57 protein-coding genes (2 of these 57 running past the window's edge) are annotated in these 57671 nt (G+C 67.8%); 36 read left to right on the forward strand and 21 right to left on the reverse strand.

Annotation, left to right across the window (positions count from 1 at the left end):
* The 10 genes in view from E3N86_RS11085 to csrA are tightly spaced (at most 50 nt apart) and all read left to right on the forward strand, a layout consistent with a single transcriptional unit that may run on beyond the window.
* A protein-coding gene (locus E3N86_RS11085) for a flagellar motor switch protein FliM (RefSeq protein WP_134511945.1) crosses the window boundary here: on the forward strand, positions 1-586 show its 3' portion. The gene continues 302 nt to the left of window position 1, outside the view; 586 of the gene's 888 nt are visible here — the last part of the coding sequence; its start codon lies off the left edge, out of view; it ends in the stop codon at positions 584-586.
* A complete protein-coding gene (gene fliN / locus E3N86_RS11090) occupies positions 583-1287 on the forward strand; it encodes a flagellar motor switch protein FliN (RefSeq protein WP_104171302.1) in 705 nt (234 codons plus the stop codon). The genes E3N86_RS11085 and fliN overlap by 4 nt, the downstream gene beginning before the upstream one ends.
* Complete coding sequence (locus E3N86_RS11095) at positions 1288-1815, forward strand: flagellar biosynthetic protein FliO (protein ID WP_134511946.1); 528 nt, start codon at positions 1288-1290, stop codon at positions 1813-1815.
* Positions 1816-1865: 50 nt separating this feature from the next.
* Positions 1866-2660 (forward strand): flagellar type III secretion system pore protein FliP, encoded by a 795-nt coding sequence (gene fliP, locus E3N86_RS11100; RefSeq protein ID WP_174721877.1) that lies wholly within the window; start codon positions 1866-1868, stop codon positions 2658-2660.
* Positions 2660-2935: a flagellar biosynthesis protein FliQ gene (gene fliQ / locus E3N86_RS11105; protein ID WP_134511947.1), complete on the forward strand. Its 276-nt coding sequence runs from the start codon at positions 2660-2662 to the stop codon at positions 2933-2935. Before fliP ends, fliQ begins: the two co-directional genes overlap by 1 nt.
* On the forward strand, positions 2935-3693 hold the full coding sequence (locus E3N86_RS11110; RefSeq protein WP_104099308.1) for a flagellar biosynthetic protein FliR: 759 nt from the start codon (positions 2935-2937) through the stop codon (positions 3691-3693). The genes fliQ and E3N86_RS11110 overlap by 1 nt, the downstream gene beginning before the upstream one ends.
* A complete protein-coding gene (locus E3N86_RS11115; RefSeq protein WP_134511948.1) occupies positions 3694-4818 on the forward strand; it encodes a flagellar biosynthesis protein FlhB in 1125 nt (374 codons plus the stop codon).
* Positions 4815-6866, forward strand: a complete 2052-nt coding sequence (locus tag E3N86_RS11120; RefSeq protein WP_104099310.1) for a flagellar biosynthesis protein FlhA — start codon at positions 4815-4817, stop codon at positions 6864-6866. Before E3N86_RS11115 ends, E3N86_RS11120 begins: the two co-directional genes overlap by 4 nt.
* A complete protein-coding gene (locus tag E3N86_RS11125; RefSeq protein ID WP_134372862.1) occupies positions 6841-7878 on the forward strand; it encodes a hypothetical protein in 1038 nt (345 codons plus the stop codon). The genes E3N86_RS11120 and E3N86_RS11125 overlap by 26 nt, the downstream gene beginning before the upstream one ends.
* A 9-nt stretch (positions 7879-7887) precedes the next feature.
* The gene (csrA, locus tag E3N86_RS11130) at positions 7888-8148 is read left to right on the forward strand and encodes a carbon storage regulator CsrA (RefSeq protein WP_104099312.1); all 261 of its coding nucleotides are present in this window, start codon (positions 7888-7890) and stop codon (positions 8146-8148) included.
* Positions 8149-8229: 81 nt separating this feature from the next.
* On the opposite strand, the gene E3N86_RS11135 is transcribed toward csrA, so the two are convergent.
* The 7 genes from E3N86_RS11135 to E3N86_RS11165 all read right to left on the reverse strand — a co-directional run bounded on the left by E3N86_RS11135 (position 8230) and on the right by E3N86_RS11165 (position 15327).
* Entirely contained in the window at positions 8230-8604 is a 375-nt protein-coding gene (locus tag E3N86_RS11135; protein ID WP_134511949.1) for a hypothetical protein, read from the reverse strand.
* Entirely contained in the window at positions 8534-9571 is a 1038-nt protein-coding gene (locus E3N86_RS11140; protein ID WP_166785077.1) for a DUF222 domain-containing protein, read from the reverse strand. Before E3N86_RS11140 ends, E3N86_RS11135 begins: the two co-directional genes overlap by 71 nt.
* A gap of 425 nt (positions 9572-9996) precedes the next feature.
* Positions 9997-11067, reverse strand: a complete 1071-nt coding sequence (locus E3N86_RS11145) for a glycosidase (protein ID WP_134372868.1) — start codon at positions 11065-11067, stop codon at positions 9997-9999.
* Between the two features lie 2 nt (positions 11068-11069).
* Positions 11070-11903, reverse strand: a complete 834-nt coding sequence (locus E3N86_RS11150; RefSeq protein WP_104099316.1) for a carbohydrate ABC transporter permease — start codon at positions 11901-11903, stop codon at positions 11070-11072.
* Positions 11900-12856, reverse strand: a complete 957-nt coding sequence (locus tag E3N86_RS11155) for a carbohydrate ABC transporter permease (RefSeq protein WP_104099317.1) — start codon at positions 12854-12856, stop codon at positions 11900-11902. Before E3N86_RS11155 ends, E3N86_RS11150 begins: the two co-directional genes overlap by 4 nt.
* Before the next feature lie 3 nt (positions 12857-12859).
* The gene (locus E3N86_RS11160) at positions 12860-14146 is read right to left on the reverse strand and encodes an extracellular solute-binding protein (protein ID WP_104099318.1); all 1287 of its coding nucleotides are present in this window, start codon (positions 14144-14146) and stop codon (positions 12860-12862) included.
* A gap of 80 nt (positions 14147-14226) precedes the next feature.
* A complete protein-coding gene (locus E3N86_RS11165) occupies positions 14227-15327 on the reverse strand; it encodes a LacI family DNA-binding transcriptional regulator (RefSeq protein WP_241980652.1) in 1101 nt (366 codons plus the stop codon).
* A 146-nt stretch (positions 15328-15473) separates the two neighbouring features.
* Here E3N86_RS11165 and E3N86_RS11170 point away from each other — a divergent pair, with 146 nt between their 5' ends.
* Both E3N86_RS11170 and E3N86_RS16885 read left to right on the forward strand, forming a co-directional pair.
* Positions 15474-16913, forward strand: coding sequence for a lipase maturation factor family protein (locus E3N86_RS11170; protein ID WP_134372874.1), 1440 nt, complete (start codon positions 15474-15476; stop codon positions 16911-16913).
* 69 nt (positions 16914-16982) lie between these two features.
* Positions 16983-17141 carry a hypothetical protein gene (locus tag E3N86_RS16885; protein WP_166785078.1) on the forward strand — a complete coding sequence of 53 codons (159 nt, stop codon included), beginning with the start codon at positions 16983-16985 and terminating at the stop codon, positions 17139-17141.
* Between the two features lie 173 nt (positions 17142-17314).
* Here the strand turns inward: E3N86_RS16885 and E3N86_RS11175 are convergent, their stop codons facing one another.
* From E3N86_RS11175 to idi, 8 genes are read right to left on the reverse strand one after another with little or no spacing between them, the layout of a single operon-like run.
* A complete protein-coding gene (locus E3N86_RS11175) occupies positions 17315-17716 on the reverse strand; it encodes an RNA-binding S4 domain-containing protein (protein WP_104099321.1) in 402 nt (133 codons plus the stop codon).
* 40 nt (positions 17717-17756) lie between these two features.
* Positions 17757-18659, reverse strand: a complete 903-nt coding sequence (locus E3N86_RS11180; RefSeq protein ID WP_134511951.1) for a prenyltransferase — start codon at positions 18657-18659, stop codon at positions 17757-17759.
* Complete coding sequence (locus E3N86_RS11185) at positions 18652-18960, reverse strand: lycopene cyclase domain-containing protein (protein ID WP_104099323.1); 309 nt, start codon at positions 18958-18960, stop codon at positions 18652-18654. Before E3N86_RS11185 ends, E3N86_RS11180 begins: the two co-directional genes overlap by 8 nt.
* Complete coding sequence (locus E3N86_RS11190; RefSeq protein ID WP_134511952.1) at positions 18957-19307, reverse strand: lycopene cyclase domain-containing protein; 351 nt, start codon at positions 19305-19307, stop codon at positions 18957-18959. The genes E3N86_RS11185 and E3N86_RS11190 overlap by 4 nt, the downstream gene beginning before the upstream one ends.
* Positions 19308-19337: 30 nt before the next feature.
* Positions 19338-20942: a phytoene desaturase family protein gene (crtI, locus tag E3N86_RS11195; protein WP_134511953.1), complete on the reverse strand. Its 1605-nt coding sequence runs from the start codon at positions 20940-20942 to the stop codon at positions 19338-19340.
* Positions 20939-21832, reverse strand: coding sequence for a squalene/phytoene synthase family protein (locus E3N86_RS11200; RefSeq protein WP_134511954.1), 894 nt, complete (start codon positions 21830-21832; stop codon positions 20939-20941). The genes crtI and E3N86_RS11200 overlap by 4 nt, the downstream gene beginning before the upstream one ends.
* The gene (locus E3N86_RS11205; protein ID WP_104099327.1) at positions 21829-22872 is read right to left on the reverse strand and encodes a polyprenyl synthetase family protein; all 1044 of its coding nucleotides are present in this window, start codon (positions 22870-22872) and stop codon (positions 21829-21831) included. The genes E3N86_RS11200 and E3N86_RS11205 overlap by 4 nt, the downstream gene beginning before the upstream one ends.
* On the reverse strand, positions 22865-23404 hold the full coding sequence (gene idi, locus E3N86_RS11210) for an isopentenyl-diphosphate Delta-isomerase (RefSeq protein ID WP_104099328.1): 540 nt from the start codon (positions 23402-23404) through the stop codon (positions 22865-22867). Before idi ends, E3N86_RS11205 begins: the two co-directional genes overlap by 8 nt.
* 157 nt (positions 23405-23561) lie before the next feature.
* Between idi and E3N86_RS11215 the strand changes: the two genes are divergently transcribed.
* Both E3N86_RS11215 and E3N86_RS11220 read left to right on the forward strand, forming a co-directional pair.
* Positions 23562-24089 carry an adenine phosphoribosyltransferase gene (locus tag E3N86_RS11215; protein ID WP_104099329.1) on the forward strand — a complete coding sequence of 176 codons (528 nt, stop codon included), beginning with the start codon at positions 23562-23564 and terminating at the stop codon, positions 24087-24089.
* 158 nt (positions 24090-24247) lie between these two features.
* Entirely contained in the window at positions 24248-24694 is a 447-nt protein-coding gene (locus E3N86_RS11220; protein ID WP_104099545.1) for an NUDIX hydrolase, read from the forward strand.
* Between the two features lie 13 nt (positions 24695-24707).
* On the opposite strand, the gene E3N86_RS11225 is transcribed toward E3N86_RS11220, so the two are convergent.
* Positions 24708-27206, reverse strand: a complete 2499-nt coding sequence (locus E3N86_RS11225; RefSeq protein WP_134511955.1) for an ATP-dependent DNA ligase — start codon at positions 27204-27206, stop codon at positions 24708-24710.
* A 68-nt stretch (positions 27207-27274) separates the two neighbouring features.
* Between E3N86_RS11225 and E3N86_RS11230 the strand changes: the two genes are divergently transcribed.
* The 5 genes from E3N86_RS11230 to E3N86_RS11250 all read left to right on the forward strand — a co-directional run bounded on the left by E3N86_RS11230 (position 27275) and on the right by E3N86_RS11250 (position 30667).
* On the forward strand, positions 27275-28138 hold the full coding sequence (locus E3N86_RS11230) for a Ku protein (RefSeq protein WP_134511956.1): 864 nt from the start codon (positions 27275-27277) through the stop codon (positions 28136-28138).
* A 47-nt stretch (positions 28139-28185) separates the two neighbouring features.
* A complete protein-coding gene (locus E3N86_RS11235; protein WP_255409007.1) occupies positions 28186-28839 on the forward strand; it encodes a CDP-alcohol phosphatidyltransferase family protein in 654 nt (217 codons plus the stop codon).
* Positions 28840-28888: 49 nt separating this feature from the next.
* Positions 28889-29302, forward strand: coding sequence for an FHA domain-containing protein (locus tag E3N86_RS11240; protein ID WP_104099541.1), 414 nt, complete (start codon positions 28889-28891; stop codon positions 29300-29302).
* Complete coding sequence (locus E3N86_RS11245) at positions 29302-30000, forward strand: MerR family transcriptional regulator (RefSeq protein WP_134511957.1); 699 nt, start codon at positions 29302-29304, stop codon at positions 29998-30000. Before E3N86_RS11240 ends, E3N86_RS11245 begins: the two co-directional genes overlap by 1 nt.
* A 115-nt stretch (positions 30001-30115) precedes the next feature.
* Entirely contained in the window at positions 30116-30667 is a 552-nt protein-coding gene (locus tag E3N86_RS11250; protein WP_104099539.1) for a MerR family transcriptional regulator, read from the forward strand.
* A gap of 113 nt (positions 30668-30780) precedes the next feature.
* Here the strand turns inward: E3N86_RS11250 and E3N86_RS11255 are convergent, their stop codons facing one another.
* A complete protein-coding gene (locus E3N86_RS11255) occupies positions 30781-31587 on the reverse strand; it encodes a ParA family protein (protein ID WP_134372980.1) in 807 nt (268 codons plus the stop codon).
* Positions 31588-31664: 77 nt separating this feature from the next.
* Here E3N86_RS11255 and E3N86_RS11260 point away from each other — a divergent pair, with 77 nt between their 5' ends.
* From E3N86_RS11260 to def, 3 genes are read left to right on the forward strand one after another with little or no spacing between them, the layout of a single operon-like run.
* Positions 31665-35069, forward strand: coding sequence for a pyruvate carboxylase (locus E3N86_RS11260; RefSeq protein WP_134372904.1), 3405 nt, complete (start codon positions 31665-31667; stop codon positions 35067-35069).
* Between the two features lie 36 nt (positions 35070-35105).
* Positions 35106-36359 carry a MinD/ParA family protein gene (locus E3N86_RS11265; RefSeq protein ID WP_241976796.1) on the forward strand — a complete coding sequence of 418 codons (1254 nt, stop codon included), beginning with the start codon at positions 35106-35108 and terminating at the stop codon, positions 36357-36359.
* A 48-nt stretch (positions 36360-36407) separates the two neighbouring features.
* Entirely contained in the window at positions 36408-36899 is a 492-nt protein-coding gene (gene def, locus E3N86_RS11270; RefSeq protein WP_104099536.1) for a peptide deformylase, read from the forward strand.
* 252 nt (positions 36900-37151) lie between these two features.
* On the opposite strand, the gene E3N86_RS11275 is transcribed toward def, so the two are convergent.
* On the reverse strand, positions 37152-38984 hold the full coding sequence (locus E3N86_RS11275; RefSeq protein WP_104099535.1) for a long-chain fatty acid--CoA ligase: 1833 nt from the start codon (positions 38982-38984) through the stop codon (positions 37152-37154).
* 175 nt (positions 38985-39159) lie between these two features.
* Between E3N86_RS11275 and E3N86_RS11280 the strand changes: the two genes are divergently transcribed.
* The 3 genes from E3N86_RS11280 to E3N86_RS11290 all read left to right on the forward strand — a co-directional run bounded on the left by E3N86_RS11280 (position 39160) and on the right by E3N86_RS11290 (position 42289).
* A complete protein-coding gene (locus tag E3N86_RS11280) occupies positions 39160-40107 on the forward strand; it encodes an ROK family glucokinase (protein WP_134511958.1) in 948 nt (315 codons plus the stop codon).
* A gap of 27 nt (positions 40108-40134) precedes the next feature.
* Positions 40135-40824 carry a 1-acyl-sn-glycerol-3-phosphate acyltransferase gene (locus tag E3N86_RS11285; protein WP_104099533.1) on the forward strand — a complete coding sequence of 230 codons (690 nt, stop codon included), beginning with the start codon at positions 40135-40137 and terminating at the stop codon, positions 40822-40824.
* A gap of 94 nt (positions 40825-40918) precedes the next feature.
* Positions 40919-42289, forward strand: a complete 1371-nt coding sequence (locus E3N86_RS11290; RefSeq protein WP_370295429.1) for a class II 3-deoxy-7-phosphoheptulonate synthase — start codon at positions 40919-40921, stop codon at positions 42287-42289.
* Positions 42290-42358: 69 nt separating this feature from the next.
* Here the strand turns inward: E3N86_RS11290 and pknB are convergent, their stop codons facing one another.
* Positions 42359-44308 carry a Stk1 family PASTA domain-containing Ser/Thr kinase gene (gene pknB / locus E3N86_RS11295; RefSeq protein ID WP_134372910.1) on the reverse strand — a complete coding sequence of 650 codons (1950 nt, stop codon included), beginning with the start codon at positions 44306-44308 and terminating at the stop codon, positions 42359-42361.
* Between the two features lie 89 nt (positions 44309-44397).
* Positions 44398-45666: a LysM peptidoglycan-binding domain-containing protein gene (locus E3N86_RS11300; protein ID WP_241986048.1), complete on the reverse strand. Its 1269-nt coding sequence runs from the start codon at positions 45664-45666 to the stop codon at positions 44398-44400.
* A 190-nt stretch (positions 45667-45856) separates the two neighbouring features.
* Between E3N86_RS11300 and E3N86_RS11305 the strand changes: the two genes are divergently transcribed.
* Positions 45857-46201 carry an Rv2175c family DNA-binding protein gene (locus tag E3N86_RS11305; RefSeq protein WP_104099531.1) on the forward strand — a complete coding sequence of 115 codons (345 nt, stop codon included), beginning with the start codon at positions 45857-45859 and terminating at the stop codon, positions 46199-46201.
* 13 nt (positions 46202-46214) lie between these two features.
* Here E3N86_RS11305 and E3N86_RS11310 read toward each other — a convergent pair whose 3' ends face one another.
* Positions 46215-47336, reverse strand: a complete 1122-nt coding sequence (locus tag E3N86_RS11310; protein WP_134372916.1) for a polyprenyl synthetase family protein — start codon at positions 47334-47336, stop codon at positions 46215-46217.
* On the opposite strand from E3N86_RS11310, the gene E3N86_RS11315 reads away from it, so the two are divergent.
* From E3N86_RS11315 to ftsW, 10 genes are all read left to right on the forward strand, one after another.
* Positions 47301-47792 (forward strand): DUF3040 domain-containing protein, encoded by a 492-nt coding sequence (locus E3N86_RS11315; RefSeq protein WP_338145468.1) that lies wholly within the window; start codon positions 47301-47303, stop codon positions 47790-47792. The genes E3N86_RS11310 and E3N86_RS11315 overlap by 36 nt on opposite strands.
* A gap of 263 nt (positions 47793-48055) precedes the next feature.
* Positions 48056-48487 (forward strand): division/cell wall cluster transcriptional repressor MraZ, encoded by a 432-nt coding sequence (mraZ, locus tag E3N86_RS11320; RefSeq protein WP_134372919.1) that lies wholly within the window; start codon positions 48056-48058, stop codon positions 48485-48487.
* A gap of 96 nt (positions 48488-48583) precedes the next feature.
* Complete coding sequence (gene rsmH, locus E3N86_RS11325; RefSeq protein ID WP_134511960.1) at positions 48584-49537, forward strand: 16S rRNA (cytosine(1402)-N(4))-methyltransferase RsmH; 954 nt, start codon at positions 48584-48586, stop codon at positions 49535-49537.
* Entirely contained in the window at positions 49534-50136 is a 603-nt protein-coding gene (locus E3N86_RS11330; protein ID WP_134372925.1) for a hypothetical protein, read from the forward strand. Before rsmH ends, E3N86_RS11330 begins: the two co-directional genes overlap by 4 nt.
* 107 nt (positions 50137-50243) lie before the next feature.
* Positions 50244-52022, forward strand: a complete 1779-nt coding sequence (locus E3N86_RS11335) for a penicillin-binding protein 2 (RefSeq protein ID WP_241980659.1) — start codon at positions 50244-50246, stop codon at positions 52020-52022.
* Positions 52023-52035: 13 nt separating this feature from the next.
* Positions 52036-53580 carry a Mur ligase family protein gene (locus E3N86_RS11340; protein ID WP_134511961.1) on the forward strand — a complete coding sequence of 515 codons (1545 nt, stop codon included), beginning with the start codon at positions 52036-52038 and terminating at the stop codon, positions 53578-53580.
* Complete coding sequence (murF, locus tag E3N86_RS11345) at positions 53581-54993, forward strand: UDP-N-acetylmuramoyl-tripeptide--D-alanyl-D-alanine ligase (protein ID WP_134511962.1); 1413 nt, start codon at positions 53581-53583, stop codon at positions 54991-54993.
* Positions 54990-56081 carry a phospho-N-acetylmuramoyl-pentapeptide-transferase gene (gene mraY, locus E3N86_RS11350; protein ID WP_134343348.1) on the forward strand — a complete coding sequence of 364 codons (1092 nt, stop codon included), beginning with the start codon at positions 54990-54992 and terminating at the stop codon, positions 56079-56081. Before murF ends, mraY begins: the two co-directional genes overlap by 4 nt.
* Positions 56081-57637 (forward strand): UDP-N-acetylmuramoyl-L-alanine--D-glutamate ligase, encoded by a 1557-nt coding sequence (gene murD / locus E3N86_RS11355; RefSeq protein ID WP_241980661.1) that lies wholly within the window; start codon positions 56081-56083, stop codon positions 57635-57637. The genes mraY and murD overlap by 1 nt, the downstream gene beginning before the upstream one ends.
* A protein-coding gene (gene ftsW / locus E3N86_RS11360; RefSeq protein WP_134372936.1) for a putative lipid II flippase FtsW crosses the window boundary here: on the forward strand, positions 57606-57671 show its start. 1173 nt of this gene lie beyond the right edge of the window; the window shows 66 of its 1239 coding nt (coding positions 1-66); it begins with the start codon at positions 57606-57608; the stop codon falls past the right edge of the window. The genes murD and ftsW overlap by 32 nt, the downstream gene beginning before the upstream one ends.

The raw sequence follows: 57671 nt of genomic DNA on the forward strand, positions 1-57671 counted from the left end.
GTCCTGGGTGAGCCACATGCTGGGCGGAACCGCGGTCACCATGCCGCCGGAACGGGCGTTCACCCAGATCGAGCTGGCCCTGGTGCGCCGGCTCATGGACGACGCCCTCGAGGACCTGCGTTACTCGCTGGGTTCCCTGCTCGTGCACACGATCACCGTCGGCGGCATCCAGTACAACTCCCAGTTCGCCCAGGCCGCGGCCACCGCCGACCTGATGATCGTCGCCAGCTTCACGATACGCATCGGCGACGCATCCTGCGCCGCCACGGTCGCCCTTCCGGCGGAGGCACTGTTGCCTCAACTCGTCGAGTCGGCTCCGGAGACCGGAAGTGCCGACCCGGCCGACCTGCTGCGCGGCCAGCTGGCCCAGGTTCCGGTGGATGTCTCCTTGCAGCTGACGCCCGCGCTGGTTCTGCCCAGCGTCGTGCTGGGTCTCGCCGTGAATGATGTGCTGCCCCTTCCGCACCCCCAGCACCGCCCGCTCGACGTGGTCGTCGACGGCCACACGCTCGCCCGCGCCGCCGTCGGTTCCAACGGCTCCCGACTGGCCTGCATCGTCATCGACACCGAGGAGTCCACCCCATGACCGTCATCCCCATCGCCGTGCAGACGGCGGCCGTCGAGGCCCTGCTGGACGTGCTCCCCACCGTGACGCGGCTCCGGGCCGAGCCCTGCTCCGGTGCCGCTCTCGCCGGCCGGCTCGGCACCGCCGCGGTCGCCTCCTTCGTCGGCGTCACCTCCGCGGATCTCGCCGTCGTGCTTGCGGACCCGGCCGCCCTCGACTCCGCGTCCGGCCTCGATTCCTCGCTGATCTCCCGTCAGGACGTGCTGCGCCCGGCGTTGGAGAGCGCGTCCGGCGTCTTCGGGATCGGGGTCCTGGGGGACACCCGGTCCGACGACGCCACGGCCCTGTTCGCGGATCCCGCCACCAGCGTCTTCGAGCTGTCCGGCGACGGCCAGATCACCGGCTGGTTCGCCGTGCGGCTGCGTGACAACGGCGTCTCCAACGGTGCGGCCAGGTCCAGCCAGTCCGTGTCCGGCAAGCTCGGCCGGATCAACAGCGTGCAGATGTCGTTGACCGTGGAAATCGGGCGTACCCGCATGTCGGTGCGCGACGTGCTCTCGCTCGAACCGGGTGCCGTCATCGAACTCGACCGGTCCGCCGGGGCTCCCGCGGACATCCTGCTCAACGGCCGGCTGATCGCGCACGGCGAGATCGTGGTCGTCGACCAGGACTACGCGGTGCGGATCACCCAGATCCTCGATGTGGCCGAGAGCCTGACCTAGGTGGAAACCACCCTGGTCGCGCTCCGGGTGGCGCTGTCCCTGGCCGCCGTGCTGGGGCTGCTCTGGGTGCTCCAGCGCAAGCTGACGAAGGGCTCCCTCGGTGGCCGCACCCCGAACCTGGTCACCGTGGTGGGCCGGCAGGGCGTCGGCCAGAAGGCATCCGTCGTCGTCGTCGACATCGAGGGCCGCCGGTTCGTGCTCGGCGTGACCGAGCAGTCGGTCAGCGTGCTGCACGACGGTCAGGCGCCGACGGATGCCGCGGCGCCCCTCCCGGCGCCCCTCACCGCCGCCCTCGCCGCTACCCTTCCCGGACGCCGCGCGCACCACGCCGCGGCCGACTTCGCCCGCGAGCTCGACCAGGCAACGCACGCCGCGCACGCCGGCGCCACTCACGACGGAGAGGAACTCACGCCGCCGCTCATCCTCCGGCGGCGCCGGGACCGCGCCATTCCGGGCCGGATCGGCGGGTCGATCCTGTCTCCCGCCACCTGGCAGCAGACCGCTGCCGCCCTCCGGCAGGGCCGGTGACACTCGCGGCCGTGCGCCCGGATCGAAGCCGGGACATCGCCCGGTACCTGATGATGGCGGCCCTCGTGCTCGTGATCGTCGTGGCGTTCGTGCTGCTCGTGGCGCCGGCGGGCCATGCCGCCCCGATCGATCCGGTCACACCGACCGACCCGGTCACCCCCACGGAACCGGGCGGCGGCGGGCTCAACGTGCAGATCAACGGCCCGAACGGCGAACCGTCCTCGGCGATCGTGACCCTGATCGGGATCACCCTGCTGTCGGTCGCGCCGGCCCTGCTGCTGATGATGACCAGCTTCACGAAGATCTTCGTTGTGCTCGCGATGACCCGCAACGCGCTCGCGCTGCCGTCGATCCCGCCGAACCAGGTGCTGGCCGGCCTGGCCCTGTTCCTGTCGCTGTTCATCATGTCGCCCATCCTCACCGACATCAACGACAGCGCCCTGCAGCCGTACCTGAACGGCACCATGTCCTTCGACGACGCCGTCACACTCGGCTCGAAGCCGCTACGCACGTTCATGCTCGCGCACACCCGGGAAGAGGACCTCGCCCTGATGACCCGGGCCGCCGATCAGCCGAACCCGGAGACCCGCGAGGCCGTGTCGCTGCTCACGCTGATCCCGGCGTTCATGATCTCCGAGCTGCGTGCCGCGTTCATCATCGGGTTCGTCATCTTCGTGCCGTTCCTGGTGATCGACCTCGTCGTGTCCGCGGCGCTGATGTCGATGGGCATGATGATGCTGCCGCCGGTGATGATCTCGCTGCCGTTCAAGATCCTCCTGTTCGTACTCGTCGACGGCTGGGGTCTGATCATCACGACCCTCGTCTCCAGTTACCGGGGTGGCTGATGGACACCAACGCCGTCCTCGACATCGGACTGCAGGGCGTCCTGATCGCCGGCAAACTGTCCGCGCCGATCCTGATCACCGCCCTGGTCGTCGGTTTCGCCATTTCCCTGCTGCAGTCGATCACCCAGATCCAGGAGGTGACGCTGTCGTTCGTGCCCAAGGCCATCGCCGTGGCTGTGGCGCTGATCATCTCCGGACACTGGATGATCTCCGAGATGGTGTCCTTCACGGAGATGCTCTTCGCCAAGATCCCCGGCCTCATCGGTGGCGGCTGATGAACATCACCCTTGACTTCGCCTGGATCGAAGCCACCATGCTCGCGGGCGTGCGGATGGTGGCGTTCCTCATCGTGGCGCCGCCGTTCTCCTACAACGCGTTCCCCCTGCGGATCAAGGGCATGCTCGCCCTCGGCCTGGCCCTGGCGGTTTCGCCTCGGGTCACGCCGGGCTGGGTCTCGCCCGACACCGGCGGTTTCTTCGCCGCCCTGCTCCTCGAGATCGTGGTCGGCGGCCTGCTCGGCTTCCTCGTGCTCGTGGTCTTCTCCGCCATCCAGTCCGCCGGCAACCTGATCGACATGTTCGGCGGCTTCCAGCTCGCTCAGGGCTTCGACCCGCAGGCCATGGTCAACGGTGCCCAGTTCACGCGGCTGTACCAGATGACCGCGCTGGCGCTCCTATTCGCCTCGGGCGGCTACCAGCTGATCCTTGGCGGTATCACGCGTACGTTCGCGGCCCTGCCGATCGGGGGCGGCATCGACCTCGCGGTGCCGATGCAGACCATCACAGTCGCGGTCGGCCAAATGCTGCTCTCCGCCGTGCAGATCGCCGGACCGCTGATCGTCGTCCTGTTCCTCGCCGACGTCGGCCTCGGACTGCTCACCCGGGTGGCCCCGGCCCTCAACGCGTTCGCGCTCGGGTTCCCGCTCAAGATTTTGATCACGTTCACGCTGGGCGCCGCCGGGTTCGTGGCCCTGCCGCGCATCGTCGCGTCGCTGACCGACGACGCCGTCGCCACCATGCTGGGGGTGAGATAGCTGTCCGACTCCGGTGAGAAGACCGAACAAGCCACCGACAAACGGATGCGCGAGGTGCGGTCCAAGGGCCAGCTCTCCAAGTCCCAGGACCTGACCGCGTGGATCGGCATCGGCGCGGCCGCCGCCATGGCCCCCGTCACCATCGGTCTGGCCGCGGACGCCGGAACCGACCAGATGATCCGTATTCGCAGCCTGGTCGCCAACCCGCAGCCGGACCTCGCCGTGCAGATGCTGGTGGACTCGCTGGCCTCGATGGGAACCATCCTCACCCCGATGCTCGCGACGGTCTTCGTGGTCGTCCTCGTGGGCGCTGTGGCGCAGGGCGGCGTGCACTTCAAGAAGGTCGCCGGAAAATACGAGCAGTTCAACCTGGTGACCGGCCTCGGTCGCACCTTCGGCGGCCAGGCCGTCTGGCAGGGCGTCACGGCGCTGCTCAAGACCATCGCCGTGGGTCTCGTGCTGGTGCTCGTGGTGCAGGGGCTCGCTCCCATCCTGATGACGGCCGGGGGACTGCCCGTCTCCGTGCTGATCGGAGCGGCCAGTGACGGCGCGACCGCTCTTGTGCAGTCGGCTGTCATCGCCGGCCTGGTACTCGCCGCCGCGGATGTGTTCGTCGTGATGAAGCGCAACTGCAAGCGCACCCGCATGACGAAGAAGGAAGTCACTGATGAGAACAAGAGTTCCGAGGGTGACCCGATGGTGAAGTCGCAGCGCCGGGCCCGGCAGCTCGCCATGAGTCGCAACCGCATGATCGCCGCCGTCGCCACGTCCGACGTCGTGCTGGTCAACCCCACCCACTTCGCCGTCGCTCTCCGCTACGAGCCGGGCAAGTCCGCCCCCCGGGTCGTGGCCACGGGAGCGGGAGTGATCGCGGCGCGCATCCGGGAACAGGCGGAGACCGACCGGGTCCCCATCGTGCGGGACATCCCGCTCACCCGTGCCCTGCACAGCGCCTGCCAGCTGGGTGACGAGATCCCGGTGGAGCTCTACAACGCCGTCGCGCAGGTGCTCGCCTTCGTGCTCGCGCTGAAGTCTCGCGGCTCTGGAGCCGGCGAACGCACCGGCCGCGGTTCCCGCGTGCACACCCTCAACGATCGTGTCCTGACGGCCGGAGGCCACCGATGAACAGCAATCTCGCCAAACTCGCGGTGCCGGTCGGGGTTGTCGGTATCATCCTGCTGCTCGTCGTGCCGGTGCCCGCCGTGCTGCTCGACGTGCTGATCATCGTCAACATCCTCCTGGCGCTGGTCACACTGCTGACCACGATGTTTGTCAAAAAGCCCCTCGATTTCTCCGTTTTCCCGTCGCTGTTGCTCGTCGCCACCCTGTTCCGGCTGGGCTTGAACGTGGCCTCGACCCGGCTCGTGCTCAGCGACGGCTACGCCGGGCAGGTGATTGCCGCGTTCGGCGACGTCGCCGTGGGCGGGTCGCTCATCATCGGCGCTGTGATCTTCCTGATCCTCGTCGTGATCCAATTCGTGGTGGTCACCAAGGGTGCCGAACGCGTCGCCGAAGTCGGTGCGCGGTTCACCCTCGACGCCATGCCCGGCAAACAGATGGCCATCGACGCCGACCTGAATGCCGGCCTGATCACCGACGTGCAGGCCAGGGAACGCCGGGCCGAGGTCTCCGCCGAGGCGGACTTTTACGGTGCCATGGACGGCGCGTCGAAATTCGTCAAGGGTGACGCGATCGCCGGCATCGTCATCATCATCATCAACCTGGTCGGCGGCATCGCGATCGGCATGATTTCGCTCGGACTGTCCGTCACCGAGGCCATGAGCACCTACTCCCTGCTCACCATCGGCGACGGCCTCGTGACGCAGATCCCGGCCCTGCTGATGGCGGTCTCGACCGGCATGATCGTGACCCGCTCCAACGCGGAGTCCGACATCGGCGAGGCAGCCTCCGGCCAGCTCACCCAGTCCCGCAACGCACTGATGATCGCGGGCTGCGCGGCACTCCTGATGGCCCTGATCCCGGGCATGCCGATCATCCCGTTCGTGGTGATCGGGCTGGGTCTGATCCTCTTCGCCCGCCGGATCAAGGCAGGGGAGAGCCGCGACCAGGCGGGCCGGGATGCCGGTGTCGCCGCCGAGGCGATGGCGCCCCGCTCCGACACACCAGAAGACCTGATCGAAACCATGCGGGTGCACGCCCTGGAGATCCTGCTGGCCCCTGACCTCGTCGACCTTGTCTCCGGAGCCCAGGACGACCTCCTGGCTCGCGTGCGTGCCCTGCGCCGCAAGGTTGCCATCGACCTCGGCGTGGTGGTGCCGCCCGTGCGCACCCGCGACAGCATGGACCTGCCCTCCTCCACCTATTCGATCCGGATCGCCGGCGTGGAGGCCGGCCGCGGGGTCGCCCCGGCCGGCAAGGTGCTCGCCCTCGGCGACGCCCTCGACTCGTTGCCGGGCCAGGCCACGGTGGAGCCCGTGTTCGGCCTCACCGGCAAGTGGGTGCCCAGCGAGATGCGGCACAGCGCGGAGATGACCGGGGCCACGGTCATCGACCGGGTGTCGGTGCTCATCACCCACCTGTCCTCGATCATCACCGGCAACGCGGCGAGGCTCCTCACCCGCGAGGACGTGCGGGTGCTCACCGAGGGGGTGCGGCTGGTCAATCCGTCCGCCGTGGAGGATCTGATCCCCGGACTGCTCTCCCTCGCCGAGGTGCAGCGCGTGCTGCAGGGTCTGCTCGCGGAGCAGATCCCGATCAACGACCTGCCCCGCATCTACGAGTCCCTCTCCCTGCGCGCCAAGGTGTCGAATGACCCGGAGGGCCTGATCGAGACGGCCCGTCAGGCGCTGGGCCCGGCTCTCACAGCGCAGTATCTCGACGACGGGCTGCTCCGGGTGATCATGATCGAGCCTGCCTTGGAGCAGTCCATGCTCGAGGGGATGCGTCCCTCCGACCAGGGCACCCAGATCATGTTGGAGCCGAACCGGGTCGACGCCATTCTCGGGTCGCTGAAGGAGGCGCTGGGCAACGTGGAAGCGGCCGGACTCTCCGCGGTGCTGGTCTGCGCGCCGGCGCTGCGCCCGGCCATCCGTCGACTGGTGTCGGCGCAGTCCGGCGGTATCTCCGTGCTGTCCTATCAGGAGGTCACCTCGGCGAACGTGGCCATCGAAACGGTGGGAGTGGTACGTGGAACCGAGTCGATTTCAGCTTGAGGGTTCATCCCTCCAGGAGCTGAAGGCACGCATCCTCGCCGAGCACGGTGCGGATGCGCGCATCGTGGCCGCCGAACGGGTCACCGTCGGCGGAATCAAGGGCTTCTTCGCCCGCCGGCACATCGAGGTCACGGTCGAGGTGCCGGAGCGGCGGCGGCGCGCGGCCCACTCCCGACTCGACGTGCAGGCCCGGCTCGGCATCGCCGCGCTTCTCGACGATGCCGACGCGGCGGAAGCGGGTTTTCCCCGGGCCGCGGCACCCGTCTCCTCCCCGCCCCTGTCGACCGCGACGGACGGCTTCGCCCGACTGATGGACGAACTCACCTTCGCCACCCAGGAACCCATCCCGCCGGTGCTGCCCACTCCCGCGCCGCCCGCCCCCGCCCCGGCGGCCGCCCAGGGGGGCGGCAGGCGCAGGGACGCCCGGCTGAGAGAGAGTGAGCAGGCGGCCGCCGAAGCGGCGGTGCCGCGGCCGCTCCCGGGTGTCGGAAACCTCGTTCTCGTCGTCGGGTGGCAGGATGCCGCGGTGCGGATTGCGCGGGAGCTGGCCGTGGCGCATGGTTCGGCTGAGGTCCTCGTGGCCGGCGCGATCGACGACGGAGCGCCTGCCGCGGCCGGGCTCGCGCGCATCCTCGACCGGCGCACGGCGCTGGAGGCACGGGCCAGGGGAGTCAAGCTCGGACAGACCGGAATTCTGGCCTTCGGTCTGGGTGCCGACCCGGCCACGGCGGACATCTACGCCGCATTGGTGGCCGCGCTCGGTGCCGAGCAGGTCTGGCTGGTCGTCGATGCCGGCCGCAAGCCCGCAGACACCGCCCGGTGGGCGGCTGAGGTTGCCCAGAGCGTGCACGTCGACGCGATCGCGGTGACGGGCTATGGCGACACCGTCTCGCCTGAGACCGTCGATGAGCTGCAGATCCCCATCGGTTGGGTCGACGGCGCCCCCGCCGAGGCCAGCACCGTGGCCGGAATGCGGCGACGGCTCGCGGGCCGGCCCGACCGGTCAAGCTAGGCTGGACGAGTGCTGGTTCTAACACGCAAACAGGGGGAGAAGATCCTCATCGGTGACGACATCGTCATCACCGTTCTCGACGTGCGCGGTGACAGCATCCGGATCGGCGTCGACGCTCCCCGGGGCGTGCGCATCCAGCGGGACGAGGTGCTCCGCGCCGTGACCGAGGCGAACATCGCGGCGAGTCTCGCGGGTCAGGGTGACGACGACGCCGAGGCCCGCCTCAAGGCCACCCTCGCCCTCCTTCCCACCGCGCCGCCCGCCGAATAGCACGCCGCGCCGCGCCCCGCCGCGCCCCGCCGCCCCACGACGCTGGTCGAGCCTGTTAAGACCCGGGACGAGAGCCGCGCCCTACAGCCCCACCCGCTTGCTCGGCAGTGCGATCAGTGTCTGTTCCGGGTCGTTCTCCACCGGTGGCCGCAGCCAGTGTTGCGTTCCGGTGCGGGTGATCTTCCAGTGCTGGTTGTGTAGCAGTAGGTGGTGCGGGTGGCAGAGCAGTACTTCTTCGGCGAGGTTGGTGTCTCCGCTGTCGGTGAGCCAGTCGTTGATGTGGTGGGCTTCGGTCCAGGACGGTGATCGGTCGCAGTCGACCCACCGGCATCCGCCGTCGCGCACTCCCATCGCGGCGCGTTGTTTCTCGGTGAAGAGTCGTTCGTCACGGCCGACGTTGATGATTTGGCCGATGTCGTCGAATTTGATGCCGCGGGTGCCGGTGTCGCAGAGCACCCGGTCGATGGTCTCCTGCGAGATGGGGACCGGGTTGCCTTCGATCTGCCCGTGAGCGGCGGGTTCGGCGGGACCCGGCGCGGCGGGTTCGGCTGTGAGGGCTTTCTCGGTCACGATCACGCGCCGCCTGGCGGCGTCCGCCGAAGACCCGGCCGGGGTCGGCCTCGCCGGCGATTTTGAGCAGCTGCACGAGGGAGTCAGCGGCGATCTGCTCGGTGCTGCGCGGGTCCTGTTGCATCTTCTTTGCCCAGGCTGCCCGCTCCGCGTCGACGAACCGCACTCCGCCGCGGCGGGGGCTGGTGATGGAGTCGAAGGTGGAGAGCACGAATTCGCCGTCTTCGGGGGCGAAGAGCCCGTTCAGGCGCACGTTGCCGTTGCTCAGCCGGTAGACCTTCAGGGAGCGGTCGTCGTGGGCCTGCTTCTCGTGGGCGGTGATGCCGGCCTGATCGAGCCGGTCGCGCATCCGGCGGGCCCGTTTGAAGACCTCGTCGGCATTCAGTGACGGTGCCTCGGTGAGGAGCGCCGCGAGGGCCACCCGGAGCTTCTCCGCGGTAACTGCCGCGTCGATCTGGCCGAGCCCGGCCCGGATCGCCTCGGCCGCGTCAACCGAGAGCGTGCCGGCGGTGACGGCCCGGGCGATCGGCGCCTGCCAGGGCACCCTCGCGGTGAACGCCGCGACGTCGACAGCGTCGGCGTCGGCGTCGGGCGTCGGGCGTCGAGAGCGTCGAGAGCGCCTCTTCGACCAGCTGTCGGCCGCCTCGGTGTCGGCCATCATCGTGCCGACCGCGACGAGCTTGTAGGCGTCGCCCATGGATGAGCCGGTCCAGTTCTGGATCAGGGCCTCGGGCGAGAGGAACCCCTGCTGCGCGGCCAGCCCCGAGTGGCCGAGTTCCGGGCGGGACCGGCGGGCGATGGTTGCGGCCATCAACGCGGCATAGGTGTCGAGCAGACGCCGCGCGCCGGCCATCCGCNAACGCGGCATAGGTGTCGAGCAGACGCCGCGCGCCGGCCATCCGCTTCTGGCCGGCCAAAGCCTCGGCGTCGGGAAGAGCCGCGAGGTCGGCGCTCGAGGAGCCCAGCAAGGCGACGGCATCGGCCGCCTGCCTGAGGTCATCCGCGAGGTTCGTCATGTTATGAGGATACTTTAAGGAGCACAGGTAGGCGAGTGTCACTCACTTTTTGTGGATAGCAGTTTCGTATCTTTGTTCAGCCGCCCGGCTGTTTGGCCGCGCGGCGCCACCGATGATCGTTTGCAGCGTCAGCGGTGCGCCTGCTTCCACACCCTGCGCCACGAAAGCCGAAGGCGGCCTCCTGGGGATGAGCCCCGCCGAGACCGCCATCAACAGACAAGCGCTCAAGCGCTCACGCACGCCAACGCCAGAACCTGAGCCCCTACGAGCCCATGCGATCCAGGCGCGCCACGCCGATCTTCGAGTCGGCCATGCCGTAGAACACGAACAGCTGCCCCGCGATCTCCTCGATCGCGGTCGGAAACACCACGTTCGGCACGATGCCGCTGATCTCATCGGGCGTCTCCGCCTTGAGCAGCGGCTCCGACGTGCGCTTCAGCACGATGGTCGGGTCGTCCGCGTCGAGAATCATCGCTCCGGCCGAGTAGTTCACCTTCTGCTGCTGCGAGAACGCGCCGTCGATGGTTCCGGTGACGCCGTGGTGCATCAGCAGCCAGCCCTCCGGCACCCGCAACGGGGCAGGGCCGCCGCCGATCTTCAGCTCTTCGAACGCGAACTCCGGCCCGGCCAGGAAACGGTGGCCGCTCCAGAAGGTGAGCTTCGTGATGTCGGCGAGCACATCCGCGACCGGCAGATAGCTGATCCAGATGCTCTGCCGGGTGTCGGTGACGCCGGCGGGAACACGGATGCCCTCACCCGGCTTGACCTCGCCCAGATCCCACATCGGGCGGTGCAGCACGGCGAAGCACTCGACTCCATTCGGGCCGGCGACCGGCTCCGGGAAGAACACGGTGTCTTTGTTGTGGAACAGGTTCAGGTCCATGTCCAGCGTGTCGTCGAACGCGAACAGCGCCGGACCGAGCCGGCGCCACTCGCGCAGGTCCGAGGACACGGCCACGGCCGTGCGCGGGCCGAGGGGGCCGTAGGCGACGTAGGTCATCACGTGTAGGCCGAGCCGGGGAACGAAGGTGATCCTGGGATCTTCCACTCCGGCGTTGTTCGCGCCGCGCTCCCAGCCGCGGTCCGGTGCAAGAACGACACCCTCGCGTTCGACGCCCGTGGGTACGCCGTCGGTGATGATGACCTTTGCGAGTCCGACGCGGGAGACGTTTCCGGTGGCGACCAGTCGGGGGAGCAGATACAGAGTGCCGTCGGCAGAGTGCCCCGTGCCGGGGTTCAGCACCCCCTCGGCCTCGAGGTCGTTGCCCGCTTCGGGCGTCATGATGACGCCCATTCGGGTCAGGGTGTAGGGGAATTCAGTGGGGTTGGGCATTTCTAACCTTTCACGCCGGAGCCGATATTGTTCGACACGAAGTGCCGTTGGAAGAGGAGGAACAGGATCACAGCAGGGGCGGCCAGGACGCAGGCCCCGGCGAGAACCGCCCCGAACGGGTTCGCCGCTGTAGCGGCGATATTGCTGAGGTAGTTGGCGAGTGACACGGCGAGAGGCTGGAGGGACGCTTCCTTGGTGATCAGGAACGGCCAGAGGAATTCGTTCCACGGTCCGATGAAGGTCAGCAGCACGACGGTCAGCAGGGCCGGCCGCACCAGAGGCAGGGCGATCCGCCGCAGGATCCGCAGTTCGCCGGCGCCGTCGATGCGGGCGGCATCGAACAGATCCTTCGGAATCTGCAGGAAGTACTGCCGGAAGATGATCACGGCAGTCGAGTTGATGGCGAACGGCAGGATCATGCCCAGATAGTTGTCGGCCAGTCCGTAGTCCCGGGCGATCATCACGTAGAGCGGGATCATCAGCAGCTGGAACGGCACGACCTGCACGAGCAGTGCGAGAGCGAAGGTGACACCGCGTCCGCGCCACTGCAGCTGGGCGAGGGCGTAGCCCACTAGAACACCGAAAACCACGGTGAAGAGAATGACGCCACCCGTGAAGATCCCCGAGTTGAGCAGCCCCTGCAGCAGGTTGATCCGGCTGTTGATGTCACCGTAGTTGTCGAGCGTCAGGTTGGCGGGGTTCGGGAACGCGCCGGCGACAGTCGGGTCCGGTTCCTTCTGGAGCGAGCCGATGACCATGTAGTAGAAGGGGAACAGGAACACAAGCGCCCCGACCGTGAGCACCACACCCCGCAGGATGTTCTGCCCGCGGCTCATGATTCGTCACCGCCTGCAAGCTTGCGCTGGATGAACGCGAGGATGAGAACTCCGATCACGAGGATGACGCCGATCGCGGCCGCCGTGTCGGGCGACCCCTGTTCGATCCCGCGCTGGTACATCATCAGCACGGGTGACGAGGATGCCCCGTTCGGGCCGCCGCCGCCGGTGAGCAGGTACGGCTCCGTGAAGAGGTTGGCGCCGGTGACCGTCGAGAGCAGCAGCACGAGCACAGTCGCCGGGCGTACGCCCGGCACGGTGACCGAGAAGAAACTTCGGATCCTGCCCGCGCCATCCGTTGAAGCGGCCTCGTACAGTTCCTCCGACACGTTCTGCAGGGCGGCCAGGTAGAGCAGAATGAAGAATCCGAGGCCCTTCCAGGTCACGAAGATCGCGATGGTGGGCATGGCCCAGTCCTCGTTGATCAGCCACGCCGGATCGGGCGCGAGCGGCCCGAGAATCTGGTTCACGAGGCCGTTGCCGCTGAACAGGAAGATCCAGACGCCGACGACGGCGACGCTCGCGGTCACGTAGGGCACGTAGTAGGCGACGCGCAGGAAGGTGCGGAACCGCACGGCCTTGTTCAAGGCGGTGGCGAGCATGAGCGAGAGGATGACCGTCAACGGCACGTTGATCAGCAGGAAGACTCCCACGTTGCCGAAGGAACGGATGATGGCCGGGTCGGCCAGCACTTCCCGAAAATTGTCCAGGCCGACGAATGGCCGGTCCACAGCGGCGCCGGGTGCTGCGAAGAAGTAGTCGTGGAACGACATCCAGAAGGCGAAGACCAGCGGGTAGGCGAAGACGGCCAGAACGAAGATGAGGTAGGGGGCGCTGAGCAGGAGCCCGAACGGGTTCTTGCCCAGAAGGGGGTGTTTGCGGCGGCGGGGGCCCCCGCCGGGAGGAGTTGTGCTCCTCCCGGCGACGGTCCGACTCGCGGTTGACTGGGACATCCGTTACGGCTTGGAGATCAGGGTTTTGATCTTCTCGGCGGCGGAGTCGAGGGCGGCGGGGATTTCACCCTCGCCGGTGATGACCGACTTCGTGTACGCGTCGCGGAAGGCCTGCCAGGCGGCGACCGAGCTGGAGACGTTGGGAACCTCGACCATGCGGGATGCCTGGTCGCCGAACTGCTCGTAGGCCGGGTTGGCCGCGAAGTACTCCGGGTACACCGTTGGGAGGTCCTCGCGGAGCGGCATCTGGCCGGTCAGCTCGAGAAGCTGTCCGTCCTGGTCCTCGCTGGTGGCGAATTTCAGCACATCCCAGGCGGTGGCCTGGTTCTCGCAGGCCGTGAACATTCCGACGTTCTTCGCGTCACTGAACGTGTAGGTTTCCTCGGCCGGAGTGCCCTCGCTGGTGGGAACGGGAACCGCACCCCAGTTCACGGCGTCCTTGTACACCGACACGGCCCACGGGCCGACGATGGACATCGCGGCCTGGCCATCGGCGAACGAGTCGCCCTGGTACTGCTCTTTGCCGGCAAGACCCTCGGCGTACAGGGTCTTCCAGAACTCCGCGACCTTCGCGCCGTCCTCGTCGTTGAAGGTGGCCTCACCGTCTTCGATCAACTGCGTGCCACCGGTTTCGGCGGCGTAGAGCGGGTAGAAGTCGAACCAGCTCTGGAAGAACTGACTGGTCGGGGCCGGGTAGATGGCGTTCGGCGCGGCGCCGCTCTCGACGAGGGTGCGCGAGGTGGCGAGGAATTCGTCGTAGGTGGCCAACTGGGGGTTCTCGGCGTCGAGTCCGGCGGCGGTGAACATGTCCTTGTTGTAGAAGATCATGACGGGGTTGGACTTCCACGGCATCTGGAAGTACTTCGCGTCGGCGCCCTGGTACTGCTCGGCCGTGTCGCCGCTGCGTGCCTCGATGTAGGCGGCGCCGTCCTCAAAGCTGGAGAGGTCGACGAGACCACCCTGCTTCTCGAACTGCGGCACCGCGACCGGGGCCGTATTGAATACGAGGCAGGGGGCGTTGCCGGCCGTGATGGCGGCACCGATGACCTCCTCGCTGCTCTTACCGGCCGGGATTTCCTGCGCCTTCACCTTTTCATCCGGGTTCTCGGCGTTCCAGGCCTCCACCATCTGCTTGCCCCAGGCGATCTCGGTTTCGTTGTTCGAGTACCAGATCGTGATCGGCCCGCGGTTGGTGGCCGCGTCACCCGTCGTCCCCCCTGACGCGCAAGCGCTCAGTGCCAGGGCCACTGTGGCGGATGCCGCCGTAACGGTGAGAATCCGCTTGGCCATTCCATTGCTGTGCATGTGGTGCTCCATTTCTCGAAACCCGCAGCAGCCTTGCTGCGGTAAACATGTGTCAGCGCTGTGGGTCAGCCGTGGGGCGGGGCGGTCGACCCGCGCACCACGAGCCGGGCCGCCGGGAGGTCCACGTCGTCCGCCGAGCCGTTCTCCATCAGGGCCAAAAGCGTGCTCGCCGCCGCGCGCCCCCACGCCATCGGTGCTGCGCTGACGGTGGTCAGGGGCGGGTACACGTAACGGCAGAAGTCGATGTCGTCGTAGCCCGTGATCGAGAGGTCGTCGGGGACCCGCACGCCCAGCTTGTGCGCCATGCCGAGACCGGCGATGGCCATCGGGTCGTTGGCGTAGACGATCGCAGTCGGGGGCGTGTCCTGGGTCAGGAGGCGCCGAGTGGCATCTGACCCGGCGCCCACGGAGAAATCGGTCTCGACGGTCTGCCCCTCCGGCAGGCCCGCCTCGCGCAGGGCGGCGGCGAAGGCCGCGCGCCGGCGGCTGCCGTGCAGCAGCGTCGAGCTGCCCGCGACGTGCGCGATGCGGCGGTGGCCGAGGGTGGCGAGGTGAGCGACGGATGCCATCACACCAGGTGTGTCGTCCACGGTCACCGCGGGGAAGGGGCTGGGCCCGTCGGGGCGTCCGAGCGTGACCGCCGGCAGACCCAGCTCGGCGAGGAGCGGGATGCGCGGGTCGCCGTGGCGGAGGTCGCTGAGGAAGACCCCGTCGACGCGCCCGTCGGCCACGAGTGAGCGGTAGGTCTTCAACTCGGTCTCCTCGTCGGGAACGACGCTGAGCACGAGGGCGCGACCTTCCGGGGCAAGGATGCTCTCGACGCCCGCGATGAAGGAGGGAAAGAACGGGTCGGAGGCAAGCACGTCCGGGTTGCGGGCGATCACGAGGCCGAGCGCGTAGGACCGCTGCGTGGAGAGCGACCGGGCGCGGAGGGACGGCTTCCAGCCCAGCTCCTTGGCGACCTGAAGGATGCGCACCCGGGTCTCGGGGGCGACTCCGGGCCGGTTGTTGAGAGCGAAGGAGACGAGGCCCTTGCTGACGCCGGCCCGCTTGGCGACCACCTCGATGGTGACCTTTGGGGGGTTCGCGACCGACTTCGCGGCGGACTTCGTGGTGGACTGAGCGGTGGGGTTCACGGTGGTGGTGGCAGGAATGTTCGCAGGCACGTTTCTGGGCCTCCTCATTGACAGCCGACCCAACCTGAACCGGTTTAGAAAGGCTATACCGGTTTAGTTTCCCCCGTCAAGGGGGCGGCTCCGATTACAGCCGGTCCGATTGAACCCAGGCCGGGGAAGGCCTAGATTGTGCGCAAATGGACTGGTTCGGGGCCGGAGAATACGAGATCGCGCGGCAGGTGCTGCAGCGCGGGGTGGCTGCCTGCTACCTGATCGCCTTCGTTTCGGCCGTCAACCAATTCCCCGCGCTGCTCGGCGACCATGGCCTGCTCCCGGTGGCCCGTTTTGTGGCCCGCGTGAGGTTCAGCGCGTCGCCGAGTATTTTCCACTGGCATTACTCCGACCGGATGCTGCGTTCCCTCGCCTGGTCCGGCGCCGCCGTGGCGGCCACGCTCGTGGCCGGCCTGCCGCAGCTCGGGTCGCCCTGGCTGCCGATGGTCGCTTTCCTCCTGCTCTTCGTGGGCTACCTGTCGATCGTCAACGTCGGCCAATCCTTCTACTCGTTCGGCTGGGAGAGTCTGCTGCTGGAGGCCGGTTTCGTGGTGGCCTTCCTCGGCTCCGAGCAGGTGGCCCCTCCGCTCTTCGTGATCCTGTTCTGCCGCTGGCTGCTCTTCCGGCTGGAATTCGGCGCCGGCCTGATTAAGATCCGCGGCGGCCGGGAGTGGCGAGACCTGACCGCTCTCTATTACCACCATGAAACGCAGCCGATGCCGAACCCGCTCAGTTGGTTCGCACACCATCTGCCCCCGTGGTTCCACCGCGGGGAGGTGATCGGCAACCACTTCGCGCAGCTGGTCGTGCCGTTCTTCCTCTTTGCGCCCCAGCCCGTCGCATCCGTCGCGGCCCTGATCGTGATCCTCAGCCAGTTCTGGCTGGTGCTCACCGGCAACTTCGCCTGGCTGAACTGGATCACCATCGTGCTGGCCTTCTCTGCCGTCGACGACGCCACGCTGCGCGCGGTGCTGCCGTGGCTGCCGGCCGGGGAGGCCGCACCGGATGGCCCGCTCTGGTTCGTGATCGTGGTCAGCCTGGCCACCTCCCTGCTCCTGGTGCTCAGCTACTGGCCGCTTCGCAACCTGGTCGCCCGCCGGCAACTGATGAATGCGAGCTTCAACCGGTACCATCTGGTGAACGCCTACGGTGCGTTCGGCACGGTCACCCGGCAGCGCCACGAGGTGGTCGTCGAGGGCAGCGACGCCGCCGACCCGACTGACGAGACGGGCTGGCGCGCCTACGAATTCCGCGGCAAGCCCGGCGACCCCGAGCACCGGCCCCGCCAGTTCGCGCCGTACCACCTGCGCCTGGACTGGCTGATGTGGTTCCTGGCGCTCGGCGACCCGGGCACCCGCTGGTTCGAGATGTTCCTGGCCCGCCTCCTCGAGGGCGACCGACCCACGCTGCGGATGGTGCGGGTCAACCCGTTCCCGCAGGCCCCGCCCCGCTACGTGCGCGCCCGGGTCTACCGCTACCGCTACTCCACTCCGGACGAACGCCGAGAGACCCGAGAGTGGTGGGTGCGCTCGGAGGTCGGCCTGCTCGTGGCCCCCATCACCCTGGCCTGGAGGTCCCGTGCCTGACGTCGACGTGTTTGGAGCCGGGCCCACGGGCCGGGGGCGGCGCTCGTCCTGGCCCGGACCGGGCTGAGCGTGCTCGTCACCGAGCGGGAAAGCCGGCCCGCCGGCGCCCAGCGCACGGAGAAGCTGAGCATCGTCGACGGCATCTTGGAAGACGCCGGTTCCTTGGCTCTACCTCTGCTCGGCCTCCACCCCGCCGGGCCGGCCGTGCGCGGCATGAACGGCAGGTAGGCCGCCACCCTAGCCGCGCCCGTCTGGCTGCGATTCCACCGTCGTTTCGGCGGAGAGCCAGAACGAGGGGTGAATGTCCGAACCGCACCGCCCGGCTGCACGGGCGGTGATCTGGCACATCCGGCGACACGCGAGCTCGGCCGGGCCTGACCCACGACTGAGCCGGGACGCTGCTACTCGTCGTCGGGGCCAGGCGGAAGCACCTCGGGCGCCCGAAGCTTGTCGATCTCGCGGCGTTCGCGCTTGGTGGGACGGCCGGCGCCGCGGTCCCGCATCGGGAGGAGCGCCACCTCCTCGCGCGGGGGCGGCGGGGGAGTCTGGTCGACGAAGCACTCCGCCGCGACTGGCGCGCTGACCCGTTTGACCATGATCTTCGACACGACCAGGATGCGGTCGAAACCGCTGATGCGCACCCGCACCTCGTCGCCGATCCGCACGGTCTGCGCGGACTTGGCCCGCTCGCCGTTCACCTTGACGTGACCGGCTCGGCAGGCGGCCGTGGCCTGGGAACGGGTCTTGAACATCCGCACGGCCCAGGTCCAGCTGTCGACACGGGCGGTGGTCAGAGGCTCCATCCCTCGACTCTACGGCGCGCAGACCCGAACGGCCCGCACCCTAGAAAGGCCCGAGCTTCCCCCAGGCGATCAGCAGCATGGTCACCAGGAATCCGGTCAGGAAGTTGAGCCAGAGAAAACGCGTCCAGCCGGCGTTCGCGGTCTCGGACCGCTCGTCCGACACCGACCGGAACGGCCAGGCCGCCAGAATGTAGGGCACCGCGAGCACCGAGGCCAGCAGCCCGGGCCAGTCGGTCACAAGCATGAGCAGTCCGGCCAGGGCCCAGAATGCGATCGCGAGGCGCACGGTCCGCGCGGCGCCGAGCGCGGTCGCGATCGAGGCGATGCCGCCTTCCCGGTCGGGCACGACGTCCTGCACGGCGCCGAACGCGTGGCTGGCCATGCCCCAAAGGAAGAACGCGGCGAGCAGGGCAACCAGGCCGGGCCTCACGACGGCGCCGGCCACCACGAGACCGTAGACGGCGGGGCTGACGAAGTGGGTGCTCGAGGTGATCGAGTCCACCATCGGGCGCTCCTTGAACCGCAGTCCCGGAACGGAGTACGCGGCCACCGCGAACAGGCTCACGGCCAGAATGAACCATGACCACGGATGCTCCGTGCCGGCCAGGACGAGCATCGCCACCAGCATGGGCACAGCCGTCACGATTCCGGAGACGAGCACCGTGCGGTGAAGGACCGGGTCCAGCATGGCTCCCTCGACGCCGCCCTTGCGCGGGTTGCGCAGGTCGGACTCGTAGTCGAAGACGTCGTTGATTCCGTACATCAGCAGGTTGTACGGAATGAGGAAGAAGAGGGTGCCCACCAGCAGCAAGGCGTCCACCCGGCCGGTCGTCACCACATACGCGGCGGCAAACGGGAACGCCGTGTTGATCCAGCTCAGCGGCCGTGACGAGAGCAGCACCTGCCGGGTCTTCCAGAGCGGTGGGGTGCGAGTCTCAGTCATTCGGTTTTCTTTCCAGCAGAGCCCAGAGCGCGGGCAGCAGGAGCGCTGCCGCAACGGGATAGGCGAAGTCTTCGATCGGGGCCAGGCCGATCCGCAATCCAAAGATGCGGCTGGGATCGTAGTCGACCAGTCCGACCCCGATCATAATGCTGTCGAAAACGGCCGTGAGCACGAGCACGGCGGCCATGGCGATCCCAGCGGCACGGATGCTGTGCCGGGAGAGCCGGCCGCGGCGCACGGCCGTGAGGAACACAGCCGTGGCGAGCAGAAGGAAGACGGTGTTCAGGAGCAGGTAGGTCACTCGTCGCTCCCCTCGTCGACGCCGGCCCGTTCGGCCCGGGAGGCGAGCAGCAGGCGCGCCCCCTGCACGGCGTTCATGGTGAGGTAGCAGAGAAAGGTGAGGAAGAAGAACTCCTCCACGGGCAGCTCCGGGGCCAGCTGCAGACCGGTCATCAGGGTCGTCTCGCCCCGGTAGAAGATGCCCAGGCCGATTCCGAAGAGGTCCCAGACGAGGAAGTACACCAACCCGACGCCGAGCACGATGGCAGCTCGCACCGGGTTCCGCCAGAAGAACAGCCGGAAGCGACGGTCGAGCAGCACCATCGCCCCCAGGCTGAGAAGCAGGGTCAGCAGATACGCGAACGTCACAGCACTACCGGATTCACTGTGCTGCCGAAGTCACTGGGCTTCCGGCAGCGGCGCCCGCACGGAGTTCGGCAGCGGTTCCGGGAGCGGTCCCGTGCTCGTGTCCGAGTTGATCCGCTTGAGGAGAATTTCAGCGCTGATCAAGCACATCGGAAGTCCGATGCCCGGGATGGTGGTTCCGCCGGCGTAGAACAGACCGTCGACCTTCGCGGAGGCGTTGGAGCCGCGCAGGAATGCGCTCTGCCGCAGGGTGTGCGCCGGGCCGAGGGCCCCGCCGCGCCAGGAGTTGAGGTCGTCGGCGAAGTCGCCGGGTCCCACCGTGCGGCGCACCACGATCCGCTCCGCCAGGTCGGGAATGCCGGCCCAGTCGCTGAGCTGTTTGACGGTGTCATCCGCGATCTTCTCGATCGCGGCCGAGCCTTGGCCGTTGATCCCGCCGTGGCCGAGGCCCGGGTCGGCGGGGATCGGCACCAGCAGGAACATGTTCGTGTAGCCCTCAGGGGCGACTCCCGGGTCGGTGGCACTGGGCATACAGGCGTAGAAGGAGGCCGGCGAGGGCACGCTGGTCTTCTTGCCGAAGATACGGCCGAAGTTCTCGGCCCAGTCCCTGGTGAAGAACAGGCTGTGATGTTTCAGCTCGGGCAGGTCTCCCTTGATGCCGAGCATCACGAGCACGGCGCCCGGACCGGAGACGCGTTTCTGCCACCAGCGCTCGGGGTAGGTCTGCGCGGATGCCGGCAGCAGCTCGGTCTCCGTGTGGTGCAGGTCGGCGGCCGAGACGACCGTGTCGGCGTCGAGGGTGACACTGGTGCCGTCGCCCGTGCGATAGCTGACCCCGGCGACGGCGGTTGCGGCGCCCGGGGTGGTGTGGATCGCCGTCACAGTCGCCTCGGTGATCACGGTCACGCCCTGAGCTTTCGCGATGTCGGCGATGCTGTCGATCAGCCGAGTGAACCCACCCTGCGGGTAGAGCACGCCGTCGGCCATGTCGAGGTGGCTCATCAGGTGGTACATCGACGGGGTCTGGTCGGGCGAGGAGCCGAGAAACACGGCCGGGTAGCCGAGGATCTGGCGCAAACGGTGGTCCTTCACATAGCCGGCCACGAACTTGTCCAGCGGCTGCAGCAGCAGTCGGGCCAACCGACCGAGCCGCTTCAGGACATCCGGAACCAGCAGGGGTGTGAAGGAGGCGAAGCTTGTATACAGGAACCGTTTGACTGCCATGTCATATGTCTCTTTGGCCGAGACGAGGTAGCGGTCGAGGGCCGCGCCCGCACCGGGTTCGAGGCTTTCGAACAGACGGATGTTGTCGGCCCGCTCGGCCGCGATGTCCACCGGCTCCGTCGTGCCCTCGAAGAAGACCCGGTAGCCCGGATCGAGGCGGGTCAGGTCGAGCTGTTCCGCGGAGGATGTGCCGAACAGCCGGTAGAAGTGGTCGAACACCTGCGGCATCAGGTACCAGGACGGCCCGGTCTCGAACCGGAAGCCGTCGACGTCCCAGAAGCCGGCCCGGCCGCCGAGGGTGGCCTGCGCTTCGAGCAGGGTGACCTGGTGGCCGTCCCGGGCCAGCAGCGCGGCGCTGGCCAGTCCGGCGATGCCGCCGCCGATGACAACGGTGTGCCTGGTCGGTGCGCTCATCGCTTCCACGCTCCCGGTCCGAACGACGCGGTGAGTGCAATCATGATTTTCTCCGGATCCGGCACCCGTACCCGGGCGCTCATCAGTTCTCGCGCGGGGGTGACTCGCAGCTTCGCCGACAAGCGGGCGAAGAGGTGGTGTGCAGCGGTGACCGCGCGGCGGCTCCCCACTGGGAGCATGGGCAACACGCGGGCCGCCGCGTCGAGGTCGGCGTCCATGTCGTCGAGGAGTTCGTTCTTCTGTGTTTCGGTCATGGTCAGCAGGTTCACACCGGGAAAGTAGTTGCGGCCGAGGGCGTCCCGGTCGGCGGCGAGGTCGCGCAGGAAGTTGACCTTCTGGAAGGCCGCGCCGAGGCTCCGGGCACCGGCCTCGAGAACCTGGAGCTCATCGGTCGCGCACCGCGTGTCCTGCACGAAGCAGCGCAGACACATCAGCCCGATCACCTCGGCCGAACCGTAGATGTACTCGGCCACTCCGGCCGCGTCGAACGGCGACGGGTCGAGGTCCCGGCGCATCGAGGCGAAGAAGGGTGTGGTCAGGCTGGTGTCGATTCCGGCTTCCCGGGCGGTCGCCGCGAAGGCGTGCACGACCAGATTGGTGCTGAAGCCCGACCCCATCGCCTGGCTGGTCTCCCGTTCGAGCGCGTCCAGCAGGTCGCGCTGGCCGTCCACGTTCACGCCGGCCTGGCTTGCGGCGCCGTCCACGATCTCATCGGCGACCCGGACCAGGGCGTAGATGGTGCGCACCTGGCTGCGCACGCGCGGCTCGAGGAGACGGGCCGCGAGGCCGAACGAGGTGGAATAGTGGCCGATGACCGTGGCGGAGCTGGCCCGGGCCGCGGCGTTGTACTTCGCGATGCCGGTGTGGTCGTCGGGGCTGTCACGTTTCATCGGCTGCGATTCACGGCGGTGCCTGCCAGGGTGGTGAGCAGCGCGCGCAGGGGCGCCGGTACGGCGGCCGTGTCGAGCGCGGCCACGGCGCGAGTGCAGTGGTCGGTGGCCAGCTCATCCGTTGCCTGCAGGGCACCGCAGTCACGAAGCAGGCCGCGCACGGTGTCCGCTTCCGCCTCGGTGAGGTCGGCCTTGCCGATGAAGGGGGCGATCTCTGGCCAGCCGCGGGTGGTGCCCGCGTGGGCGATCAGGGTCGTCTGCTTGCCTTCCCGCAGGTCGGTGAGCACGCTTTTGCCGGTCTTCTCCGGGTTGCCGAAGACCCCGAGAACGTCGTCGGTCAGCTGGAAGGCCACGCCGATCAGGCGGCCGTAGGCGCCGAGCACGTCGATCGCCTCGGCCGAGCCGCCGGCCAGGATGGCGCCGGCCTGCAGGGGAGCCTCGAACGAGTAGACCGCCGTCTTCTGCTCCAGGGTGGAGATGACCTGGGCCACCGTGAGCGGATGCTTCGACGCGGCGTTGGTGACGTCCGCCAGTTCCCCGGCAGCGGAGACGAACACCGCTCGATCGAGCAGGTCGAGCAGGCGGCCGCGCAGTTCGAGCTCGACCGGCAGCATCGCGAGGGCGCGGTGGGCCTCGCTCAGCGCCAGGTCGCCGGCCAGGATCGCGGCCGTCGCGGCCCACGCCCCGGCCTGGTCGCCGGCTCCGTGGGCGAGGGCGCGCTCGGTGAACTGCCCGGCGATGTTGGCCACGCCGCGGCGGGCGAGGTCGTGGTCGATCACGTCGTCGTGGATCACGAAGGCCGTGTGCAACAGTTCGAAGCTGACCGCGACCGGAGTGGCCAGGGTGAGGTCGGTGCCGCCGAGGCCGGTGAACGCAGCCAGCACCAGTGCGGGGCGCACACGCTTGCCGCCGCTGCTGGCCTGCTCAAGAGAGTCCCAGAGCGCGACATAGTGTTCGCCGTAGTCGCTGGCACGCAGGCGGGCGGCGGCGAAAAAACGCTGCAACTCCGTCCCTACCCCGAGCGCCTGGATTTCATGCATCGAAACTGGTCAATTCCTGGAGCTGCAGCCCCAACCAGGGGCTGAACGCCCACGGGGCGTCCCGCACCGAGCGCTGCAGGGCGGCCGGCTCCACCCAGGCAAATTCCATGACCTCGTCCGGGTTGGGTACGGGTTCGCCGGTGGCGCGGGCCAGGTAGACGGGGCAGATCTCGTTCTCGACGATGCCGCTGCTGTCGACGGCGCGGTAGCGGAAGTCAGGCAGGGTGACCGTCAGGTTCGCAATCGAGAGTCCGAGCTCGAACAGCGCGCGCCGCTCGATGGCAGCGGGAAATTCCTCGCCCGGGAGCGGATGGCCGCAAAAGGAATTGGTCCAGACGCCCGGCCAGGTCCTCTTCGACAGGGCGCGTCGGGTGACGAGAACCTCGCCGGCCGGATTGAGCACGTGGCAGGAGAAAGCGAGGTGGAGCGCGGTGTCTGTGTCGTGCACACTGAGCTTCGGGGCCGTGCCGATTTCGCGGCCGGACTCGTCCAGCAGGACCACGAGTTCTTCGAGCACTTCGACCGGCCGCATTAGCCATCCCTTCGGGTGATTCAGTCAAGATACCGGAAAAAATTCCTAATCTGATTAGCCAAATGCGAGGCTAGCACGGGGCCCTGTCCGAACCGTCCATTGAGGGGCGTCGGGAGGCCCGCACGGCATCCGTCGGCCGCACGCTTAAACTCGTGGGGTGCCCACCCCCGCTGCAGACCATGTCAACGCCCTTCTCGCCTCGTACCAGGATTTTCCGCAAGTGGGCATCCTCTTCCGCGACCTCAACCCGGTGTTCGCCGACGCCGCCGCTTTTCGAGCGCTGATCGACGAGCTCGCCGGCCGGTTCCAGGGTGAATTCGACGCGGTGGCCGGCATTGAGGCCCGCGGCTTCCTGCTGGCCGCGGCGATCGGCTACGCGGCGGATGTCGCCGTGCTCGTCGTGCGCAAAGGTGGCAAGCTCCCCGGATCGGTGCTGAGCGAGGAGTACGACCTCGAGTACGGCTCGGCCTGCCTCGAGCTCGAGATCGGCCAGCTCGCGCCGGGTTCCCGCGTGCTGGTCGTCGACGACGTGCTGGCCACCGGCGGCACGATCGCCGCGACCGCCCGGCTCATCGAGCGCGCCGGCTACCGCCTGACCGGCGTCGGCGTCGTGCTGGAGCTGACCGAACTGGTCGGCCGAACGCGCCTCGGCGACGCTCCTGTGCACGCCATCGTCGCCCTCTAGCCCGCCCAGGTACCCACTCGGCGCGGCTCGCTCGTCGTGGCGCACCCTTCGAAAGCCGGCACACGTCCTACCGTGCGCCACCATCCAAAGCCTGCGCCGCGAGTCGAACGCAACTCAACACGGTGCGTATTCACGGGACCGTGGCGCATGCTTGAGCCATGAGCACAAACGGTGACGGGTGGGTGTACGGGCCCGACGGCCGCAAGTTTTGGGGTCTTTTCGGGGCGGCCGGCCTGCTCGTGCACCACGAGGAGCTGGGGGTGCTGCTGCAGCACCGCGCGCTTTGGAGCCACCAGGGTGACACCTGGGGGCTGCCCGGCGGGGCGCGCCACGAACACGAGAGTGCGCTCGAAGCGGCTCTGCGGGAGGCCCGCGAAGAGGCCGGCGTGCCCCCGGAGCTGGTCTCCGTGCAGTTCAGCTCCGTGCTCGACCTCGGTTTCTGGTCGTACACGACGGTCGTGGTGCGCGCCACGAAGCGCTTCGAACCCGTGATCAGCGACCAGGAGAGCATCGCGTTGCGCTGGGTACCGCGCCACGAGGTCGACGCGCTGCCGCTGCATCCGGGCTTCGCCACCAGCTGGCCGGCCCTACTCGCCCGCCTCTGAACCCGCACCGCCATTAAACCCGCACCACCTCGCCCGGTGACTTGTCCGGCCGCCAACCGCGCCAGACCGGGTGGCGCGCTCGCCCCGTGCCGGTCCATTCGGAGAATTCCACCTCGCCCACCAGCACCGGGCGCACCCACCGCGCATCGCGGGCGCCGGCGGGCGGGATGCCGGTGAAGGGGTTGTCCACCGCAGCGATGGCATCCAGTCGCGCCCGCAGGTCCTCGAGGTCTGCGTCCCGGAACCCGGTGCCGACCCGGCCGATATAGGTCAGCGTGTCTCCGTTCGGAATCCCCAGGAGGAGGGAGCCCACGGTGTCGGCTCGGCGCCCGTTGCCCGGTCGCCACCCGCCGATCACCGCCTCCTGGGTGCGATGGTGCTTGATCTTGATCCACGATCGGGACCGCCGACCGGCCTCGTAGCGCCCGTCCCGGGTCTTGGCGATGATCCCCTCGAAGCCGAGCTCGCTGCTGGTCGCCACGGCCTGGGTGGAGTCGCCCGTGAAGACCGGCGGCACCTGCACCGCACCGGACCCGGTGACAATCTCCTCGAGCACGCGGCGCCGGGCCGTGTACGTCAGGTCGAGCAGCGGCTCCCCGTCACGTTCGAGCACGTCGAAAGCCAGAAACCGCACCGGGGTGGATGCCTCGGCCGCTTCGATCTGTCGGCGACCGGTCAGGCCCAGCCGCGTCTGCAGCAGCCCGAAGTTCGGCCGCCCGCCCGCGTCCATCGCGACGATCTCCCCGTCGAGCACCGCAAAGTCGGCCGAAACCGCTCCCGGCAACGCGCGCACCAGCTCGGGATACGCGTGCGTGATGTCGCTGCCGTTCCGGGTGAACAAGCGCACGTCCGGGCCTAGGCCGGCGGCTCCGAGATAGGCGAGCGCGCGGATGCCGTCCCACTTCATTTCGTAGGTCCACTCGTCGTCTTCGGACAGGTCGGCGATGGAGCCGGGCGTGGCAAGCATGGGCCCGTATTGTGTGCGGCGTGCGGACCGGCCGCCCGTTTTGGCCGTCGCGCCCGCCCCGGTGCCCACGTCCCCGGCCCGCCGGGCCGGCCGTGTCTTCATCAGGTGGATCAGCCAGTTCCGGTCGGCCACGTCCGTGCCCTTCGTGCGGATCAGGGCAAAGCGCCGCGTGCCACCGAGCCTGCCGCCCGGTTCGCCGTGCAGCACGGCGATCACCTCGTCATCCCGCCACTTCTCCAGCTCGTAGCTGCCGTGGTCCCAGATGCTCATGGTGCCGGCCCCGTATTCGCCGGCCGGGATATCACCCTCGAACGTGGCGTATTCGAGCGGATGGTCCTCGGTGCGCACGGCGAGCCGATTCTTCGCCGGATCGGTCGGCACCCCGCGCGGCAACGCCCACGACGTCAGCACCCCGTCGTGCTCGAGCCGAAAGTCGTAGTGCAGGTTGCGGGCGTGGTGCTCTTGAATGACGAATGACCGACCCGCGGATGCGTCCGGCGCACCGGTCGGCATCGGCTCCGAGGTGCGGGAAGCGTCTCGTTTGCCGAGGTAGACGGCCAGCGCACCGGCTCCCGCCCCGGCGCCTTTACCGGTCTCGTCACCGGCACCACCGGCATCCGTGGTGCCCCGGCCGGAATGTGCCTCGAGCAGCGCGGCCAGCGGGTCCCCGCTACGCTGCACCCGGTGCATCGCCTGCTTGTAGTCGATCTGTGCGAGCCCGGGGGAGGCCAGTTCCCGCCAGGTGCGCGGCATGGCCACCATCGGATGCAGCGTTCCGCGCAACGAATACGGGGTGATGGTCGTCTTGTGGGCGCTGTTCTGGCTCCAGTCCACGAACACCCGCCCCGGTCGATGAGCCTTCTTCATATCGCTGACGATGAGGTCCGGATGGTCGGCTTCGAGCGCGCGGGCCAGCTCGTGTGCGACCTGGGAGACCTGGTCCGAGGTGTGCGTGAGGTCCAGCGGTGCGTAGAGGTGGATGCCCTTCGACCCGCTGGTGACCGGCAGCGGGTCCAGGCCCATGTCCCGCAGGATGGCCCGCGCCAGACGGGCGACCTCCGCGCACTCGTCGAGGGTGACCCCGTCGCCGGGGTCCAGGTCGATCACCAGTCGGTCCGGGTTGCGCGGGCGTCCACCCCGGCCGAACTGCCACTGCGGAACGTGGATCTCCAGCGCCGAGATCTGGGCGAGCCAGGTCAGCGTCGCGAGGTCGTTGACCAGCGGGTACTCGCTCACGTGGTTCGAATGCTGGATCGGCCGGCGTTTCACCCAGCTCGGCGTCGCCTGGTCCAGGTTCTTCTGGAAGAACACGTGTCCGGGTGCGTCCCGGGTGCCCACACCGTGTACCCACCTCTTCCGGGTCGCCGGGCGGTTCGCGGTGTGCGGGATCATCACGTCGGCGATGAACGCGTAGTAGCCGAGAACGTCGGCCTTCGTGGTCCCTGACTCCGAGTAGAGCACCTTGTCGAGATGCGTGAGTGTGATTCGGTGTCCGCCGACGGTGACGACCTGGCGGGAGTCGGGGGAGGGCGGCCGCTCGTTCATGGCTCCAGCATGCTCTCTCGGCCACAGCGTGCCTAGCCCTCTCGGCGCACCGGGTGTGTACTGAAGTGATGAGATCGATCTGGAAGGGCGCGATCACCTTCGGGCTGGTCAATGTGCCCGTCAAGGTCTACAGCGCCACCGAAGACCACGACGTCGCCCTGCACCAGGTGCACGACGCCGATGGCGGGCGCATCCGTTACCAGCGCCGGTGCGAGCGCTGCGGACGGGTCGTCGACTATGCGCACATCGACAAGGCCTGGGACAGCGGCGACAAGACGGTTGTCATCACCGACGAGGATCTGCGCACGCTGCCGGCCGGGAGAAGCCGCGAGATCGAGGTCGTCGAGTTCGTGCCGAGCGACCAGCTCGACCCGATCATGTTCGAGCGCAGCTATTTTCTCGAACCCTCCGGCTCACCCAAGGCCTACGTTCTACTGCGGCGTGCGCTCGACGCCACCGACCGCACCGCGATCGTGCGGTTCGCGCTGCGGCAGAAGACCCGACTCGGTGCCCTCCGGGTGCGCGGGGACGTTCTGCTGCTGCAGTCGCTGCTGTGGGGCGACGAGGTGCGGGCCGTTGAATTCCCGATGCTCCAGGAGTCGGTGCGCATCTCCGCCCAGGAGCTCGAGCTTTCGGCCGCACTGGTCGACTCCTTTGCCGCCGAGTTCTCGCCGCAGGATTTCCGGGACGACTACCAGGACCAGCTCCGCGAACTGCTCGAGGCGAAGCTCGCCGCGGGCGAAGCCCTCGACACCGAGCTCACCTTCGGCCGCGAACACCGGGAAGGCGAGGACGGCGGGGGAGAGGTGCTCGACCTGATGGAGGCCCTCCGCCGCAGCGTGGAGCGCAGCCGCGGCCAGGCGAAGCCGGGCGCGTCGGATAAATCCGAGAAACGCGCCGACAAGGGGCATAAACGGGTGTCGGGAAACTGACGAGGCCGCATTCCGGTTCGGCCGCCGCGTCGGTAGACTCGATGATTGTGACAGGGGCAGAGGGAACCGGCGTCAGCTCAAAAGTGATCACCCTGCCCAATCTGCTCAGCATGCTGCGCCTTGCGCTGGTGCCGGTCTTTCTGGTCGTGTTGGTGCGGGGAGAGGATGCCTGGGCGCTCCTGGTGCTGATGGTCGCCAGCCTCACCGATTTCCTCGACGGCTACCTGGCCCGGAGGTTCGGCCAGATCACGCGGCTCGGCCAGCTGCTCGACCCGGCCGCCGACCGGCTGTACATCTTCGCCGCCCTCCTCGGACTGGCCTGGCGCGACCTGATGCCCTGGTGGATCGTCCTGGTCATCGTGGGACGGGACGTGTTCCTGCTCGGGCTCGGCGTCATCCTCGCGAATTACGGATTCGGGCCTCTGCCCGTTCACCAGCTCGGCAAGGTCGCGACCTTCTGCCTCTTCTACGCCCTGCCGATGATCATGCTGGGAGAGGCCTTCCCCACGGTGTCCTGGTGGTCGCTCCCGGTGGGCTGGGCCTTTGGCATCTGGGGAGCGTTTCTTTACTGGTGGGCAGGCATAATCTACGCCGTCGAGACCGTCCGGGTGATTCGCATTCCGCGGGCAATTCAGCCCGTTCCATCCGATACGCTGGAGGACCAGGAGGTGTACGGTGAACGATTCCAAAAAGACGAATGAACCCCAGCGCAAGGCCGCGCCCGATAACTATTCCAATACCGACACGACGATGACGTTCGGGCAGGAATTCGCGGCCCAACTGGCATCACTCGACGGTGACGTCACGGCCGAAGAACAGGAAGCCATCGCGGCTCTGCCCTCCGGCTCGGCGCTGCTCGTTGTCCGGCGCGGCCCGAACGCCGGCGCTCGTTTCCTGTTGGATGCGGACGTGACCACTGTGGGCCGTCACCCCAATGCGGACATCTTCCTCGACGACGTCACGGTATCTCGTCGGCACGCGGAGTTCCTGCGCCACGAATCCAAGTTCGAGGTGAAAGACCTGGTGTCCCTCAACGGCACGTATTTCGACGGGGTCCGCATCGACACCGCGCTGTTGCACGACGGCGCCGAAGTCCAGGTCGGTAAGTTCCGGCTGACGTTCTACGCCTCGCGGCACGACCTCAAGCTTCAGGCGAGCGAGTAGTGCCCGCGTCCGCAGCCCAGGCCAGAGCGCCGGGCGCGACGTCACTGCTCAGCATCGGACAGGTGCTTGCCCGGCTCACGCCGGAATTTCCGGAACTGACCCCGTCCAAACTTCGGTTTCTGGAGGAACAGAGACTGGTCGCGCCGGCGCGCACGGAGTCTGGCTACCGCAAATTCTGCGCCGGTGACCTGGACCGGCTGCGCCTGGTCCTCTCCATGCAGCGCGATCACTACCTCCCCCTCAAGGTCATCCGGGGCTACCTGGCCGACCTTGACGCGGGCCTCTCGCCGACCCTGCCCGGCGGGGTGACGCCGGGACCGTCGATGCTGTCGATCGCCCGCCGGCTGGACCGCGACGAACTGCTGCGCGAAGCAGGGGCCTCCGTGATGCTGCTGCACGACGCCGTTTCCGCATCGATCATCCTGCCGGCCGACTTCTACGGCGACGACGCGCTCAGCGTGCTGCGGGCCCTGGTCGAACTGCAGCGCAGCGGAATCGAGCCCCGCCACCTGCGCGGATTCCGTGGCGCGGCCGAACGCGAGCTCGGCCTGATCGAGAGTGCCCTCGTGCCGCTCTCCCGCCGTAAAGACGCATCGAGCCGGGCTAAGGCCGCCGAAATGGCGGTCGAGATCGCCGGCCAGCTCGAAGTGATCCGCGGCAGTCTGATCCGTTCTGCCCTGGGGCGCCTGACCAAGTAGTCGAGCCCGACACGCCAATTTACTCGACCGGATGTCGTTGATCAGGACGGTCCGCCTCGGTAGCGTGGATGCAGCGATCATCCGTATCGCAGACCCACCTCCGAGAGGCCATCGTATGAGCGAGCTGAATCAGCGTGACGATGCCTCGCGCTACGGACTCGGCCTTCTCTTCACCGACGGAATGCCCGAGCTCGACGACAACCTCGGCTACCGTGGCGCCGTGGCGGCCCGGGCCGCCGGAATCAGCTACCGTCAGCTCGACTACTGGGCCCGCACCGACCTGGTCCAGCCCACCGTGCGCGGTGCTGCCGGCTCGGGTTCCCAGCGTCTCTACGGCTTCCGGGACATCCTGGTTCTCAAACTGGTCAAGCGGCTCCTCGACACCGGCATCTCCCTGCAGCAGATCCGCACCGCGGTGAACCAACTGCGCGAGTCGGGGGTCAGCGACCTCGCCCAGACCACCTTGATGAGCGACGGCGCCAGCGTCTACCTGTGCACCTCCGACGATGAGGTCATCGACCTCGTCAGCCGCGGTCAGGGCGTGTTCGGCATCGCCGTGGGCAAGGTGCTACGCGAGGTCGAAACGAGCCTGGTCGAACTGGAGACCCTTCCGATCGACCCGTCGGACGAGCTGTCCCTTCGCCGGGGCAGCCGCAAGGTCTCTTAGCGGAGCGTTCACACGCAGTCGACACGATCGGCTGACGCTGTGCGGCTGACACTATCCGGTCAACCTATCCGGTCAACCTATCCGGTCAACGTTGTCCGGCTGACGCTCCCTGGCTAGTGCTGTTCCGCGTACTCGCCGATGCGGGCCGTGCGCAGCACGCGTTCGAGCAACTGATCGAAGTAGCGCGCCATTTCCTGGGCGCTGTCGCCGGGCCAGGTGTGCAGCGGCTTCGCTGCGCCCTGCGCCTGCTGAAGCGAGGTGCGTTCCGGCAGTTGCGGGCTGAGTACGAGCGGGCCGAACATGTCGCGGAGTTCCTTGATCCGGAACTGGTGCTCGAGAGACGCCACGCGGGCACGGTTGACGATGATACCGAGCGGCTGCAGACGAGGGCTGAGTCCGCGGCGGATCTCTTCGATCGCGCGCAGCGCCCGGTCGGCCGCGGCCACGGAGAACAGGCCGGGTTCGGTGACCACGGCAACGCGGTCACTGGCCGCCCACGCGGTGCGGGTAAGGGCGTTCAGCGACGGAGCACAGTCGATCAGAACTAGGTCGTAGTCCTTTTCGACCGTGGAGAGTGCCTCTTCGAGCTTCCAGATGTCGCGGATGCTCGGGTGTGGCCCGTCGAAATTAATGGCCGACGGGCTGCCGATCATCACGTCGATGGTGCCGGGGCGGCCGCGCGTCCAGCCGCTGGGAACGATGGCGGCGCGAACGACCTTCTCCTTGGGAGAGGCGAGCACATCGGCGATGTTGAGGTGGCCGGTGACCTCGATGTCCATTCCGGTTGACACATCCGACTGCGGATCAATGTCCACCACCAGGGTTCGCACGCCGCGGGCGAAGGCAGCGGACGCCAGACCCAGGGTTACCGTGGTCTTGCCTACTCCTCCCTTGAGGGAGCTAACGCTTAGTACGTGCACAAGTAGATACGTTACCTTCACTAGTCTTGGAGAACCTAACCGTCAGCTGTGCGCGACGTCACGCTTGAAAGGTCTGCATGTTTACGAAAATTCTTGTTGCCAACCGCGGGGAAATCGCGATCCGGGCTTTTCGGGCGGCTTATGAGCTGGGTGCCAAAACCGTGGCGGTGTTCCCTTTCGAGGACCGCAATTCGCTGCACCGCCTGAAGGCCGACGAGGCGTACCAGATCGGCGAACCGGGACACCCGGTGCGCGCCTATCTCACGGTGAGCGAGATCATCCGGGTGGCCAGGGAGAGCGGAGCCGATGCCATCTACCCCGGTTACGGCTTCCTTTCGGAGAACCCCGAGCTGGCCCTCGCGGCCCGCCAGGCCGGCATCACCTTCATCGGCCCGGGCGAGCACGTGCTCGAGATGGCCGGCAACAAGGTCACCGCGAAGGAGCACGCCATCGCGGCGGGCGTTCCGGTGCTGGGGTCCAGCGCGCCCTCACGCGACGTCGACGAGCTGATCGCCGCGGCCGACGATATCGGGTTCCCGATCTTCGCCAAGGCCGTCGCCGGCGGCGGCGGCCGCGGCATGCGCCGGGTGGCTCAGCTGAGCGATCTCCGCGGCTCCCTTGAGGAAGCCATGCGCGAGGCCAACAGCGCGTTCGGCGACGCGACCATGTTCCTCGAGCAGGCCGTACTGCGGCCGCGTCACATCGAGGTCCAGATCCTGGCCGATGCTTCCGGCGAGACCGTGCACCTGTTCGAACGCGACTGCTCCGTGCAGCGCCGCCATCAGAAAGTCATCGAGATCGCTCCGGCGCCGAACCTCTCTGACGAGATCCGCCAGCGTCTGTACGCCGATGCGGTCGCCTTCGCCCGCTCGATCAGTTACGTGAACGCGGGCACGGTCGAGTTCCTGCTCGACACGGTCGGCGAACGCGCCGGCCAGCACGTGTTCATCGAGATGAATCCGCGCATCCAGGTCGAGCACACCGTGACCGAAGAGGTGACGGATGTCGACCTCGTGCAGTCCCAGATCCGCATCGCCGCGGGCCAGACGCTCCGTGAGCTCGAACTCACGCAGGACAAGATCGTGTTGCGCGGGGCGGCCCTACAGTGCCGCATCACCACCGAGGACCCGACCATGGGATTCCGCCCGGACACGGGCAAGATCACCACCTACCGCTCGCCCGGCGGCGCCGGCATCCGGCTCGACGGCGGCACAATCAACCCCGGTGCCCAGATCAGCCCGCACTTCGACTCGATGCTCGCCAAGCTCACCTGCCGGGGCCGGGACTTCCCGTCCGCCGTGACCCGATCCAAGCGCGCCCTGGCCGAGTTCCGTATCCGTGGCGTGTCCACGAACATCTCGTTCCTGCAGGCCGTGCTCGACGACCCGGACTTCGCGTCCGGCAACCTGAGCACCTCCTTCATCGATGAGCGCCCGGAGCTGCTGCGCGGCCGCGCCTCCAAGGACCGCGGCACGAAGATCTTGAATTGGCTCGCCGACGTGACCGTCAACAAGCCCAACGGGGTGCCGCTGACCCTGCTGAACCCGGCCGAGAAGCTGCCGAAGCTCGATCTGTCCGAACCGGCTCCGGCCGGCTCCCGCCAACGGCTCCAGCTGCTCGGCCCGGCCGGCTTCGCCGCGGACCTGCGTGCCCAGACCGCCCTGGCCGTGACGGACACCACTTTCCGCGACGCCCACCAATCACTGTTGGCAACCCGGGTGCGCACCCGCGACCTCGTCGCCGTGGCCCCGTATGTGGCCCGGATGACCCCGGAGTTGCTGTCGATCGAGGCCTGGGGCGGCGCCACCTATGACGTGGCGCTGCGCTTCCTCGGCGAAGACCCCTGGGAACGACTGGCGTCGCTGCGAGAGGCCCTGCCGAACATCAACGTGCAGATGCTGCTTCGCGGCCGCAACACGGTCGGCTACACTCCGTACCCGACCGAGGTGACCGATGCGTTCGTGCGCGAGGCCGCCAAAACAGGCGTCGACATCTTCCGCATCTTCGACGCCCTCAACGACGTCTCGCAGATGCGCCCGGCCATCGACGCCGTGCTGGCGACGGGCTCCTCCATTGCCGAGGTCGCGCTCTGCTACACGGGCGATTTGCTCGACCCGGCCGAGAAGCTTTACACCCTGGACTACTACCTCCGGCTCGCGGAGCAGATCGTGGAGTCCGGCGCGCACATCCTCGCGATCAAGGACATGGCCGGCCTGCTGCGCCCCGCCGCGGCCGAGAAGCTCGTCACCGCCCTGCGGTCGCGCTTCGACCTCCCGGTGCACGTGCACACGCACGATACTCCGGGCGGCCAGCTCGCCACGCTGCTCGCGGCCAGCCGCGCCGGCGCCGACGCGGTCGACGTGGCCAGCGCCCCGATGGCCGGCACCACCAGCCAGCCGTCGGCGTCGTCCCTCGTCGCCGCGCTCGTCCACACCGAACGCGACACCGGCATATCCTTACAGGCCGTCTGCGACCTCGAGCCGTACTGGGAAGATGTACGCCGGGTCTACCATCCCTTCGAATCCGGTCTGCGCGCGCCCACCGGCCGCGTCTACAAGCACGAGATCCCCGGCGGCCAGCTGTCCAACCTGCGTACGCAAGCGGTCGCGCTCGGCCTCGCCGACGACTTCGAACTGATCGAGGACATGTACGCCGCGGCCAACGACATCCTCGGCCGGGTACCGAAGGTGACGCCGTCCTCCAAGGTGGTCGGCGACCTCGCCCTCTACCTCGCCGCCGTGCGTGCCGACCCGGCCGACTTCGCTGAGAACCCGGGCAATTACGACGTGCCCGACTCCGTGATCGGCTTCATGGCGGGGGAGCTGGGCGACCTGCCCGGCGGCTGGCCCGAGCCCTTCCGCAGCAAGGTTCTCGCCGGGCGCAACGTCCGCGTCGGAATCACCGAGCTCACCCAGGAGGAACGCGCGGCCTTGGGCAGCGACGGCCTCACCTGCCGAATGATGCTGAACCAGCTGCTCTTCCCGGCGCCCACGCGCCAATTCGAGCAGATCCGGGAACTCTTCGGTGACCTGTCCGTGCTCGACACGGTGGACTACCTCAACGGTCTCCAGCAGGGCATTGAGCACGCGGTCGAGATCGACAAGGGCGTGCGCCTCTACGTCGGGCTTGAGGCCATCGGCGAGGCCGATGACAAGGGCATGCGCACCGTCATGACCACGCTGAACGGACAGCTCCGACCCGTGTTCGTGCGGGACCGCAACATCACGGTCAGCATCAAGGTCGCCGAAAAAGCGGATGCCAACCGGCCGGGCCAGATCGCCGCGCCGTTCTCCGGGGTGGTCACCCTCCAGGTCGAGGAGGGCGACACCGTCGAGGCCGGGCAGGCCGTCGCCTCGATCGAGGCCATGAAAATGGAGGCCGCGATCACCTCGCCCATCGCGGGAAACATCGAACGGGTGGCCGTGCCGCGGACCCAGCAGGTCGACGCGGGCGATCTGCTGGTGGTGGTGCGTCCACGCTAGGCTTGGTGCGATCTATCGACGAAGGGACTGATCTTTTTGTCAGATAAGCGCACAGGCGCCGAGGCGTCCGGTCCGGACGCCTCCATCGAGCCTCTCGCCGAGCCGGGAGACGAGTACCATAGCGAACTACCGCCGCACACGATCGTGAACCTGGCGGCGGCCCTGCCGGAGAACCTGAAACGCCCGGCTACGCACACGATCGAGATCAGCACCCCGGCCGTGGCGCGCGCCGATCGGTTGTCCGCAGCCGTCACGGGGGCGGTCCGCGCCCTCTCCGGTCCGGCCGTGAGCGACGCCGTTCCGCACACCCGCCGGGAGAGTCTGCGCCCCGCCGGCGGACCGGCCCCCGAGTCCGCCGCCATGCTCACGCCCGATCGGCTGCTGGCCGTCAACCGTCGCACCAAACCGCCGCCCCGCGGAGCCTGGAACAGTTTCGTCTACTCGGCGACCCTGCATCTGGTGAACCTCGGCGACTCGGCCACGGTGCGCGCCTCCAAACAACTCGACGCGCGCATCCGCAAGGATTTCGAGGGCGGCACCCGCTTCGTGCCGATCCTCACCCGCAAGGGCGGGGTCGGCAAGACGACCGTCACCGCACTGATCGGCATGGCCCTGGCCGATGCCCGCGAAGACCGCATCATCGCCGTCGACGCGAACCCCGACCGGGGCACCCTCTCCGAGCGGGTCACGAAACAGACCCGGTCCACCGTGCGCGACGTGGTCACGAAGGCCGCGTCCATCGGCGGCTATACCGATTTCTCGTCGCTGGTCTCCCGCGACGCGACCCGACTCGACATCCTCGCATCCGACACCGACCCGCTCCTCTCCGAGGCCTTCGACGAGAACGACTACAACGTCGTCGCCGACCTGGCGGCGCGGTACTACTCGATCATGCTCACGGACTGCGGCACCGGAATCGTGCACTCCGTCATGCGTGCCACGCTGCAGCGGGCCGATTCGATCGTCATCGTCTCCGGGGGCAGCATCGACGAGGCGCGGCTGGCGTCCGAAACGTTGACCTGGTTGGAAGCCAACGGCTACGGCGACCTGGTTCGCAACGCGGTCGTCGCGCTCAACACGGCGACACAGGGCACGAATCTGGTGAAGCTGGAAGAGATCGAATCGCATTTCCGCTCTCGGGTGCGGGAGATCGTGCGCATCCCCTGGGACCCGCAGCTCGCCGCGGGCAGCATCATCTCCTTCGACGATCTGAAGCCCATCACCCGGCTCGCGGCCCGCACCCTCGCGGCCGTCGTCGTGGAGGGTCTTCCGGCCGACCGCGGCGTCTAAACCGATCCGGTACCCCTGTACCCCCGCATCCATGACTTGGAGTCACCTTTGCCCGAGCGCCAGATCCGTCTCTTCGGAGATCCCGTCCTCAAAACCGTCTCCGACCCGATCGGCACGATCGACGCCCGGGTGCGGAGCCTGATCGAGGACTTGGTCGACAGTGTGCGACTGCCCGGCCGGGCCGGCGTCGCGGCCTCCCAGATCGGCGTGAATCTGCGCGCATTCAGTTTCAACGTCGATGGCGAGATCGGGTACATCCTCAACCCGGTCCTCGTGGAGGTCTCGGGGGAGCCCGAGCTCGTCGACGAGGGCTGCCTGTCGGTGCCGGGCCTCTGGTATCCCACGAAACGGTACCCGTTCGCCCGGGTGACCGGCATCGACCTCGACGGCACGGCGGTCGAACTCTCCGGGTCCGGGATCATGGCCCAGGCCCTGCAGCACGAGACCGACCACCTCGACGGTTTGCTCTACCTGGACCGCCTCGACAAGGAGAACCGGCGGGCCGCCATGAAAGAGGTCCGCGCGTCGAGCTGGTTCTGACCCCAGTCGTTCGGGTCCGAGGCCTTAAAGGGCCTCCGCCCCCCCACGAATTCGACGGAGATTTTGCCGGAAACGTCCCCCAACGTGCAGAAACGGCAGTTCTACGGCAGAATCTCCGTCGAATTGGTTCGACGCTGGGCACGGCGCTGGGGCTCCCTTATCTACTGGTTCCGACCCAGGCGGCCGGACGACGCGAAACAGGTCCCGTCGCCACTGTGACGACGGGACCTGTTTTGGTCGTCGCGGGGAGTGCTAGCTGCTGACCGGGTTCGTCCCGGTCACCGGGGCGCCCAGGTACATCGCCTCGATCTGATCGGCGTAGTCCCGCAGGATGATGTCCCGTTTGATGCTCAGCTTCGGGGTCAGGTACCCGGCGGCTTCGGTCAGCTCGGTCGTCAGCACCGTGAACTTGCGGATCGACTCCGCCCGCGATACGTGGTCGTTGGCGTGGTCGATGGCGCGCTGCACCTCGGCGAGAACCTTCGCGTTGACGGATGCCTCGGCCAGCGTCATTCCCGCGTCCTCGCCGTTGTTGTTCAACCAGACCGCGAGCATGTCGGGGTCGAGCGTGACCAGGGCGGCGATGAACGGCTTGCGATCGCCGACGACGACCACCTGGCCGATCAGCGGGTTGGACCGGATCGGGTCTTCCAGCGCCGCCGGGGCGACGTTCTTGCCGCCGGCCGTGACGATGATCTCCTTCTTGCGCCCGGTGATGGTGAGGAAGCCGTCGCTGTCCATGGCGCCGATGTCACCGGTGCGGAGCCATCCGTCGTGGAAGGTGGCCGCGGTGGCCACGGGATTCTTCCAGTACTCCGTGAAGACGTTGACGCCTTTGACCTCGATTTCGCCGTCGTCCAGGACGCGCACCGAGACGCCGGGAAGCGGTGGGCCTACGGTGCCGATCTTGAACTTGGTGGCCAGACCCACGGTGGTCGGCGCGGTTGTCTCGGTGAGGCCGTAGCCCTCCAGGATCTTGATGCCGAGGCTGTGGTAGAAGTGACCCAGGTGCATGCCGAGTGGAGCCGAACCGGAGACGGCGTACTTCACGTTGCCACCCATGGCCGCGCGCAGCTTGCTGTAGACCAGACGGTCGAAGAGCGTGAACTTGAGCTTGAGCATCAGCGGAACGCTCTTGCCCTGATCGACCAGCATCGAGTGGTCGACGGCAACCTGGGCGGCCGTCTCGAAGATCTTGCCTCGGCCGGCGGCCAGCGCCTTCTGCTCGGCGGAGTTGTAGACCTTCTCGAACACCCGCGGCACTGCGAGCAGGAAAGTGGGTTTGAAGGTGCCGAGCGATTCGAGCAGCTTCCGGGTATCGGGTTGGTGACCGACGCGCACACCGGCGTGCACGCAGAGAACCGAGATGAACCGGGCGAAAACGTGCGCGGTGGTGATGAACAGCAGCGTGGAAGCGCCGTTCGCGTCGGTGAGCACCTCTTTCAGCGCCACCGCCGAGTTGCGCGACGTCTCGACGAAGTTGGAGTGGGTGAGCACGCAGCCCTTGGGACGGCCGGTGGAACCCGAGGTGTAGATCAGGGTGGCGATGTCCGAACCCACGGCCAGCGAGCGACGCCGCTCGATTTCGGCATCCGGCACGTCGACCCCGGAGGCCGCGAGCTTGTCGAGGTCACCGAGGTCGATCTGCCAGACCTTCTGCACGCTGCCGAGCTCGGGGTGCACCTCGTCGAAGCGGGAAAAGTGCTCGGCGGTCTCGACGATCACCGCCGCGGCGTCGGAGTCACCCAGGATCCACTGGATCTGGATGGGGGAGCTGGTCTCGTAAACGGGGACCAGCACGGCACCGGCGAACCAGGTGGCGAAGTCGATCAGCGTCCACTCATACCGGGTCTTGCACATCAAGCCGATTTTGTCTCCGGGCTGGATTCCTGCCGTGACGAGCCCCTTGGCCAGCGCGACGACCTGGGCATGAAACTCCGTGGTGGTGACGGGGGACCAAGCTCCGTTTCTCGGCAGTGAGAACAACACGGAGTCGGGCGTCGCCTTGAGGCGTTCGACCAGGAGATCGGTGACATTGGCTTGTGGGTCTGCGGGAACGATGGCGGGCAGATCGTACTGTTTCACGGGAGCTCCTCTGGAACCGGGCGGGCGATTTGCCTCACTCTATCCACGTCACTTCGTGGAAGCAGCCGTTTCGCCTGGCCGTGTCTTGGTTCACTACACTCTAGGGGGACGCACCGGCTTCGTTGTCTCGCCCCGCAGAGCGCCCCACTTTATCCATCGACGAAAGAAGTCCTCTGTGCACGCCATTGGTATCGACATCGGCGGCACCAAAATCGCCGCGGCCCTGGTCGACGAATTCGGAACGATCATCCGCTCGGATCGACGCCCGACCACCGCGAGCGATCCTCGCGGGATCGAAGACGCCGTCGTCGACATGATCACGGAGCTCTCGGGGGGCGAGGAGGTCGTCGCCGCCGGGATCGCCGCGGCCGGCTTCATCGACGCCGCCCAGTCCACCGTTTACTACGGGCCCAACGTCAACTGGCGCCACGAGCCGCTTCGGGCCACTCTCGAGGCGCGGCTCGACCTGCCCATCCTGATCGAGAACGACGCGAACGCCGCGGGCTGGGCGGAATTCACCTTCGGCGCCGGCCGGGGCTACACCGACATGGTCACCCTCACCATCGGCACCGGAGTGGGCGGAGCTATCGTCGCCGACAACCGTCTCTTCCGCGGTGGCTTCGGCTGTGCCGCCGAGCTCGGGCATCTGCGCGTGGTGCCCGGCGGTCGCCTCTGCGGCAGCGGCGCCCACGGCTGCATCGAACAGTACGGTTCGGGTCGCGCCCTGCTTCGAATTGCCACCGAGCTGGCGGATGCCGGCGGAATCGGCCTCGGCCTCGCGGCTGCCCGTGAGCGCAAGGGCAAGCTGACCGGCAAAGAGGTCGGCCGGCTGATCCAGGACGGTGACAACGGCGCCTTGGCCGCCCTGAGGCAGTTGGGCGGCTCGCTCGGGCAGGCCTGCGCAAGCCTGGCGGCCGTACTTGACCCGCAGATCTTCGTCTTCGGCGGGGGCGTCGCCGCTGCCGGTGAACTGCTGCTCGAGCCCATCCGCGCCGCGTACCTCGAAAATCTGCCGGCCAGGGGCTTCCACCCGGAGGCCGAATTCGCCATCGCGCAGCTCGTCAACGACGCCGGTGTCGTCGGTGCGGCCGACCTGGCGCGGAAACACGTTTTCGCGCAGTAGGCTTTCCGGGTTACCGAGGGAGCAACGATGTTCTACTGGCTCATGAAAAACATTGTCATCGGCCCTCTGCTGCTGGCTATCTTCCGGCCCTGGGTGGTCGGGCTCGAGAACATCCCCAAAGAGGGCGGTGTGATCCTCGCGAGCAATCACCTGTCGTTCATCGACTCGGTGTTCCTGCCGCTGGTCGTTCCGCGTCGCGTCGTCTTCCTCGCAAAGAGTGAGTACTTCACGGGCAAGGGGCTCAAGGGCTGGGCGACACGCCAGTTCTTCAAGGCCACCGGCCAGCTGCCGATCGACCGGTCGGGTGGCAAGGCATCCGAGGATTCCCTCAACACCGGCCTGCGCGTCCTGGGTGCCGGCGGCGTGCTCGGCATCTACCCTGAGGGAACCCGCAGTCCCGACGCGAAGATGTACCGGGGCCGCACCGGCGTGGCGCGGATGGTGCTCGAGGCCGAGGTCCCGGTCATCCCTGTGGCCATGATCGACACTGAGAAGGCCATGCCGACGGGCACCCGCATCCCGAAGGTGCGCCGGATCGGCATCGTGATCGGCGAACCCCTCGACTTCAGCCGCTTCGACGGCATGGAGGGCGACCGGTTTGTGCTCCGGTCCGTGACCGACGAGCTGATGTACGAGCTGCAGGCCCTCAGCCGGCAGGAGTATGTGGACGTCTACGCGACCAGCGTGAAAGAAAAGCGGGCCAGCCTGACCCGATAGAATCAGACGGTTGCCCAGGGGCCGACAGACCCCGACCCGATAGCCCGGCCCGCAATATTTTTCTTGCCGGACCAGACAAAAAAGGAATAGTCCCGTGGTAGACCCCACCGAACCAGTCGTGCTCGCAGATCGATCTGTGGTTGCCGGCCTGGACTATTGGCGCACCCTCCCGATCAAGCAGCAGCCGACCTGGGCCGACGCGGATGCGGTTGCCGCGGCATCTGCCGAACTGTCCACGCAGCCGCCGCTCGTCTTCGCCGGCGAGGTCGACATCCTACGGAACCGGCTCGCCGAGGCCGCCGGCGGCCATGCCTTCCTGCTGCAGGGCGGGGACTGCGCCGAGACGTTCAGCGGCGCCACCGCGGAGCAGATCCGCAACCGGGTCAAGACCGTGCTGCAGATGGCCGTCGTGTTGACGTACGGCGCGTCGATGCCCGTGATCAAGATGGGCCGGATGGCCGGCCAGTTCGCCAAGCCACGCTCCAGCGATTTCGAGACCCGGGGTGGCGTCACCCTGCCGGCTTACCGCGGCGATATCGTCAACGGCTACGATTTCACACCCGAATCGCGCGAGGCCGACCCGGCCCGCCTGGTCAAGGGCTACCACACCGCCGCCTCCACCCTCAACCTGATCCGTGCCTTCACGCAGGGCGGTTTCGCCGACCTGCGCCAGGTGCACAGCTGGAACCAGGGCTTCGCCGCCAACCCGGCCAACCAGCGCTACGAGAAGGTGGCCAAGGAGATCGACCGCGCGATCAAGTTCATGATCGCGTGCGGCGCCGACTTTGAAGCCATGCGTCGGACGGAGTTCTACACCAGCCACGAGGGTCTGCTGATGGACTACGAGCGTCCGATGACCCGGATCGATTCCCGCACGGGCACGCCGTACAACACCTCCGCGCACTTCATCTGGATCGGGGAGCGCACCCGTGACCTTGACGGTGCGCACGTCGACTTCCTCTCCCGGGTGCGCAACCCGATCGGGGTCAAGCTCGGCCCGAGCACGTCAACCGACGACATGCTGCGCCTGGTCGACAAGCTCGACCCGAACCGCGAACCCGGTCGTCTCACGTTCATCACCCGGATGGGTGCGGGCAAGGTGCGCAGCGCCCTGCCGCCGCTGCTGGAGGCGATCAAGGCCAGTGAGGCCAAGCCTCTCTGGGTCACCGACCCGATGCACGGCAACGGTGTGACCACGCCCACCGGGTACAAGACCCGTCGTTTCGACGACGTCGTCGACGAGGTGCGCGGCTTCTTCGAGGCGCACCGCGGCGTCGGCACACACCCGGGCGGCGTTCACGTCGAACTTACCGGCGACGACGTCACGGAGTGCCTGGGTGGTTCCGAGCACATCGACGAGGCCGCGCTGGCGACCCGCTATGAGTCGCTCTGCGACCCGCGCCTGAATCACATGCAGTCGCTCGAGCTCGCCTTCCTGGTTGCCGAGGAGCTTGCCGCTCGCTAACCCGGCCCCGGGTGCCCGCTCCGGCATGGGAACCGCCGGGTACGGCCGGGGCCAGGCCGGGACGGCTGTCTAGCCGAACGGGTTCGTCGGCTTGAGGGTGATGGTGCTGTTCTTGGGCGCGGCGGTGCCGGCTTCGGGATTCGTCGATGCGACGCTCAGGAGCGGTGCGATGGCATCCGCGCCGAGATTGTAGCTCAGCTTGAATCCCAGGTCGGTGAGCACCTGCTTGCCCTCGTTCCACGGGAGGCCGACGATGTTGGGCACCGTGACGGGTGCCGGGCCGAGGGAGGTAGTGAGTGCATACGTGTCGCCGGTGCGCACGGGACCTTCGTTCACGGGGACCGCGCTCACAACGTCTCCCTCGGCGATCGACTCACTGTAGACCTCGTCGCCGGGGGTGACGAGCAGCCCCTTCTCCGCCAGGATCGCGGTGGCGTCCTTGACGGATTCGCCGGACACGTCCGGTACGGGGCCGAGTGAGAGAACCAGATTGACGTTCATGCCCACGAAGTAGTCCCCACCCTGGGAGACGTCCCCGGCGTCGGATTCGCGGCTCGCGGAGATGACCAGGCCCGATTCCACGGTGTCGTCGAAGAGGGAATCGGTCGCCCCGATGCCTGCCTTCAGCTCCGTGACGGCGGAGGTCGCAGCATCGGCCGTCAATCCCGCCAGCACGGGCAGAACGATCGGCTGCGGGCCCTGGGATACACGCAGCGTCACCGTGCTGCCCTTCGCCACGCGGGTGCCCGAATCCGGGTTGGTGCTGGAGACGAGGCCGGCGGGGATGGTGCCGCTGAACTCGGTGCCGAGCGCCGCCTCCAGCCCGAGCCCGGTGAGCTGGGCGGTCGCGTCGTCGGGGGACACCGAGACGAGGGCGGGAATCGGGACCTCCGAGCCGGGGCCGTTGCCGAAGAACCAGCCGGTTCCGCCGGCAAGGGCTGCCAGCATGAGCACCAGCGCGAAGAGCCAGAAACCGCGGAACTTGCGTGTGCGGGCCTTGTCGGCCAGGAGAATGGTGGTGGCGGGTGCCGAGGCAGAAGCCGCCGTGGCCACGCCGGCCACCGCCGGGGCGAGCGGGGCACCGCCGAGGATCTGGGTGTCCGCGTCGGCCACCGCTGCGGTCACGCCGCCGGGCAGCACCATGGTCGCGGATTGTCCGGTCGCCGGGGGAGTCGGGCGCACGAGCTTGTCGAGGTCGAGCAGTTGATCGAGCATGACACGTGCGTCCCGGGGGCGCTGCTCCGGGTCGCGGGCGGTGGCCCAGAGCACCAGTTCGTCGAGCTCGTGCGGAATCGCGGGTATCCGCGCGCTTGGTATGGGCACGTTGTCGTTCGCGTGCTGGTAGGCGATCTGCATGGGCGCTTCGCCGACATAGGGCTGCTCGCCGGTAAGCATCTCGTAGGTCATGATGCCGAGCGCGTAGATGTCGCTGCGGGCATCCGCGATGCCCCGCGTGACGAGTTCGGGGGAGAGGTAGGCGATCGTGCCGAGCAGGGCCTGCCCGGTGGCCGTGTTGTTGTTGACGGCCCGGGCGAGTCCGAAGTCGCCGATCTTGATGCGCCCGTCGTCGGCCAGGAGAACGTTCTCCGGCTTGAGATCGCGATGCACGATTCCCGCTTTGTGCGCGGCGGCGAGGCCCGAGAGCACCGCCTCGAGGATGTCCATCGTCTGCTCACTGGTGAGCCGGCCGTAGTCCTTGAGCAGGTCGCGCAGAGTGATGCCGGGCAGGTATTCCATGACCAGATAGGCCATATCGGCATCCTGGCCCTGGTCGTAGACGTTGACCACGTTCGGGTGCGCGAGCCGGGCGGCCGAGCGGGCCTCCTGCACGAACCGGGCCTTGAACGTGTTGTCGTCGGCGAGGTGCCCGTGCATGATCTTGATGGCGACCCGGCGTTCGAGGCGCAGGTCGGTCGCGAGGTACACGGTGGCCATGCCACCGCGGGCGATCCGTGAGCGCACCTGATAGCGGCCGTCTATCAGACGACCGACCATGGGATCGGCAGGGGTATCGCTCACTAGTCGAGTCTAGGGATTGCGAAGCCGTTCCCTGTGCCGGAACACTCGCAAGTCAGGGTTTTCAAGCCTGAGCGGATGCGAGCTGCAGGTCAGCCGAGATCGGCCAGCCAGGCCCGGGCCGATGTTTCCCACTTCGCGTAGTGGTTCGGGTGAGCCGAGATCTGCACGGTCTGCGCGGCCTCGGTCACGGTCATCGACTCCCAGCCGGGGATGTCGAGCAGTCCGCGCGTGATGCCGGGGTTGGGGTTCACGGGGCCGCCGAAGAAGGCGAGGCTGGCCCGCTCCGGGTCGAGCACCTGCTCGGGGGTTCCCCAGCCGAAACTGGGGCGTTGCTGGAAGAGGCCGAGGGAGTCGCGGTCGCCGTACTGCACGTTGCGCAGCCCGGATTCCTGGGCCGCGGCGGCCAGGGCGATCACGATTGCGGAGTCGCCGGCACCCGCGCGGCGACCGCTCGCGATAATGATTTCGGCGTACCGGCGCATGTCCTCGCTGAGCGGCGTTACCGCGCCGGGCGCTGCAGACGGCGCAGGGGCGGCCTCCTCGATGAGGATCGCCGATTCCATCGCCGGCGCCGCGGGAACGGAGCCGGACGGGATCGACAGGACCTGGCCGGGGTAGATGATGCTGGACCAGCCGAGGCCGTTAGCGTCGAGAACGGATTGCACCGAGACGCCCGCCGCGGCCGCGAGGGCTCCGATGGTCTCGCCGGCGGCGATCGTGTGCGTGCCGGAAGCATTCAGCGGGGCGAAGGCTGCGGCCGGCGCGGCCGAGACCGGCGCGGCACCGTCGCCCGGCGGCAGCACGACGGCCTGCCCGGGGAAGATGATGCTTCCCGCGTCGAGCCCGTTCACGCGGAGCAGGGCCTCGAGGGAGAGCCCGTGCGCGGCGGCAACGCCGGAAAGCGTGTCCCCGCTCTGGATCAGGTACCGCGAGATCTCGGCGGCGACGGGCGCCGGAGCCGGAGCGGACGGCTGCGCCAGACCGGCCAGGGTCAGCATCTGGCCCGGGAAGATCACCGCGGACCAGCCAAGGCCGTTGAGGGCGAGCACGGATGCGGTGGAGAGACCGAATCGTCCGGCCACGCTGCTCACGGTGTCGCCTTCGACGACCTGGTACTGGGTCGGCGCCGCGACGGCGGCGATACTCTGCCGACCTGCGCCGGCGGGCACCGCGGTCGGCAGGATGCTCTTGCTCTTGAGGGGCTTCTTCGCGATGGTGGCGGCATCCGCCGGCGACGCCAGGTTCAGGCTGATCGCGATCGTGCTGATCAGCACGAGCGGGACGGTGACCAGGACGCCCAGACCCCGTCGTTCGGTGGCGTGCCGGTGGTGGCCCGCACCGGGCGTCGAAGGATTCACGTCGCTGGTGCTGCTGGCTGGACTGTTCCTGCTGGCTGGTGCCGACATTCCGCTCCCGTCGATCGCGTGCGACAGCGGTGCTGGCACAGCATTGCCCAGTCAATCAGGTTGGCCCCCATTCTGGGCATCAACACGCGCGTTTGCGCCATGAGAGTTTGTCCGCCCCGTCGAATCATGGGAGGCTTGATGAGTGACCGAATCGTTCTCAGATCAAGAGTGGCTGTCCATCGCCGACCTCGTCCGGGTGCTCGGCGTCAGCCAGAGCCGCGTGCGTCAGCTGATCGACGACAAGCAGCTGCTCGCCATGCGCCGTGACAACGGCCCCTTGCAGATTCCCGCCGCGTTCATCAGGGACGGCGCCCCGCTGCCCGAGCTGCGCGGCACGCTGATCGTGCTCTCCGACGACGGCTTCAGTGACGAGCAGGCGATGCGCTGGCTCCTTGAGGTCGACGGCAGCCTCGGCGTTCCCCCGGTCCAGGCACTGCTTGCCGGCCGTAAGGCCGAAGTGCGCCGGGTCGCCCAGGCGCTCGCCTGACTTTTCCGCGCTCCTAGAACGCCCGGCGGGTCACCGTCTCGGCCAGCTCCATCAGCCGCGTCGTGACCGCGCCGCTGATCGGTGATCCCTTGAGAGCTGCGAGGGCCTCGGCGACGTTCGAGTCGATGAGCGCCTCCGTCCGCTCGACGGCGCCGCTGTCGACGATGGCGCGCTGCAACATCCCGATCTGTGCTTCCGTCAGCAGCGGGTCGCCGAGGAGCGCGTCCAGGTTCTCGCGGGCCGTGTCCGTCAGGTTCTCGCGCGCCAGAGCGACCAGTACAGTGCGTTTGCCCTCTCGGAGGTCGTCACCGCTCGGTTTGCCGGTGACGGAGGCGTCGCCGAACACCCCGAGCAGGTCGTCCCGAAGTTGGAATGCGATGCCGAGCGGCAGTCCGAAGGCACGCAGGGCGTCGAGGTGGTCCGGGCCGGCGCCGGCCAGGGCTGCGCCGATCACGAGCGGCGCCTGCACGCTGTACTTGGCCGACTTGAAGACGATGACCCGCAGCGCCCGGTCGAAGAGTTCTGTTTCGGGTTGGGAGAACCAGGCGCGTTCTTCGAAGATGTCGAGGTACTGGCCCACAGTGACCTCGGTGCGCATCCGGTTGAATTCTATCCGTGCCCGGGCCGCGGCCGACGCGTCGGTGGCTGCCGCGAGCCCCTCGTCGAGCAGCTCATCGCTCCAGCCCAGCAAGAGGTCGCCGAGAAGGATTCCGGCGGCCCGGCCGAACGCGACCTGGTTGCCTGCCCATCCACTTTGGCCGTGCATGCCCTCGAAGAGTTTGTGGGCGGAGGCCGCGCCGCGCCGGGTATCCGAATTATCGATGATGTCGTCGTGGACGAGTGCTGCCGCATGGAAGATTTCCAGGGCCGCCGCCGCGGAGATGACCGGCTCCAGCGCGGTCAGGGCGTGGTCGGAATCCCCGTTCGCACCAGTGGATCCGCCTGTGCCGACGCTCTGCCAGCCCCAGTAGCAGAACAGCGCCCGGAAGCGTTTGCCACCGCTGAGAAACTGCCGTGAGAACTCCACCAGCGGCGTGAGATCGGAGCTGATGGTAGTCACAATTGGTAAACGGGTTTCGAGGAATTCGTCGATGCGAGAATGAACCAGATCGATCAGATGATTGCTTTGCGCCACTTGCCTAGCCTAGCCATCACGGCGGGGTTAGAATCGGTGAAGCACAGCGCGATCCCAAACAGGAGGAATGAGATGCCGCTTTCGGAACAAGAGCAGCGACTCCTCGAAGAAATGGAGCGCGGCCTCTACCACAATGACGCCGATTTCGTGGCGACCGTCGGTGGCAGCAGCCTCCGGCCCGACTACCGCTCGATTTCCATCGGGGTTCTGGCCGCGGTTGCCGGCATCGGTGCTCTCATCGCCGGCGTGGCCATCCAGCAGCTCTGGCTCGGTGTCCTCGGCTTCATCATCATGTTCGCCGGGGTGTTGTTCGCGACCACGCCCAGCAAGTCCGCCCGGCGGATGTCCGCATCCGCTCCGCGCTCCCGTCCGAACCAGCAGCAGCGGTCATCTCAGCGCGGTTTCATGGATCGCATGAACGAACGCTGGGATCGTCGCCAGGACGGCCAGCAGTAACCTTCTCACCACCGCTCGACTGCACTTCCGCTCCACCGCACCTCGCAGACAGGGCCGATCATCCGATCGGCCCTTTTTTTGTGCCCGAAAACGGTGCGAAATGAATCCCGGCCTTGAATTTCCCTCCACTCCGCTTTCCCCCGTTTTCCCGCGGATAAGTAGGGTGAATTTCTCCAATATTTGCGTGTTTATTCTGTTTGGTGGATCAAAGTGGAGTAAAGTGGAGCAAGATCTGGACCGTGACCGGATGAGAGGGGGGATGAATGTTCTTTGGCACGTACGCCCCCAAGCTCGACGAAAAAGGCCGCATCATCCTTCCCGCAAAATTCCGGGACGAGCTGTCTCCCGGGATCGTCATGACCCGAGGCCAGGAGAACTGCCTCTACGTGTTCACGACCCGGGAGTTCGAGGCGTACTACGCGAAGATCTCCCAGGCGCCGCTCACGGACCAGAGCGGGCGCTCCTTCAGTCGCATGATGTTCTCCGGCGCGAGCGCAGAGCAGCCCGACAAGCAGAACCGGGTGACCATCCCCGCGAACCTGCGCGCCTGGGCCGGGCTCGACCGGGACCTCACCGTGATCGGCGCCGGCAACCGGGTAGAGATCTGGGACACCGCCGCCTGGGACGTGTACCTCTCCGAACAGGAAGAACCATTCGCGAACATCACGGAGGAGGTGATTCCGGGACTCATCTAGCTCCTGACGCCTGACTCCCAGCCGTTCTGCCTGACACACTTCCCCGGTGGCAGAGACGAATGGATGGGAATCAGGAATCAGGAACCACCCGGGACTATGGCCATCAACGACATCCACACCCCAGTTCTGCTCGACCGCTGCGTCGAGCTGCTCGCACCGGCACTGGAACGACCCGGCGCCGTGCTCGTCGACGCCACTCTCGGCATGGGCGGGCACGCCGAGGCGTTTCTGCAGCGATTCCCCGGGCTCGTCCTGGTCGGACTCGACCGGGATCTCGACGCCCTCGCGATCGCCGAGGAGCGGCTGAAGCCGTTCCTCGACCGGGTTCACCTCGTGCACACCGTCTACGACGGTATTCAGGACGCGCTGGCCGGCCTCGGCATCCGCGAGGTGTCCGGCGTGCTCTTCGACCTCGGCGTGTCCTCGCTCCAGCTCGACCGGGTCGAGCGTGGTTTCTCCTATTCCAAGGACGCGCCGCTGGACATGCGCATGGACAACACCAGCGACCTGACGGCCGAGCGCATCGTGGCCACGTACAGCGAGCAGGAGCTGCGCCGGATCTTCCACGAGTACGGCGAGGAGAAGCTGGCGGCACGCTACGCCAAGGCTATCGTCGAGGCCAGGGAGACCACCCCGTTCGTGCGGTCGGCCCAGCTGGTCTCCGTGATCACCGCCGTCACACCGGTTGTCGTTCAGCGCGCCGGACACCCCGCGAAGCGGGTCTTCCAGGCGCTGCGCATCGAGGTCAACCAGGAACTCGCCGTGCTCGAGCGCGCCATTCCCGCAGCGCTTCATTCGGTCGCGGTCGGTGGGCGCATCGTCGTCATGGCCTACCAGTCCCTCGAGGACCGGATCGTGAAGAAGACCCTGGCAAAGGCATCCGGCTCCACCGCCCCTGCCGGATTGCCGATCGAACTTCCCGAACACAAACCACTGTTCAAGCTTGTGATCCGAGGGGCCGAATTGGCCTCGGACGAAGAAAAGGCGAGAAACCCGCGCGCAACGCCGGTTCGCCTTCGCGCCGCCGAGCGACTGAGGAGAGCCGCATGAGTGACAACCTCGCACGCGCACCACGACCCAACTGGGAGAGCACCCCCGACACCGCTTCGGTGCCGGAGCCTCGCCACATCGAGATCGTCTCGCCGCGCAGCCAGCGTCACGCGCGTCCGAAGATCGTCTACGCCCTCTCGGCCGTCACCGGCGTGGCTGCCATCGTGCTCGCCCAGCTGCTGCTGAGCGTCGGGATCTCCCAGTCCGCCTACGAGGTGTCCCGGCTACAGGCCAGCCAGGTCGAACTCGGGCGCACGGCGGAGAGCGTCACCGAGGACCTCGTGCGGGTCTCGTCCCCGCAGAGCCTGGCCGCCAATGCGGAAGCGCTCGGCATGGTCACCAACTCCAACCCGCTGTTCCTGCGCCTGTCCGACGGCGCCGTGCGCGGCGCCCCGGCCTCGGCCAGCGGAAGCTCGGCCGGTACGGCGAGCCTGGTGCCCAACTCGCTCCTCGTCGGCGTACCTTTGGTCACGGAACTGCCGCAGACCACCGGTCAGGGAGCCAGCCTCGGCGGTTCACCGGCCGAGGTCCCCGCGGCGGTCGCCCCGGTTGCCCCGGCAGCCGAACCCAACGCTCTGCCGACGCCCACGACCCGCTAGCCCGCCCCGGTTCGCCCGTCTCGCGAGGGACGTCCCGCCCGCCTCCCGTTAGTTTCGTTCCCAGAACGCGCCCAACCCGCGGCCCCGGCCGCAGTAAGGAATCGCAGGTGGCGAGCAGCTCCCGGTCCAGCAGGCGGCGCAGTGCCGCGACGATCCTGATCCTGCTCGTGTTCGTGGCTGTATTCGTGGTCAGGCTCGTCGACATCCAGGTCGTGCGCGCCGAGACGCTCAGCGCCGACTCGCTGGGCAACCGGTCGGTCGAGCAGCCCGTCTACGGAGCCCGCGGAGACATCGTCGACACGAACGGGGTCGTCCTGGCCGGCACGGTCATGCGGTACGACATCACCCTGTCTCCGCGGAACGCCGCGGAATTCGACCGCACCACCGACGATGGGGACGTGACCGTGACGGTCGCGCAGGCGGCCGCGGAGGTGGGCGCCCTCACCGGGCAGACCGGCGACGAGATCCTCCAGATCATCTCCGGCTCCCTGGCCGCCGACAAGGACTCCGACTACGCCGTCGTCGTGCGGGCCGTGGACGTCTCGGTGTTCCGGGCTATCGACAAGCTCGACATCCCGTGGATGTACGCCGAGAAGAACCCGGGCCGGGTCTACCCGGATGGCGCCGTGGCCGGCAACCTGGTCGGATTCGTCTCCTCCGGGGGAGAGGCTCAGGCCGGCATCGAGCTCGGGCAGGACGCCTGCCTCGCGAGCACCAACGGCACGGAGACCTATGAGAAGGGAGCGGATGGCGTGCGCCTGCCCCAGAGCACCGTCACCACGGTCCGGGCCAAGGACGGCGGCGACGTCGTCACGACCATCGACTCCGACCTGCAGTGGTTCGTGCAGCAGGTGCTGGCCGAACAGGCCGTCGCCACAGGCGCGGCCTGGGGCAACGTGGTGGTGCAGGAGGTGAAGACCGGGAAGCTCGTCGCGGTCGCCGACTACCCGTCGGTCGACCCCAACAACGTCAACGGCACCCCCGACGCTGAGGACCGCGGCTCCCGGGCCTTCACCGCCCCCTTCGAGCCCGGTTCTACGTACAAGGCGCTGACCACGGCATCCGTTCTCGACGTGGGGGCCGCCACCCCGCTGAGCCGGGTCGTCGCGCCCTACCGGTACCTGCCGCCCAACGGTGCCAACGTGAACGATAGCTCAAACCACGCCGACCTGAACCTCACCCTCACGGGCGTGATGATCGAGTCTTCGAACACGGGCATGTCGAAGTTCGGCGAGTTGATCAGTGACCAGCAGCGCTACGACTATATGAGTAAGTTCGGTGTGGGCTCGGCCTCGGAGTCCGGTTTCCTCGCCGAGGAATCCGGCACCCTGCGCCCCTTCGAAGATTGGGACAACCAGACCAAGTACGCGACCATGTTCGGTCAGGGGCTCACCACTACGGCCATCCAGGTCTCCAGTATCTACCAGACCCTGGCCAACAACGGCGTGCGGATGCCCGTGCAACTGGTCGCAGGCTGCCGCCACGCTGACGGCAGCATGACCGACGTGCCCGAAGCGGTCGGCACCCCGGTCGTGTCGGCCGCCGCCGCCCGGGAGACCGCAGACATCCTTGAGATGGTCTACCAGAAGGCCTGGCTGGCCAGGACGTGGGAGATTCCGGGCTACCGGGTGGGCGCGAAGACCGGGACGGCGCAGATGCCCGATGGTCGGGGTGGGTACACCAAGGGGTACCTGGTGTCGGTCTCCGGCTTCGCTCCGGGCGACGATCCGCAGTATGTCGTTTCGGTCAGCCTCGCCGACCCTGTTAAACTGAACTCTTCCGCGGCATCTGCTCCGATCTTTCAAGAGGTCATGAGTCAGGTGCTGAAGAAGTACCGGGCAGTCCCCTCGGGCGCCACCGCGCCTGCCCTTCCCGGTACCTGGTAAGAAAGCGAGCCCCGTGACCGAATTGGCACCCTCGGCTCTCCGTCCTCAGCATCCGGTCCCCAGATCGTTGTCGGGACTGGTCGATGAATTCGAACTGTATGTGCACGGCGATGTCGATGGCCTCGAGGTCACCGGCGTGAGCCTCAGCTCCCGAACCGTTCAGCCCGGCGACCTCTATGTCGGCGTTCCCGGGCGCGCGAGTCATGGCGCGTCCTACGCCGCCGGCGCCCGCGAGTCCGGTGCGGTCGCGATTTTGACCGATGAGGCCGGGGCGGTGCTGGCCGCCGACAGCGGCCTGCCGATCCTGGTGACCCCGGACGCGCGCGCCGCGCTCGGTGCCGTCGCCGCCTGGATCTACCGCACCGACGCCAATCCGGCCACGCTCTTCTCCGTCACCGGCACCAACGGCAAGACCAGCGTGGTCTATCTCCTCTTCGCCCTGCTCAACCAGCTGGGCGTCGTGGCCGGCCTCACTTCGACGGCCGAGCGCCGCATCGGCGACCTCGCCGTGGTGAGCTCGCTGACGACCCCGGAGGCAACCGAGCTGCACGCCCTCCTCTCCCGCATGCGAGAGGCCGAGGTGCGCGCCGTTGCGATCGAGGTGTCCGCCCAGGCGCTGACCCGCCACCGCGTGGACGGGCTCGTCTTCGACGTCGCCGGGTTCACGAATCTGAGTCACGACCACCTCGACGACTACGCGGGCCTCGACGAGTACTTCCAGGCCAAACTCGAGCTGTTCCAGCCCGACCGCTCCCGGCGGGGCGTCATCACGGTCGACTCCGACTGGGGCCGCCGGATCGTCGACGAGTGCCGCATCCCCGTCACCACCCTGAGCAGCAACCCGGACGTCGCCGCCGACTGGCACATGTCCATCGTCTCCGAGAGCGCGCTGTACACCGAGTTCCTGCTCGAGGGCCCCGAAGGGCGCCGCCTGCAGACCCGGGTTCCCCTGGTCGGCTGGTTCATGGCCGCCAACGCCGCCCTGGCCATCCTGATGCTGGTCGAATCCGGCTACGACCTCGAGGCGATCGCCCATTCCCTCGATCGTGACGGCGGAATCGACGTCTACATCCCCGGGCGCGCCGAGCGCATCTCCGGGGACACGGGACCGCTCGTCTACATCGACTACGGGCACAGCCCGGACGCGTTCCTGAACACCCTCGCCGCCATCCGTAAGTTCACTCCCGGCCGACTGATCATGGTCTTCGGCGCCGACGGCGACCGCGACACCACGAAACGGGCGGACATGGGGGCGATCGCTGCCCGCGGGGCGGATGTCGTCGTGATCACCGACTTCCATCCTCGGTTCGAGGACCCCGCGGCCATTCGTACCACTCTGCTCGCTGCCGCACGGGAGGCCGTGCCCGGCGGAGAGTTCCATGAGGTGCCCGACCCCCGGACGGCGTTCCGGACGGCGCTGTCCCTAGCGAAAGAAGGCGACGCGATCTTGTATGCGGGACCCGGCCATGAAAATTACCACGAGGTTGCCGGCGTGAAGATTCCGTACTCCGCCCGGGACGATTCCCGCCAGGCGCTGCGCGATGCGGGGTGGCTGTAGATGATCGCCCTGACCCTGGGCCAGATCGCCTTGGCCGTCGACGGCACGCTCCACCTGGACGGAACCTCTCGGAGCATCGACTCCGTGACCGACGGAATGGTGCACACCGACTCGCGCGACACCGTTCCCGGCTCCATCTTCGTGGCCAAGCCCGGTGCGGTGACTGACGGCCACCTCTTCGCCCCGGCCGCCGTCGAACGCGGCGCCACCCTGCTGATCGTCGAACGACACCTTGATCTCCCCGTGGCGCAGATCGTCGTGCCGGACGCCGTGCTCGCCCTCGGCGCCCTCGCCACCGACGTCGTGGCCCGCGTGCGGGAAGCCGGCAACCTCAAGATCGTCGCCGTCACCGGATCCAACGGCAAGACCACGACGAAGAACCTGCTCCGCGCCGTGCTCGAGCGCGTCGGCCCGACCGTCGCGGCCCGCGCATCTTTCAACAACGAGGTCGGCGCGCCGCTGACCATGCTCGAACTGACCCGCGACACCCGTTTCCTGGTGGCGGAGATGGGCGCGAGCGGCGTCGGAGAGATCGCCCGGCTCATCCGGATGGCCCGTCCCGACATCGGGATCGTGCTCAAGGTCGGCCTCGCCCATGCCGGCGAATTCGGAGGCATCGAAGCCACGGTCCGCGCGAAGACCGAAATGGTCACCGAGCTGCTGGCGACGGATGTCGCCGTGCTGAATACCGACGACCCGCGCGTCGCCGGTATGGCCGCCTCCACCCGGGCCCGGATCGTCTGGTTCGGCCAGTACGGCGACGAGGGAGTGCGCGCGACCGCGGTGCACGCCTCCGCGTCCGGAACGACGTTCACGCTGCACCTGGCCTCGGGCCAGTCCCGCCCGGTGGCGTTCCAGGTGCTCGGCGAACACCATGTCATGAACGCTCTGGCCGCCGCCGCCGCCGCCGAGATCCTGGGGGTCGCGATCGACGACATCGTCTCCGCCCTCGAATCCGTGCAGACCGCCGAACGTTGGCGCATGCAGGTCATGGGCGGCCGGGACGGGGTGACCGTCATCAACGACGCCTACAACGCCAGCCCGGACTCCATGACGGCGGCGCTCAAGACCCTCGCCCAGATCGGTGTTCCCGGCCGGCGCACCATCGCGGTTCTCGGCGAGATGAGCGAGCTGGGCGAACTGGCTGGTGAGGAGCACGACCGCATCGGGCTGCTCGCCGTGCGCCTCAACATCTCCCAGCTCATCGTGGTCGGGCGCGGCGCGCGGCGCATGCACATCAGCACCATCAACGAGGGATCCTGGGACGGGGAGTCGGCCTTCGTCGAGAATGGCGACGAGGCCTTCGACCTGCTCTGCGCCACAGTGCAACCGGGGGACACCGTGCTGGTGAAATCCTCCAATTCCGCCGGCCTGAGATTTTTGGGCGACCGTCTGGGAGAGTGGTTCTCGTGAGAGCACTTTTGATGGCCGGAGCCTTCTCCCTCGTCTTCACCCTGTCGCTGACGCCGCTGTTCATCCGGCTGTTCAAGAAGCTGGGCTGGGGACAGTTCATCCGCGACGACGGCCCGCAGAGCCACCACGCCAAGCGCGGCACGGCCACCATGGGTGGCATCATCATCATCCTCGGCGCCCTGGTCAGCTATTTCTCGGCGATGTGGCTGACCGGGTCCCCGGTCACGGCGTCGCCGCTGCTGGTGCTGTTCATGATGGTGGGCCTCGGCATGGTCGGCTTCGTCGACGACTTCCTGAAAACGCGGAACCAGCGCAGCCTCGGGCTCGGCGGCTGGGCCAAGATCACCGGCCAGGTTCTCGTGGCCGGCACGTTCGCCATCCTGGCCATCCAGTTTCCGAACGCCAACGGCGTCACGCCGGCGTCGACTAAGATCTCGTTCCTGCGAGATCTGCCGCTGGACTTCATGCAATTGGGCAGCATCATCGGCATCTCCCTGTTCGTGCTGTGGATCTGTCTGATCGTGACGGCCACGTCCAACGGCGTCAACGTCACCGACGGCCTCGACGGGCTCGCCACCGGGTCGTCGATCCTGTCGATCGGCGCGTTCATCGTGATCGGCTTCTGGCAGTCCAACCAGGCCCGCTTCGGGGGAGCGGACATCGCCGACCTCTACCGCGCCTACGACGTTCGGGACCCGCTCGACCTGGCCATCGTCTCCGCGGCCATCGTCGGCGGCCTGATCGGCTTCCTCTGGTGGAACACCTCGCCGGCCAAGATCTTCCTGGGCGACACCGGTTCGCTCGGCATCGGCGGCGCCCTCGCCGCCCTGGCCATCCTGAGCCGCACCGAACTGCTGCTCGTGCTGATCGGCGGCCTGTTCGTGATCGAGGCCGGATCGGTGATCGTGCAGCGCGCCTACTTCAAGGTGACCCGCGGCCAGCGCATCTTCCTGATGAGCCCCATCCATCACCACTTCGAGCTCAAGGGCTGGGCCGAGGTCACCGTGGTGGTGCGTTTCTGGATCATCGGCGGGCTGTTCGTGGCCGCCGGCGTCGGCACCTTCTACCTCGAATGGTTGGCCAGCTAGTGGCTGGTCGCCACGCCGATGAGGCCGGGCCCGCTGGGGCTGACGCCGCGCGCCTCGACGGGTTGACCAGCTGGCACTCCGACTGGTCCGGCCTCCGTGTCGCCGTGCTCGGTCTGGGCGTCACCGGCTTCGCAGCCGCCGACACCCTCGTCGAACTGGGCGCGGATGTGCTCGTCGTGGCGGGGGACGCTCCTGCCGACACCATCCGCCTGCTCGACGTGATCGGGGCGGGACTGGTGCAGGCCGCGCCGGACGTCGTTCCGCATGAACTGACCCGGCACCGGCCGGAGGTTCTGATCGCCTCGCCCGGCTACCATCCCGACCACGCTCTGCTGCTCTGGGCCGCTCGGGCCGGGGTACCGGTCTGGGGAGACATCGAGCTGGCCTGGCGCCTGCGGGACAAGGTCGGGCCCGCGGCCGAGTGGATCCTCGTCACCGGCACCAACGGCAAGACCACCACTGTGCAGCTGACGGCCACGATGCTCGCCGCCGCCGGCCTGCGCGTCGCACCCTGCGGCAACATCGGTGTGCCCGTCCTCGACGCCGTGCGCGACCCGCAGGGCTGGGACGTGCTCGTGGTCGAACTCTCCAGCTACCAGCTTCACCACCTGCCCCGCACCGGTCCCGGCGCCCTCGTGCCGTTCTCCAGCGTCTGCCTCAACATCGCCGACGACCACCTCGACTGGCACGGTTCGGCCGAGGCGTACCGCGATGCGAAAGCCACCGTCTACGCCAATACCCAGGTGGCCTGCGTCTACAACAAGGCGGATGCCGCGACCATCCGTATGGTCGAGGACGCCGACGTGCAGGAGGGTGCCCGGGCCATCGGCTTCGGCCTCGGCGCCCCCGGGCCCAGCGACTTCGGCATCGTCGAGGGCATCCTCTGCGACCGCGCGTTCCACGAGGACCGGTTCGAGACCGCCATCGAGATCACCACCGCGCCGGAACTCCGGGCCCACGGGCTCAGCGCGCCGCACCTGCTCGCTGACATCCTCGCTGCCAGCGCTCTGGCCCGGTCCTTCGGCGTCGCGCCCGGCGTCATCCACGACGCCCTGGAGGGTTTCCGCCTCGACGCGCACCGGATCGAGATCGTTGCCGAGTTTGCCGGCATCCGCTGGATCGACGACTCGAAGGCCACCAACCCGCATGCGGCGGATGCTTCGCTCACCGCTTTCGAGACCGTCGTCTGGCTGGTCGGCGGCCTGCTCAAGGACGTCGATGTCGATGACCTGGTAGCCCGGCACGTCGGCCACCTGCGCGGGGCCGTGATCATCGGAGCCGACCGCTCCGTGTTACGGGACGCATTCGCGCGACACGCGCCGGAGCTGCCGGTGTTCGAGATCGACGCCGACGACACTGGTCAGGTGATGCCCGGGGCGGTCCGCCTCGCGGCCGGTCTCGCAGAAACCGGCGACGTCGTGCTGCTGGCCCCGGCCGCGGCGTCTATGGACCAGTTCACCGACTACGCCCAGCGGGGCCGATTGTTCGCAGAAGCCGTACGGGAGCACCTGGGAGGTGAGGCGGATGAAGACTCCGCCTCGAACCCCGGCGCCTAGGCAGGCCGCGCCCGTCGCCTCCACCCGAATTCAT

The organism is Cryobacterium sp. Hz7 (assembly GCF_004402815.1).
Lineage (GTDB): Bacteria > Actinomycetota > Actinomycetes > Actinomycetales > Microbacteriaceae > Cryobacterium > Cryobacterium sandaracinum.

Bases quoted from the DNA above. Each gene is read 5' to 3' on its own strand.
- fliN (WP_104171302.1), top strand. From the start codon at position 583: ATGACCGTCATCCCCATCGCCGTGCAGACGGCGGCCGTCGAGGCCCTG.
- fliP (WP_174721877.1), top strand. From the start codon at position 1,866: ATGATGGCGGCCCTCGTGCTCGTGATCGTCGTGGCGTTCGTGCTGCTC.
- fliQ (WP_134511947.1), top strand. From the start codon at position 2,660: ATGGACACCAACGCCGTCCTCGACATCGGACTGCAGGGCGTCCTGATC.
- E3N86_RS11110 (WP_104099308.1), top strand. From the start codon at position 2,935: ATGAACATCACCCTTGACTTCGCCTGGATCGAAGCCACCATGCTCGCG.
- E3N86_RS11120 (WP_104099310.1), top strand. From the start codon at position 4,815: ATGAACAGCAATCTCGCCAAACTCGCGGTGCCGGTCGGGGTTGTCGGT.
- E3N86_RS11140 (WP_166785077.1), bottom strand. From the start codon at position 9,571: ATGGCCGGCGCGCGGCGTCTGCTCGACACCTATGCCGCGTTGATGGCC.
- E3N86_RS11145 (WP_134372868.1), bottom strand. From the start codon at position 11,067: ATGCCCAACCCCACTGAATTCCCCTACACCCTGACCCGAATGGGCGTC.
- E3N86_RS11150 (WP_104099316.1), bottom strand. From the start codon at position 11,903: ATGAGCCGCGGGCAGAACATCCTGCGGGGTGTGGTGCTCACGGTCGGG.
- E3N86_RS11155 (WP_104099317.1), bottom strand. From the start codon at position 12,856: ATGTCCCAGTCAACCGCGAGTCGGACCGTCGCCGGGAGGAGCACAACT.
- E3N86_RS11160 (WP_104099318.1), bottom strand. From the start codon at position 14,146: ATGGCCAAGCGGATTCTCACCGTTACGGCGGCATCCGCCACAGTGGCC.
- E3N86_RS11170 (WP_134372874.1), top strand. From the start codon at position 15,474: ATGGACTGGTTCGGGGCCGGAGAATACGAGATCGCGCGGCAGGTGCTG.
- E3N86_RS11175 (WP_104099321.1), bottom strand. From the start codon at position 17,716: ATGGAGCCTCTGACCACCGCCCGTGTCGACAGCTGGACCTGGGCCGTG.
- E3N86_RS11180 (WP_134511951.1), bottom strand. From the start codon at position 18,659: ATGACTGAGACTCGCACCCCACCGCTCTGGAAGACCCGGCAGGTGCTG.
- crtI (WP_134511953.1), bottom strand. From the start codon at position 20,942: ATGAGCGCACCGACCAGGCACACCGTTGTCATCGGCGGCGGCATCGCC.
- E3N86_RS11200 (WP_134511954.1), bottom strand. From the start codon at position 21,832: ATGAAACGTGACAGCCCCGACGACCACACCGGCATCGCGAAGTACAAC.
- E3N86_RS11205 (WP_104099327.1), bottom strand. From the start codon at position 22,872: ATGCATGAAATCCAGGCGCTCGGGGTAGGGACGGAGTTGCAGCGTTTT.
- idi (WP_104099328.1), bottom strand. From the start codon at position 23,404: ATGCGGCCGGTCGAAGTGCTCGAAGAACTCGTGGTCCTGCTGGACGAG.
- E3N86_RS11220 (WP_104099545.1), top strand. From the start codon at position 24,248: ATGAGCACAAACGGTGACGGGTGGGTGTACGGGCCCGACGGCCGCAAG.
- E3N86_RS11225 (WP_134511955.1), bottom strand. From the start codon at position 27,206: ATGAACGAGCGGCCGCCCTCCCCCGACTCCCGCCAGGTCGTCACCGTC.
- E3N86_RS11230 (WP_134511956.1), top strand. From the start codon at position 27,275: ATGAGATCGATCTGGAAGGGCGCGATCACCTTCGGGCTGGTCAATGTG.
- E3N86_RS11240 (WP_104099541.1), top strand. From the start codon at position 28,889: ATGACGTTCGGGCAGGAATTCGCGGCCCAACTGGCATCACTCGACGGT.
- E3N86_RS11250 (WP_104099539.1), top strand. From the start codon at position 30,116: ATGAGCGAGCTGAATCAGCGTGACGATGCCTCGCGCTACGGACTCGGC.
- E3N86_RS11260 (WP_134372904.1), top strand. From the start codon at position 31,665: ATGTTTACGAAAATTCTTGTTGCCAACCGCGGGGAAATCGCGATCCGG.
- E3N86_RS11285 (WP_104099533.1), top strand. From the start codon at position 40,135: ATGTTCTACTGGCTCATGAAAAACATTGTCATCGGCCCTCTGCTGCTG.
- E3N86_RS11315 (WP_338145468.1), top strand. From the start codon at position 47,301: ATGAACCAGATCGATCAGATGATTGCTTTGCGCCACTTGCCTAGCCTA.
- mraZ (WP_134372919.1), top strand. From the start codon at position 48,056: ATGTTCTTTGGCACGTACGCCCCCAAGCTCGACGAAAAAGGCCGCATC.
- rsmH (WP_134511960.1), top strand. From the start codon at position 48,584: ATGGCCATCAACGACATCCACACCCCAGTTCTGCTCGACCGCTGCGTC.
- E3N86_RS11330 (WP_134372925.1), top strand. From the start codon at position 49,534: ATGAGTGACAACCTCGCACGCGCACCACGACCCAACTGGGAGAGCACC.
- murF (WP_134511962.1), top strand. From the start codon at position 53,581: ATGATCGCCCTGACCCTGGGCCAGATCGCCTTGGCCGTCGACGGCACG.